The 57,491-nt window shown below is 71.9% G+C and carries 47 protein-coding genes (1 of these 47 cut by a window edge); 29 read left to right on the top strand and 18 right to left on the bottom strand.

The features are described from left to right. Positions 1-61, bottom strand: the 5' end (the start) of a protein-coding gene (locus ACZ6TB_RS12870; protein WP_465553759.1) for an NAD(P)H-dependent flavin oxidoreductase. 929 nt of this gene lie to the left of the window's left edge; 61 of the gene's 990 nt are visible here — the first part of the coding sequence; the start codon lies at positions 59-61; the stop codon falls past the left edge of the window. 232 nt (positions 62-293) lie between these two features. On the opposite strand from ACZ6TB_RS12870, the gene ACZ6TB_RS12875 reads away from it, so the two are divergent. The 6 genes from ACZ6TB_RS12875 (at position 294) to ACZ6TB_RS12900 (ending at position 9,889) form a co-directional block, all read left to right on the top strand. Beyond that, the gene (locus ACZ6TB_RS12875; RefSeq protein WP_465553761.1) at positions 294-4,490 is read left to right on the top strand and encodes a hypothetical protein; all 4,197 of its coding nucleotides are present in this window, start codon (positions 294-296) and stop codon (positions 4,488-4,490) included. Between the two features lie 83 nt (positions 4,491-4,573). Further along, complete coding sequence (locus tag ACZ6TB_RS12880) at positions 4,574-7,177, top strand: glycoside hydrolase family 3 C-terminal domain-containing protein (protein ID WP_465554607.1); 2,604 nt, start codon at positions 4,574-4,576, stop codon at positions 7,175-7,177. A 21-nt stretch (positions 7,178-7,198) separates the two neighbouring features. Continuing rightward, entirely contained in the window at positions 7,199-7,768 is a 570-nt protein-coding gene (locus ACZ6TB_RS12885) for a hypothetical protein (RefSeq protein WP_465553763.1), read from the top strand. 57 nt (positions 7,769-7,825) lie between these two features. Then, positions 7,826-8,449: a TetR/AcrR family transcriptional regulator gene (locus ACZ6TB_RS12890; protein WP_465553765.1), complete on the top strand. Its 624-nt coding sequence runs from the start codon at positions 7,826-7,828 to the stop codon at positions 8,447-8,449. Beyond that, positions 8,450-8,887: an acyl-CoA thioesterase gene (locus ACZ6TB_RS12895; protein ID WP_465553767.1), complete on the top strand. Its 438-nt coding sequence runs from the start codon at positions 8,450-8,452 to the stop codon at positions 8,885-8,887. Between the two features lie 177 nt (positions 8,888-9,064). After that, positions 9,065-9,889, top strand: a complete 825-nt coding sequence (locus ACZ6TB_RS12900; protein ID WP_465553769.1) for an oxidoreductase — start codon at positions 9,065-9,067, stop codon at positions 9,887-9,889. Here ACZ6TB_RS12900 and ACZ6TB_RS12905 read toward each other — a convergent pair. Both ACZ6TB_RS12905 and ACZ6TB_RS12910 read right to left on the bottom strand, forming a co-directional pair. Next, positions 9,886-11,505 carry a CocE/NonD family hydrolase gene (locus ACZ6TB_RS12905; RefSeq protein WP_465553771.1) on the bottom strand — a complete coding sequence of 540 codons (1,620 nt, stop codon included), beginning with the start codon at positions 11,503-11,505 and terminating at the stop codon, positions 9,886-9,888. The two genes, ACZ6TB_RS12900 and ACZ6TB_RS12905, sit on opposite strands and share 4 nt — an antisense overlap. Before the next feature lie 28 nt (positions 11,506-11,533). Continuing rightward, entirely contained in the window at positions 11,534-11,905 is a 372-nt protein-coding gene (locus tag ACZ6TB_RS12910; RefSeq protein WP_465553773.1) for a nuclear transport factor 2 family protein, read from the bottom strand. On the opposite strand from ACZ6TB_RS12910, the gene ACZ6TB_RS12915 reads away from it, so the two are divergent. The 4 genes from ACZ6TB_RS12915 to thrS all read left to right on the top strand — a co-directional run bounded on the left by ACZ6TB_RS12915 (position 11,904) and on the right by thrS (position 16,139). After that, positions 11,904-12,842, top strand: coding sequence for an RNA polymerase subunit sigma-70 (locus tag ACZ6TB_RS12915; protein ID WP_465553775.1), 939 nt, complete (start codon positions 11,904-11,906; stop codon positions 12,840-12,842). The two genes, ACZ6TB_RS12910 and ACZ6TB_RS12915, sit on opposite strands and share 2 nt — an antisense overlap. A gap of 35 nt (positions 12,843-12,877) precedes the next feature. Continuing rightward, positions 12,878-13,207: a hypothetical protein gene (locus ACZ6TB_RS12920; protein ID WP_465553777.1), complete on the top strand. Its 330-nt coding sequence runs from the start codon at positions 12,878-12,880 to the stop codon at positions 13,205-13,207. After that, positions 13,204-14,100: a WXG100 family type VII secretion target gene (locus tag ACZ6TB_RS12925; protein WP_465553779.1), complete on the top strand. Its 897-nt coding sequence runs from the start codon at positions 13,204-13,206 to the stop codon at positions 14,098-14,100. Before ACZ6TB_RS12920 ends, ACZ6TB_RS12925 begins: the two co-directional genes overlap by 4 nt. A gap of 62 nt (positions 14,101-14,162) precedes the next feature. Continuing rightward, entirely contained in the window at positions 14,163-16,139 is a 1,977-nt protein-coding gene (thrS, locus tag ACZ6TB_RS12930; RefSeq protein ID WP_465553781.1) for a threonine--tRNA ligase, read from the top strand. Here thrS and ACZ6TB_RS12935 read toward each other — a convergent pair. Continuing rightward, positions 16,114-17,106: an aldo/keto reductase gene (locus tag ACZ6TB_RS12935; RefSeq protein WP_465553783.1), complete on the bottom strand. Its 993-nt coding sequence runs from the start codon at positions 17,104-17,106 to the stop codon at positions 16,114-16,116. The genes thrS and ACZ6TB_RS12935 overlap by 26 nt on opposite strands. Positions 17,107-17,178: 72 nt before the next feature. Between ACZ6TB_RS12935 and ACZ6TB_RS12940 the strand changes: the two genes are divergently transcribed. Next, positions 17,179-17,556 (top strand): MerR family transcriptional regulator, encoded by a 378-nt coding sequence (locus tag ACZ6TB_RS12940; protein ID WP_465553785.1) that lies wholly within the window; start codon positions 17,179-17,181, stop codon positions 17,554-17,556. Here the strand turns inward: ACZ6TB_RS12940 and ACZ6TB_RS12945 are convergent. Both ACZ6TB_RS12945 and ACZ6TB_RS12950 read right to left on the bottom strand, forming a co-directional pair. Further along, positions 17,520-18,407, bottom strand: coding sequence for a phosphotransferase family protein (locus ACZ6TB_RS12945; RefSeq protein ID WP_465553787.1), 888 nt, complete (start codon positions 18,405-18,407; stop codon positions 17,520-17,522). The genes ACZ6TB_RS12940 and ACZ6TB_RS12945 overlap by 37 nt on opposite strands. Positions 18,408-18,409: 2 nt before the next feature. Then, positions 18,410-19,123, bottom strand: coding sequence for a nicotinamide mononucleotide transporter family protein (locus ACZ6TB_RS12950; RefSeq protein ID WP_465553789.1), 714 nt, complete (start codon positions 19,121-19,123; stop codon positions 18,410-18,412). A gap of 43 nt (positions 19,124-19,166) precedes the next feature. Here ACZ6TB_RS12950 and ACZ6TB_RS12955 point away from each other — a divergent pair, with 43 nt between their 5' ends. From ACZ6TB_RS12955 to ACZ6TB_RS12970, 4 genes are all read left to right on the top strand, one after another. Continuing rightward, positions 19,167-20,165 (top strand): magnesium transporter CorA family protein, encoded by a 999-nt coding sequence (locus tag ACZ6TB_RS12955; RefSeq protein ID WP_465553791.1) that lies wholly within the window; start codon positions 19,167-19,169, stop codon positions 20,163-20,165. A 67-nt stretch (positions 20,166-20,232) separates the two neighbouring features. After that, positions 20,233-23,223, top strand: a complete 2,991-nt coding sequence (locus ACZ6TB_RS12960; protein ID WP_465553793.1) for an FtsX-like permease family protein — start codon at positions 20,233-20,235, stop codon at positions 23,221-23,223. Next, a complete protein-coding gene (locus ACZ6TB_RS12965; RefSeq protein WP_465553795.1) occupies positions 23,220-26,165 on the top strand; it encodes an ABC transporter permease family protein in 2,946 nt (981 codons plus the stop codon). Before ACZ6TB_RS12960 ends, ACZ6TB_RS12965 begins: the two co-directional genes overlap by 4 nt. 25 nt (positions 26,166-26,190) lie before the next feature. Further along, complete coding sequence (locus tag ACZ6TB_RS12970) at positions 26,191-26,844, top strand: ABC transporter ATP-binding protein (protein WP_465553797.1); 654 nt, start codon at positions 26,191-26,193, stop codon at positions 26,842-26,844. On the opposite strand, the gene ACZ6TB_RS12975 is transcribed toward ACZ6TB_RS12970, so the two are convergent. Continuing rightward, positions 26,841-27,683, bottom strand: coding sequence for an ABC transporter ATP-binding protein (locus ACZ6TB_RS12975; protein ID WP_465553800.1), 843 nt, complete (start codon positions 27,681-27,683; stop codon positions 26,841-26,843). The genes ACZ6TB_RS12970 and ACZ6TB_RS12975 overlap by 4 nt on opposite strands. Before the next feature lie 180 nt (positions 27,684-27,863). On the opposite strand from ACZ6TB_RS12975, the gene ACZ6TB_RS12980 reads away from it, so the two are divergent. Further along, positions 27,864-28,802, top strand: coding sequence for a ribose-phosphate diphosphokinase (locus ACZ6TB_RS12980; protein WP_465553802.1), 939 nt, complete (start codon positions 27,864-27,866; stop codon positions 28,800-28,802). Positions 28,803-29,001: 199 nt separating this feature from the next. Here ACZ6TB_RS12980 and ACZ6TB_RS12985 read toward each other — a convergent pair whose 3' ends face one another. Beyond that, positions 29,002-30,099 carry a lytic polysaccharide monooxygenase auxiliary activity family 9 protein gene (locus tag ACZ6TB_RS12985; RefSeq protein WP_465553804.1) on the bottom strand — a complete coding sequence of 366 codons (1,098 nt, stop codon included), beginning with the start codon at positions 30,097-30,099 and terminating at the stop codon, positions 29,002-29,004. A 242-nt stretch (positions 30,100-30,341) separates the two neighbouring features. Here ACZ6TB_RS12985 and ACZ6TB_RS12990 point away from each other — a divergent pair, with 242 nt between their 5' ends. From ACZ6TB_RS12990 to tuf, 8 genes are all read left to right on the top strand, one after another. After that, positions 30,342-31,088: an SIR2 family NAD-dependent protein deacylase gene (locus ACZ6TB_RS12990; protein WP_465553805.1), complete on the top strand. Its 747-nt coding sequence runs from the start codon at positions 30,342-30,344 to the stop codon at positions 31,086-31,088. Continuing rightward, the gene (locus tag ACZ6TB_RS12995; RefSeq protein WP_465553807.1) at positions 31,085-31,624 is read left to right on the top strand and encodes a GNAT family N-acetyltransferase; all 540 of its coding nucleotides are present in this window, start codon (positions 31,085-31,087) and stop codon (positions 31,622-31,624) included. Before ACZ6TB_RS12990 ends, ACZ6TB_RS12995 begins: the two co-directional genes overlap by 4 nt. Before the next feature lie 70 nt (positions 31,625-31,694). Next, the gene (locus ACZ6TB_RS13000; RefSeq protein WP_465553809.1) at positions 31,695-32,432 is read left to right on the top strand and encodes a phosphodiesterase; all 738 of its coding nucleotides are present in this window, start codon (positions 31,695-31,697) and stop codon (positions 32,430-32,432) included. A 72-nt stretch (positions 32,433-32,504) separates the two neighbouring features. Beyond that, positions 32,505-34,520, top strand: a complete 2,016-nt coding sequence (locus ACZ6TB_RS13005; protein WP_465553811.1) for a hybrid sensor histidine kinase/response regulator — start codon at positions 32,505-32,507, stop codon at positions 34,518-34,520. Positions 34,521-34,602: 82 nt separating this feature from the next. Further along, positions 34,603-35,220: a DUF998 domain-containing protein gene (locus tag ACZ6TB_RS13010; RefSeq protein ID WP_465553813.1), complete on the top strand. Its 618-nt coding sequence runs from the start codon at positions 34,603-34,605 to the stop codon at positions 35,218-35,220. A gap of 712 nt (positions 35,221-35,932) precedes the next feature. Then, positions 35,933-38,092, top strand: coding sequence for a serine/threonine protein kinase (locus ACZ6TB_RS13015; protein ID WP_465553815.1), 2,160 nt, complete (start codon positions 35,933-35,935; stop codon positions 38,090-38,092). 18 nt (positions 38,093-38,110) lie between these two features. Further along, positions 38,111-38,824, top strand: a complete 714-nt coding sequence (locus ACZ6TB_RS13020; RefSeq protein WP_465553817.1) for a L,D-transpeptidase family protein — start codon at positions 38,111-38,113, stop codon at positions 38,822-38,824. Positions 38,825-39,067: 243 nt separating this feature from the next. Continuing rightward, a complete protein-coding gene (gene tuf, locus ACZ6TB_RS13025) occupies positions 39,068-40,258 on the top strand; it encodes an elongation factor Tu (RefSeq protein ID WP_465553819.1) in 1,191 nt (396 codons plus the stop codon). Between the two features lie 295 nt (positions 40,259-40,553). Here tuf and ACZ6TB_RS13030 read toward each other — a convergent pair whose 3' ends face one another. Beyond that, positions 40,554-42,764: a carbohydrate-binding protein gene (locus ACZ6TB_RS13030; RefSeq protein ID WP_465553821.1), complete on the bottom strand. Its 2,211-nt coding sequence runs from the start codon at positions 42,762-42,764 to the stop codon at positions 40,554-40,556. Positions 42,765-43,427: 663 nt separating this feature from the next. Here ACZ6TB_RS13030 and ACZ6TB_RS13035 point away from each other — a divergent pair. Next, positions 43,428-43,880 carry a GNAT family N-acetyltransferase gene (locus ACZ6TB_RS13035; RefSeq protein WP_465553823.1) on the top strand — a complete coding sequence of 151 codons (453 nt, stop codon included), beginning with the start codon at positions 43,428-43,430 and terminating at the stop codon, positions 43,878-43,880. Here the strand turns inward: ACZ6TB_RS13035 and ACZ6TB_RS13040 are convergent. The 3 genes from ACZ6TB_RS13040 to ACZ6TB_RS13050 form a co-directional block, all read right to left on the bottom strand. Then, positions 43,856-44,923 (bottom strand): SAM-dependent methyltransferase, encoded by a 1,068-nt coding sequence (locus ACZ6TB_RS13040; protein ID WP_465553825.1) that lies wholly within the window; start codon positions 44,921-44,923, stop codon positions 43,856-43,858. The genes ACZ6TB_RS13035 and ACZ6TB_RS13040 overlap by 25 nt on opposite strands. Before the next feature lie 28 nt (positions 44,924-44,951). Next, positions 44,952-45,368, bottom strand: coding sequence for a PLD nuclease N-terminal domain-containing protein (locus tag ACZ6TB_RS13045; RefSeq protein WP_465553827.1), 417 nt, complete (start codon positions 45,366-45,368; stop codon positions 44,952-44,954). Positions 45,369-45,470: 102 nt separating this feature from the next. Further along, positions 45,471-46,265, bottom strand: coding sequence for an SGNH/GDSL hydrolase family protein (locus tag ACZ6TB_RS13050; RefSeq protein ID WP_465553829.1), 795 nt, complete (start codon positions 46,263-46,265; stop codon positions 45,471-45,473). 236 nt (positions 46,266-46,501) lie between these two features. On the opposite strand from ACZ6TB_RS13050, the gene ACZ6TB_RS13055 reads away from it, so the two are divergent. After that, complete coding sequence (locus ACZ6TB_RS13055; protein ID WP_465553831.1) at positions 46,502-46,876, top strand: hypothetical protein; 375 nt, start codon at positions 46,502-46,504, stop codon at positions 46,874-46,876. Here the strand turns inward: ACZ6TB_RS13055 and ACZ6TB_RS13060 are convergent. Genes ACZ6TB_RS13060 through ACZ6TB_RS13080 form a run of 5 tightly spaced genes read right to left on the bottom strand, consistent with a single transcriptional unit; the run spans position 46,873 to position 52,393 of the window. After that, the gene (locus ACZ6TB_RS13060) at positions 46,873-49,095 is read right to left on the bottom strand and encodes a HelD family protein (RefSeq protein ID WP_465553833.1); all 2,223 of its coding nucleotides are present in this window, start codon (positions 49,093-49,095) and stop codon (positions 46,873-46,875) included. The two genes, ACZ6TB_RS13055 and ACZ6TB_RS13060, sit on opposite strands and share 4 nt — an antisense overlap. A gap of 14 nt (positions 49,096-49,109) precedes the next feature. Further along, a complete protein-coding gene (locus tag ACZ6TB_RS13065; RefSeq protein WP_465553835.1) occupies positions 49,110-49,373 on the bottom strand; it encodes a DUF6510 family protein in 264 nt (87 codons plus the stop codon). Continuing rightward, on the bottom strand, positions 49,370-50,125 hold the full coding sequence (locus ACZ6TB_RS13070; protein WP_465553837.1) for a ferredoxin reductase: 756 nt from the start codon (positions 50,123-50,125) through the stop codon (positions 49,370-49,372). The genes ACZ6TB_RS13065 and ACZ6TB_RS13070 overlap by 4 nt, the downstream gene beginning before the upstream one ends. Beyond that, positions 50,095-50,694 carry a sulfite oxidase-like oxidoreductase gene (locus ACZ6TB_RS13075; RefSeq protein ID WP_465553838.1) on the bottom strand — a complete coding sequence of 200 codons (600 nt, stop codon included), beginning with the start codon at positions 50,692-50,694 and terminating at the stop codon, positions 50,095-50,097. The genes ACZ6TB_RS13070 and ACZ6TB_RS13075 overlap by 31 nt, the downstream gene beginning before the upstream one ends. Positions 50,695-50,737: 43 nt before the next feature. After that, entirely contained in the window at positions 50,738-52,393 is a 1,656-nt protein-coding gene (locus ACZ6TB_RS13080; protein WP_465553840.1) for a S8 family peptidase, read from the bottom strand. Positions 52,394-52,484: 91 nt separating this feature from the next. On the opposite strand from ACZ6TB_RS13080, the gene ACZ6TB_RS13085 reads away from it, so the two are divergent. The 3 genes from ACZ6TB_RS13085 (at position 52,485) to ACZ6TB_RS13095 (ending at position 56,460) form a co-directional block, all read left to right on the top strand. Beyond that, entirely contained in the window at positions 52,485-53,186 is a 702-nt protein-coding gene (locus ACZ6TB_RS13085) for a hypothetical protein (protein ID WP_465553842.1), read from the top strand. Between the two features lie 77 nt (positions 53,187-53,263). Continuing rightward, the gene (locus ACZ6TB_RS13090) at positions 53,264-53,989 is read left to right on the top strand and encodes a hypothetical protein (RefSeq protein WP_465553844.1); all 726 of its coding nucleotides are present in this window, start codon (positions 53,264-53,266) and stop codon (positions 53,987-53,989) included. A 251-nt stretch (positions 53,990-54,240) separates the two neighbouring features. After that, positions 54,241-56,460 carry a beta strand repeat-containing protein gene (locus ACZ6TB_RS13095; protein WP_465553846.1) on the top strand — a complete coding sequence of 740 codons (2,220 nt, stop codon included), beginning with the start codon at positions 54,241-54,243 and terminating at the stop codon, positions 56,458-56,460. A gap of 125 nt (positions 56,461-56,585) precedes the next feature. Here the strand turns inward: ACZ6TB_RS13095 and ACZ6TB_RS13100 are convergent, their stop codons facing one another. After that, positions 56,586-57,269 (bottom strand): hypothetical protein, encoded by a 684-nt coding sequence (locus ACZ6TB_RS13100; RefSeq protein ID WP_465553848.1) that lies wholly within the window; start codon positions 57,267-57,269, stop codon positions 56,586-56,588. Between the last annotated feature and the right edge of the window lie 222 nt (positions 57,270-57,491).

A 57,491-nucleotide genomic window follows, 5' to 3' on the forward strand; every position in this document is an offset into this window, starting at 1 on the left:
CGGCCTGCGCGATCGGCGTCCTCAACCCGTACGCCTGGGTGAATCTCGTGGTTAACTCCATGCCCTCGACCTTGGCCCGTCCGCCGCGCTCCTCCTGTCGTCCGCCGGACAGCACGAGAGTCCGTTACCCTCGCCCGCGTGGCCGCCGATCGACCCGCCCGCCATCGGCGACGGCCGCCACGAGACCCGGTTCTGGCCCGCGGCGCTGGGCCGCCGGCTCTACTGAGCGGCGCGAGTACCGGCCGACCACAATAGGTTTCGTTCTTCGACGAGCCGCAGGGTGGGAGGTGGGGATGGGGCGTCGTTCGATGCGATGGCTGCCGTCGCCGGTCACCGCGCTGCTGCTCAGCATCGCGGTCGGGCTGACGGTCAACGTCGCCACGAACACGATCGAGCCGCCCGCGTCCTGGCACTGGTGGCCCGCCCTGGTGTGGACGGTCGTCGGCCTCCTGGTGGTCGCCTCGGTGGGGGCGCAGTACGCACAGTCCCGCAGGCCGGCCGCCGGCTACCCGGAGAACGCGCTGATCCGGGACCTGGCCGCTCGCCTGGAGTCGGACTGGTCGGCGGAGGCGGTACGGCGGGAGGTGACCCGGCCGGCCCCGATGTCGGTGACCTGGTCCTCGACCGGCCGGCGGGCGGCCGGCCGGCGCGCGGTGCTCGACGATCCGCTGGGCGGCGAATGGGAGCAGCTCCCGCTGCACGGATCCACCGACCTGCCGCACCACGGCGCCGGCGACGGTGGGCTCAACCGGGTGCTGGTCGACCGGTTCCGTGAGCTGCCGCGGCGGCAGATGATGGTGCTCGGCCAGCCCGGATCGGGGAAGAGCGTCTTCGCGTTGCTGCTGCTCCTCGGGCTCCTCCGGACCCGGACCGACGCCGGCGAGCCGATGCCCCTGCTGCTGGCGATCAACGCGTGGGATCCGGCCGAGCCGGTCGAGCGCTTCGTCGCCCGCCGGTTGGCCGACGACTACGCCGACGTGCTGGCCCGGTATGGGGATCCGGGCGCGCTCGCCGACCGCCTCCTCGAGCGCCGGCGGGTGCTGCCCCTGCTCGACGGGCTCGACGAGCTGCCTCCCGAGGCGCTCGGCGCCGCCCTGCACGCGCTCGACACCTACGCGTCGGCCGGCCGCCCGCTGGTGGTCACGTGCCGAATCGGCGAGTACGAGCGAACCGTGGCCCGCCAGGAGACGATCCTGTCCACCGCGGCGGTGGTCGAGCTGCAGCCGGTCGACGCGGCGGCGGCGGTGGACTTCCTGTCCTATCCGGAGCCGGCCCGGAGCCGGTGGGCGCCCGTCTTCGACGTCCTGCGGCAGGACCAGGACGGAGGCACGGATCCGGTACGCGACGCGCTCGGCACCCCGCTCATGGTGGCTCTGGCGCGAACGGCGTACCAGGATCCCCGCACCGACCCGGCGGAGCTGCTCGATCTGCGGACCGAGCGCGAGGTGACCGGCCGGCTCATGGACGCGTTCGTGGCCGCCGTCTACGCGACCCCGGCCGCGGGTGGCCCGGCCCGGTGGAAGCGGCGGTATTCGGTGGCGCGGGCCGGCCGCTGGCTGACCTGTCTCGCCCACCACCTGCAACAGGCTGGCACGAACGACCTTCATTGGTGGCAGATCAAGGTGGGCCTGCTCGCCGGCCGGTCGACGCGTGGCTGGCGGCTCACCGTGACCGCCGTCGTGGCCGTGGCCGGCCTGCTCGCCGGCCTGGCCGCGGCCGCCGCCGGGCTGAGCGTCGTCTGGTCGGTCGTCGCCGGCGTGCTGATGGTCGGTGTCGGCGCCGGCGGCTCGCTCCGGTCGCTGTGGGCGGACGGCTATCCGCCGTACGTGCGCTCGAGTCTGTGGTCCCGGTGGGAACGCGTTCCGCTGCTGCTGTTCACGACGGCCGGCGGAACGCTGGTCGCGCTGATCACCTCGACGAGGCTCGTCCCCGCGCTGGCGGCCGCCTGGGTGTACGCCTTGCTCGCCACCTGGCTGGCGTCGCGGCCGCTGCCCCAGCGCCAGCATCGGACCGTGCACGCCGAGCTGGCGAACAACCGCCGGATCGTGGTCGCGGCGTTCTGCCGCCACGCGCTCACGAGCGGTGCGGTCTTCGGGCTCGCCGCCGTTCTCGGCGACGCGCCGACGGCGACGCCGCTCGTCGTGGCCGGCATCTTCTACGGCGGCACCGCCGCCCTGACGTCCGGCGGATGGGCGTGGACGCGGTTCCGGCTCACGCACCTCCGCCTCGCCGTCGCCGGCTGGCTGCCCTGGCGTCTGCGGGTCTTCCTCGCCCACGCGCACCGGCACGGCGTGCTTCGCCAGGCGGGCGCCGTCTATCAGTTCCGCCACATCGTCCTGCAGGACCATCTCGCCCGGCGGCTGCACTCGGACCAGCTCCGGGCCCGGCTGGAGACCGGTGACCGGGCGGCCGGTCAGGAGCTGGCCACCCTCCTGGTCGATCAGGGACGCGTCGAGGACGCCATCGAGATCCTGCGGTCCCGCATCGACGCCGGCGACGAGTGGGCGGCCGATCGCCTGGTCGACCTGCTGGCGAGTCAGGGGCGGGGAGCGGACGTGATCGGCTTTCTCCGTGCCCGCGCCGCCGCCGGCGACGCCGACGCGGCCGGCCGGCTCGCCGATCTCCTGACCGACCAGGGCCGCATCGACGAAGCCATCGACCTGCTCCGGCCACGCGCCGACGCGGGGGACAGCGACGCCACCGCCGGGTTGGTCAGCCTCCTGGCCAATCTGGACCGGGTCGACGAATTGCGTGTCCGCGCGGACGCGGGCGACTGGCAGGCCGAGAACCGACTGGTCGAACTGCTGGCCAACCGCGGCCGAATCGAGGAGCTGCGGGTCCGCGCCGATGCCGGCCACGGCGACGCCGCCGTCCGGTTGGCGCGGCTGCTGGCCGGTCGGGGACGCGTCGACGAGGCGATCGAGGTCTTGCGAGCCAACGTCGACGGCGGTGAGGTTGCCGAGGTCGTTCTGATTCACTTCCTGGCGAAGCATGAGCGTATCGACGAACTCAGGCTTCTTGCCGACGCGGGCAGTCGCATCGCCAAGCGCAACCTGATCGATGCCTTGGTCCAGGCGGGCGATGGGGAGCAGTTGCGTCTGCTGACCGACGCGGGAAACCCGACGGCGGCTTCCGGCCTCGCGGACCTGCTGGCGAAACAGGGTCGCGTGGACGAACTGCGGGCGCGCGCGGCCGCCGGTGATCCGTACGCCGGCTACCACGTCGTCGAACTGCTGGTGGATCAGGGCCGCGTCGATCAAGCGATCGATTTCCTCCGACTCCGGACGGACGTCCGGTGGGACCCTCGTTGGGCAGCGCTCGCCACGCAACTGGCCAAGAAGGGCCAGGCCGAAACGGCCGCCGACCTGCTCCAGGCGCGCACCGGCATGGGTACCTCCGAACTGGCGACGTTTCTCGCCGATCACGAGCTGGTCGACCGGTTACGCGCCCTCGCCGACGCCGGGAGCCGCCTGGCGACGTTCCGGTTGGCCAGGTTGGCCGCCGATCGAGGCGACATCGACGAGGCGATCGCCCTGTTCCGGGCGTGCGCCGACGCCCAGTACCGGATGGCGAGCGGGCCGCTGGCCACGATGCTGGCCGCCCGGGGCAGCGTCGACGAGCTGCGGACGCGAGCCGGCAACGGCGACCGGGATGCCACCTACAGTCTGGCCGGGCTGTTGAGCCGCGAGGGCCGGATCGACGAGGCGCTCGGACTCCTGCGGTCCCGCGCCGATGCCGGCGACTCGAACGCCGGGGGACAGCTGGTCCGGCTGCTGGGCGAGCACGGCCGCGTCGACGAGTTGCGCGCCCGGGCCGACGGCGGCAACGGACGGGCGGCGAGCCTGCTGGCCGACCGGCTGGCCGAGGAGAACCGCGTCGGCGAGCTGCGGTACCGGGCCGCCGCCGGGGACCGGTACGCCGCGAACCGCTTGGTCGACCTGCTGGCGGACCAGGGCGGCGTCGACGAGCTGCGGGCCCGGGCCGCCGCGGGCGACCGGAATGCCACGTACCGGCTGGCCACGCTGCTGGTCGACCGGGGCCGGGCGGACGAGGCGATCGCCATTCTGCGGCCGCGGGCCGATGCCGGCGACGGCCAGGCGGTCGACCGGCTGGCGGAGGTGCTGGCCGGTGAGGACCGGCTGGACGAGGCGATCGGACTGCTGCGACCGCGAGCCGACGCCGGCGACCGCGAGGCGGCCGATCTGCTGGTCGAGTTGCTGGTCGGCCGGGGGATGACGGCCGAGGCACTGGCCTTCATCGCGTCGCGATTCGCGAGCGGCGACACGAGGACGACGCAGTGGCTCGTCGACGGGCTGGCCGTGCAGGGCGCCCTCGACGAGGCGATCGGACTCCTGCAAGCGCGAGGCGAGGCGAGTGACGCCGCCGGCCCGTTCCTCGAACTGCTGACCGACCGGAAGAACTCGCCCCGTGTGCTTGCGCCTCCTCCGCGGGCGGTCCGGAGGCGGATTCGGCGGCGACGGTTCCGTTGAGCCCGGGTTCGAAAACCTAGGGCTGCCGATCGATCGACGGTAGCGTGGGAACGCTCCCAGGGGAGGGGTTTCCATTGAAGCGTGTGCTGGCTCTGCTCGGCGTTCTCGTGTTGCTCGCGCTCGTCGGCGCCGACGCGGTCGGGGTCGCGCCCGATCGGCGGATCTACCTCGACCGGGAGTACTCGCCCGCGGAGCGGGCCGCCGATCTCGTCTCGCGGCTGACGCTGGGCGAGAAGGCCTCGCAGATGATCAGCAGCATGGCGCCGGCCATACCGCGGCTCGGGGTGGCGTCGTACGGGTGGTGGAACGAGGCCGCTCATGGGGTGGCGCGCGAGCAGATCAACGACGGGGCCGAGCCGCCCGACCTGATGAACACCACCTCGTACCCCGTCTCCTTGTCCTTGGGGTCGACCTGGAACCCGGACCTGGTCTACCGCGAGGCCACGCTGATCTCCGACGAGGCGCGGGACGTGGTGCGGGGCAACCGGCTCGACCTCGACTTCTACACGCCGACCGTCAACCTCGCCCGCGATCCGCGGTGGGGGCGCAACGACGAGACGTTCGGCGAGGACCCGCTGCTCACCGCGAAGCTGGCCAGCCAGTTCGTGGACGGGATGCAGGGGCAGACCCCGGACGGCGCGCCGCTGCCGGGGTCGAACGGCTACCTGAAGACGGTGGCGACGCTCAAGCACTACGCGGCCAACAACAGCGAGTCCAACCGGCTGCGCGGATCGTCCGACATGGACGAGCGGACGCTGCGGGAGTACTACACGGCCCAGTTCCGGGACATCGTCCGGTGGAGTCACCCGGGCTCGATCATGAGCTCGTACAACGCGGTGAACGGGGTGCCGGCCGCCGCCAACACGCACCTGATCGAGACGCTGGCCCGGCAGACGTACGGCTTCGGCGGCTATTTCACCTCCGACTGCGACGCGATCTACGAGATCATGGCCGGCCAGAACTGGCTGCCGCCGGGCGGGGACGGGCCGCTCGACCAGTACGGGCGCACGGCGTGGGCGCAGGCGGCGGGCGAGGACCTCGACTGCAACATGGGCTACCACGACGAGTGGCACTACGGGAACACGATCCCGGGCGCGGTCGCGCGCGGCGTCCGTACCCAGACCGGCGTCTACAACGAGAACGACGTCGACGTCTCGCTCGTCCGGCTCTACACGGCCCGGATCGAGCTGGGCGAGTTCGACGCCGAGGACCAGGTGCCGTGGGTGGCGGCGGCCCGCGCCCGGCTCGCCCCGGGCACGTGGGCGAGCGCGGCCGGCAACCACGCGGCCACCCAGACGCCGGAGCGGCTCGCGATGGCCCGCACGGTCGCCGGCGAGAGCATCGTGCTTCTCAAGAACGACAACGGCGCGCTGCCGTTGAAGGCCGCCAAGCGGATCGCGGTCATCGGCACCTTCGCCGACCCGGCCGACATGTACCTCGGCGGCTACTCGAGCACCCAGACCGGGGCCGGCGTCGCCAACGCGGTCAGCGGCTACCAGGGCCTGAAGAAGGCGTTCCCGGGGGCGACCGTCGACTTCCTGCCCGGCACGATGCCCGGCGACCTCGACACCATCGACCCGGCCGCGATCAAGGCGGCGGCCGGCTACGACGCGGTCATCGTCTACGGCGGCACCGACCGCAGCACGTCCAGCGAGGACAACGACCGCCCGACCCTGGCCCTGCCCGGCGCCCAGGCCGAGCTGATCCGCCGGGTCGCGCAGGCCAATCCCCGTACGATCGTCTATCTCGAAACCGTCGGGCAGGTGGACGTCGCGCCGTTCGCCGCGCAGGCCAAGGCGATCCTGTGGAGCTCGTTCAACGGCCAGCAGAAGGGCGCCGCGCTCGCCGACGTCGTGACCGGCGCGGTGGCGCCGAGCGGCCGGTTGCCGTTCACCTGGTACGCCGACGAGAACCAGCTGCCGTCGTCCGAGGACTACGCGATCCGCGAGGCGCCCGGCCGCACGTACCAGTACTTCACCGGCACGATCGCGTACCCGTTCGGCTTCGGTCTCGGCTACAGCACGTTCCGCTACGACGGCCTGCGTGTCGAGCAGACGCCGAGCGCGTTGACGGTCACCGCCACGGTCACGAACACCGGTTCCACCCCCGGCGCCGAGGTCGCGCAGCTCTACGCCACCACGCCGGATGCGCCCGCCTCCGCGCAGCGCCCGCGCAAACGGCTCGTCGCGTTCCGCAAGGTCGCGCTGAAGCCGCACGAGAGCGCCACGATCACGCTGCCCGTCCCGATCGCGGATCTGGCCTTCTTCGACGAGAAGGCCGGCGCCTTCCGCGTCGACACCGGGCGATACGGCCTGCAACTGTCGTCCTCCAGTGCGGACAAGGACATCAAGCAGCGGACGTACGCCTCCGTGAGCGCCCCGCCCCCGGCGACGCCGGCCGTGGTGACGGCCAAGCCCGTAGCCGAGGGCGATGCCGCCCGGGGCATCGCCCAGCGGGTGCGGTTCCCGAGCGGCAGCCGGATCGACCCGAAGCTGACCGTGGCCCTGACCGACCAGACGTTGCTCACCGGGGACGCCGCGGGCCTGACCGTCCACTTCTCGAGCAACCGCCCCGAGGTGGTCTCCGCCGGCCTGAAGACCGGCAGGCCGGGCATCGCCACGATCACCGCCGAGGTCGCGTACCACGGCGGCACCGCGACCGGTACGTTCGTGGTCGTCGTCTCCTGACCTTGCTCGTTGGACTGCGGCGTGGCCGATCCGGGGATCGAGGCGGCCGACCTGGTCGCGGCCGTCCGGGACGAGCCCGCGGCCCGGCTCGCGCCGGCCGCCCGCTTCTACGACGCGCCCGGCATCGGGGCCTACCGCCGGGCCGAGGTCGCCTTGCGGTGGCAGATCCGGCGCGGCGTGCTCGCGGCCGGCGGCAGCCCGGGGTGGCGGTCGGTCAACGAGGGGCTGATCCGGGACGCGTGGGAGGGCCGTCTTCGCGTACGGGCGCATGCGAAAACCGATCTCCCGCAAGTCGAACGGTTCTTCATGGACGTCGCGCTGCTGCGGGTGCTCTATGCGGACAGCCTGCTCTCGAACGCGCCGCTCGCGCTCGGCCGCCTCGCGCCGGCCGGCCGGCTGATCGACTACGGCGTCATCCTGCCGCGGGCGCGGGGCCTCTACGAACACGCGGCGCGCGATCTCCAGCAGCCCGGGCTTCGCGCGCTCATCGAGGGCGAGTTTCCCGCGTACGCCTGGCCGGCCGCCGAGGCGTACGCGTGGGTGAGCCGCCGCCCGCGCACCACCGCCATGGTCCGCCGCCTGACGCGTTGAGTTACCGGCGTCTCAACTATATTTACGACCGGTCGGTCTTTTTGTATGGTCACCGGTATGACCATCGACGGCCGGCTCGCTCGCGGCGAGCGCACGCGCGTCGCGGTGCTCGATCGCGCGCTGCTTCTCGCCACCTCGGAAGGGCTCGACGGGCTCTCGCTCGGGCGGCTCGCCGAGACCCTGGGCATGAGCAAGTCCGGCCTCTTCGCGCACTGGCGATCCAAGGAGGAGCTGCAGATCGCCGTCATCGGCCACGCCCGCCGCCAGTGGACGGCCGAGGTCATCGACCCGGCGATGGCGGCGCCGCGCGGCGTGAACCGGCTGTGGCGGGTGCACGACCGGCGGCTCGCCTTCTACGAGTCGGGCGCGCTGCCCGGCCGTTGCTTCTTCGCCAACGCCCACTTCGAGTTCAACGCCCGGCCCGGGCCGATCCGCGACCGTCTGGCCAAGGAGCTCGGCGACTGGATGACGTTCCTGACCGGCCTGGCCGCCGATGCCGTCGAGATCGGTGACCTGCACCCGCACACCGCACCCGAGCCGCTCGCCTACCTGGTCGAGTCCCTGGGCGTCTGCGCCGTCATGCAGTCCACGCTCGGCGCGCCGACCTTCGTCCACGCCCGCCACGCCCTGAGAGCCCACCTGCTGGCGCTCTCCGTCAACCCGGATCGTCTGGAGCACTAGATGACTGCCACCACCGTCGAGTACGGGCACATCACGCACATCCCGGTCCACTTCGACGACCTCGACGCGCTCGGCGTGCTGCACAACGCCCGCTACGCCGTCCTGATCGAGCGAGCAATGATCAATTGGTGGGCCGAGCGCGGCGTCTCCTTCGCCGGCGGCAAGCCCACCACGCCCGACGCGTTCAACGTCGTGCGCGAGTACGCGATCACCTTCCACGTCCCCGTGCGCGGCACCGGCGAGATAGCCGTGCATTTCTGGCTCGAAACCCTCGGCACCACCAGCGCCGACTACCGCTTCCGCTTCACCTCGCTGGACGGCCGGACCGTGTACGCCGAGGGCCGCCGCGTGAACATCCACCTGGACCAGGCCACGATGCGCCCCACCCCGTGGACCGCCGAGGGCCGGGAGCTGGGTTCGCAGCTGTTGCGCCGCTGACCCCGGGCCGCGCCCACCCGGTGTGCCCGGGTGGGCGGGCCGTAGGGTGCGTGCCCCGGGGTTCATCGGCATCCTGGGCCGCATTGTCGATCGGTCGCGGTCGCGGTGCGGGGCGAGCCGGAGCAGGAATCCCCGACCGGCCTGGCCTTGAGCCTCGCCGGCGGAAGAATGGACGGCATGACAACGTGGCTGATCACCGGATGTTCGACGGGGCTGGGCCGGGCCCTCGCCGAGGCCGTTCTCGCTCGGGGGCACAACGCGGTCGTCACCGCGCGGGATGCCGCCTCGATCGCGGACGTCGCGAAGGCGTACCCGGAAACCGCTCTTGCCCTGTCTCTTGATGTCACCGACGAGGCGCGGATCGCCGCCGCCGTCCGGGAGGCTCGGGGGCGCTTCGGCGGGATCGATGTGCTGGTCAACAACGCCGGGTACGGGTATCGCGCGGCCGTCGAGGAAGGTGACCCGGAGGATGTGCGGCGGCTGTTCGACACCAACTTCTTCGGGGCCGTCGCGCTGATCAAGGCGGTGCTGCCGGAGATGCGGGCCCGGCGGGCCGGCGCGATCGTCAACGTCTCCTCGATCGGCGCCCGGATCTGTCCGCCGGGCTCCGGCTACTACGCGGCGGTGAAGTCGGCGCTCGAGGGCATGACCGGCTCGCTGCGCCAGGAGGTCGGCCCGCTCGGGATCACCGCGATGGCGGTCGAGCCGGGCGGCTTCCGCACCGACTTCGCGGGGCGCTCGCTGGCGCAGTCGGCGTTCGCGATCGAGGACTACGCCGAGACCGCCGGCAAGCGCCGCAAGGAGAACGACCGGGCGCACGGGAACCAGCCCGGCGACCCGGCCAAGGCCGCGCGGGCGATCATCGAGGCGGTGGAGTCGCCCGAGCCGCCCGCCCTGCTGCTGCTCGGGAACGACGCGCTCCAGGCGTACGCGTCGGTGCTCGACGCCCAGCGCGCCGAGATGGACCGGTGGCGGGAGCTGAGCGCGGGGACCGATCTCTAGGTCGAGACGGGCAGCACCAGGCGGGACGGGCCCAGCGCGATGGTGTGCCGGCTGGGCTGGAGTCTCGTGCCCGTGCCGGGGTTCTCGCCGGTGCCCAGGTTGCGGGAGAACTGCGGATAGCAGCCGCCCGCGATGAGCACCCGGACGCGGTTGCCGGCCGTGAACCGGTGCGCGATCGGCAGCAGCGCGAGCCGCACCGGGGCGTGCGGGTCGCGGCCGGGCGCCAGCCGCCGGTAGCCCTCGGTCACGTTGCGCGAGCGGCCGCGCGCGTCCACCTCGCTGACCCGCACGAACAGGTCGGCGTGCGGGTTGTCGGTGCGGTGCGCGAGCTCGATCATCGGCACGCCCTCGACGGTGGTGTCGGCGGCCAGCGCCTCGCCGGTGAAGGCCAGGACGTCCGGTCGGGCGGACAGCGCGGTGTCGTCGACGTACCCGCCGCCGTCGAGCAGCGGGCCACCCATCGCCGGCGTCGGGTTCGCCGGATCGAAACCGAACACCGCCTCCCCGCCGGACGGCGTCTCCCCGAGGCCACCGCCGGGCCGCAAATGCAGGGTGAGGTCGGCGGTGGGTGGCGGCCAGGCGTCCGTCTCCCGCCAGGCGCCGGTTCCGGTTTCCAGCAGCCGTACGCGTGAAGCCCGCCGAAGTGGTGCATGACCAAGCTTCGCGCCGAGCCAGTCGAGCGCCTCCGGGATCAGGATGGGCGCGCCCGCCCCGATCACCTCGGTGTGCGTCCACGGCCCGATGGTGAGCGCCACGTCGACGCCGCGGTCGCGCAGCCGCTCGTACTGCTCGAAGGTCTGCCCGAGGAAGAGGTCCTGCCAGCCCGAGTGCAGCAGGATCGGGATGCCGGCCCGCTCGAGCGCCGCCGGGTGCCGCATCGGCGCCCAGTACGGGTCGTTGTCGATGTCGGGCCGGGTGACCCGGTCGCGGAACCAGAGCGCCCGGCCCGCGTAGTGCCGCTCGCCGGCGTCGGCCAGCGGCAGGTCGGTGAAGACCGGTTGCAGCGCCCGCTTCTGGGCCGGCCCGGTCATCACCTGCCGGACGGCCGCGGTCAGCGATGGCTTGTCCGACCGCGGCAGCCGGGACACCATGTCGCTCCAGCCGACCAGGTCGAGGTTCATCGCGCCGGTGCCCCACGAGTGCCGGGCGAAGTCGTGCGGGCCGACCGTGATCACGGCCGCGGCCATCTCCGGCGGCGGGTCCTCGAGCAGCGTCCACTGCGTGTACCCGAGGTACGACGGCCCGATCGTGGCGAACGTGCCGGTGAACCACGGCTGGGCGATCAGCCACGCCACCACGTCCCGGCCGTCGTCCCGCTCGTTCCGCATCGGGTCGAAGTCCCCGCCCGAGGCCGCGGTGCCGCGGCACGAGACGAAGAGCACCTGGAAACCGCGGGCCGCGTACGGCCGCGCGTACAGCTGGTTGAAGGGAAACCGGCGGCCGTAGGGGCCCCGCACCAGCAGGGTCCCCACCGGCTCGCCGGCCGGGACGTAGTGATCGGCCGCCAGCGTCACGCCGTCGCGCATCGGGATGCGCAGGCCGCGCTCGATCCGGAAGGCGCCGGCCGGGCCGGGCAGCTTGAGCGCCCGGGTGACGATGCTGTCCAGCAGTGCCATCGGCGGCCTCCGGGCGGGTTCGTGGTGATCACACTTTGCCACGCTCCGCCGCCGCGCGTCTCGCCTGTTCGAACGGCAGCCGGTCGAACAGGAACCGGCTGTGCGTGATCCGGCCGTCCACGACCGTCACGCACTCGGCGCCGGGCGCGCTCGCCACCAGGGGCGACGCGGTGTCGTACATGATCAGTGCCTGTTTCTCGTCCCCGTAGGCGGCGATCAGACCGGAGCCGGTGAGCGACCGGGCGAACGGTTCGAGGAAGTCCCGATAGGCGGCGGCGCCCTCGATCCGGCCGGCCGGGGCGTCACAGACGATGTCGTCGGCGATGTAGGTCATGGCGCGGTCCAGGTCCTTGCTGGTCCACGCTTGGTAGTAGTCCCGTGCGATGCGCAATGCGTCCATGCCGGTACTGACACCGCCCGGCCCGCGAACGGAACGGTCGTGTCAGGATCGCGGCGTGGACGATGAGGCGTTCGCGGAGCTGGTCGGGCCGCACCGGGCCGAGCTGCTGCTGCACTGCTACCGGATGCTGGGCTCGCGCGCCGACGCCGAGGACGCCCTGCAGGAGACGCTGCTGGCGGCCTGGCGCGGGATCGGCGGCTTCGAGGGCCGCTCGTCGCTGCGCACCTGGCTCTACCGGATCGCCACCAACCGCTGCCTGAACGCCCGCCGCCGGGTGCCGCCCGCGCCCGTCGCGCCGTTCACGCCGCCGGCGCCGACCCGGATGGGCGAGGTGACCTGGCTTCAGCCGTTCCCCGACGAGCTGCTGGCCGGCGTGCCCGACGACGCGCCCGGCCCCGAGGCCCGCTACCAGATGCGCGAGGCGGTCGAACTCGCCTTCGTGACCGGCCTCCAGCGCATGCCCCCGCGCCAGGCCGCCACGCTGATCCTGCGCGACGTGCTCGGCTACCCCACCGACGAGACGGCCACGCTGCTCGACCTGACCCCCACTGTCGTGAAGGGCCTGCTCCAGCGCGCCCGGGCCGCCCTCGCCACCCCGCCCTCGCGCCGCGCCGACCCCGGGCTGCCCGCGCGCTTCGCCGCCGCCTTCGCCGCCCGCGACCTCGACGCGCTGCTGTCGCTGCTGACCGACGACGCCTGGCTCTCGATGCCGCCCGCGCCGCACGAGTACCAGGGCCGGGCGGCGATCGGCGCCTTCCTGACCGCGAGCGAGACCTGGCGCGGCGACCTCGCGCTGCGGCTGTCCCCCACGAGCGTGAACACCCAGCCCGCGTACGCCTGCTTCCTCGGCGACGCCCCCGCCGGCCTGATGGTGCTGACCGTGACCGGGGACCGTCTCGGCGCCCTCACCCGCTTCCTGCCGATGCTTGTTCCGTAGCGGTACCGTCACGATGAGTGTCGATGGGAGGGGCGATGGGGGAGATCACCAGCATTGACGTTCCCGCGGTGACCGCGATGGCCGCTGCCGTGCGGGAGGTCGCCGGGCGGCTCGAGCGGCTCGCGGCGACGGTCGAGCCCTTCTCCGCCCCGGCGTCGCCGGCCGTCGACGGCTCGATGACGTGCGCCGACGGTGTGCCCGCGGTGGCCTACAACTGGCGGGGCACGCTCGGGCGGCTGGCCGGCGACCTGACCGCGTTCGGGGACGGCCTGGGCCGGGCCGCGGCCGACTACCACGAGGCCGACGCCGAGGCCGGCGAGCGCGTGCGGGCCTCGGGCCACCCGGCGTTCCGGGCCTTCCGATGAGCGGCATCACGCTGGACGGGCTGATGCACGCCGACACGGCGGCGCTGCGGGCGGTGGCGGCGAGCTGGGACCGGCTGGTCGAACAGATCGACGACACGGTCGAGGATCTCGTACGCGGAACGCGTGACCTGCCGCATCACTGGCTCGGCGACGGCAGCCAGGCCGCGCAGGACCGCAATCGCGAGCTCCAGCTGGAGATCGGCAACGCGCACCTCTCCTGCGGGACGATCGCGGCCACGCTGCGGCGCTTCGCCGAGGACCTCGACCAGCACCAGCGGATGCTGCGCGGGGTGGTGGCCGCGGCCGAGGGGGACGGCCTGCGGGTGGACCTCGCCGGCGGCCTGATCACGGCCGGCTTGGCGAGCGGGGGCGACGTCGAGGCGTACGTCTCGCAGATCGACCAGATCCTCGCCCGCGCCAACGACGCCGACCTCCGGGCCCGCCGGGTCCTCGAGCGGAACATGCTCCGGGAGGAGGACCGTCCCGAGGGCGACCTGCCCGAGATCTCCACCGCCTTCCTCGTGCTCGAAACCGCGCCCTCGTTCCGCGCCGCCACCTGGCACGACATGCATCCGCTCAACCGCGAGAAGCTGATCGAGGAGCACCCCGAGCTGGTCGGCCCGGCCGTGGGGCTGCCCAGCGACGCCCGCGACCGGGCGAACCGGCTGCTGCTCGCGCGGGCCAAGGCCGCCCTGCTGGCCCGCCGCGACCGGCTCGACGCCGTGCAGGACGGCGCCGGCAGCCGGGCGACGATGAACGCCGACGCGGAACTGGCCGAGATCGCCGCGGTCGAGCGCGAGCCGGGCCGCCTCCTGGCGTACCCGCCCGCGGTCCTGGCCGACGGCGACCCGAAGTGGGACGACTACGTCCCGCCGGTCGCGCGGAGGAAGTGATTTCGGGCCGGATAGCATCGGGAACGGCCCGAATCCGCCGAACCCGCTTGAAGGAGATCACCGTGTCCGACCCGCTCGTCGTCCCGGCTGGGACAACGGCCGCCGACGCGGTGGCCAAGGCAGGCCTGCCGACCTCGGGGCCCAAGGCGGTCGTGGTGGTCCGCGACGCGTCCGGCCGCCTGCGCGACCTCGACTGGCAGCCCGAGCTCGACACCGACGTGACCGCGGTCGCGATCGACGAGCCGGACGGCCTCAACGTGCTGCGCCACTCGACCGCGCACGTGCTGGCCCAGGCCGTACAGGACGTCTTCCCCGAGGCCAAGCTCGGCATCGGCCCGCCGATCGAGAACGGCTTCTACTACGACTTCGACGTGCCCAAGCCGTTCCAGCCGGACGATCTGTCCAAGCTCGAGAAGCGGATGCAGGAGATCGTCAAGGCCGGGCAGACGTTCCGCCGCCGCGAGTACAAGTCGCTCGACGAGGCGAAGTTCGAGCTGGCGAGCGAGCCGTACAAGCTGGAGCTGGTCGATCTCAAGGGCGACGTCGACGCCAACGAGGTGATGGAGGTCGGCCACGGCGAGCTGACCCACTACGACAACGTCGACAAGGACGGCAAGCGCGTCTGGGGCGACCTGTGCCGCGGCCCGCACCTGCCGACCACCCGGCTCATCCCGGCGTTCAAGCTGATGCGGTCGGCCGCCGCCTACTGGCGCGGCAGCGAGAAGAACCCGCAGCTCCAGCGCATCTATGGCACCGCCTGGCCGTCGCGGGACGAGCTCAAGGCGTACCTCAATCGTCTGGCCGAGGCCGAGCGCCGCGATCACCGCAAGCTGGGCACCGAGCTCGACCTCTTCTCCTTCCCGGACGAGATCGGCTCGGGTCTCGTGGTGTTCCACCCGAAGGGTGGGGTGATCAAGCGCGAGATGGAGGACTACGTCCGGGCCCGCCACATCGAGGAGGGCTTCCAGTACGTCGGTTCGCCGCACATCACCAAGGAGGGGCTGTTCCACACCTCCGGGCACCTGCCGTACTACAAGGACACGATGTTCCCCCCGATGGAGCTGGAGGGGGCCAACTACTACCTCAAGGCCATGAACTGCCCGATGCACAACCTGATCTTCAAGGCGCGCGGGCGGTCCTATCGTGAGCTGCCGCTGCGGTTCTTCGAGTTCGGCTCCGTCTACCGCTACGAGAAGTCGGGCGTGGTGCACGGGCTCACCCGGGTGCGGGGCCTGACCCAGGACGACTCGCACTCGTACGTGACCGCTTCGCAAGCGCCGGACGAGATCAAGCACCTGCTCAACTTCGTCCGCTCCCTGCTCGACGACTTCGGCCTGGACGACTACTACCTGGAGTTGTCGACGCGGGACCCGCGCAGCGACAAGTTCATCGGCACGGACGACCAGTGGGCGGTCGCCACCAAGGTGCTCGAGGACGCGGCCACCGAGTCCGGCCTCGAGCTGGTGCTCGACCCGGGCGGCGCGGCCTTCTACGGCCCGAAGATCTCGGTGCAGGCCCGCGACGCGATCGGCCGCACCTGGCAGATGTCGACGATCCAGTACGACTTCAACCAGCCGGCCCGCTTCGGGCTGGAGTACCAGGCCGCCGACGGCACCCGGCAGGAGCCGGTGATGATCCACTCGGCGAAGTTCGGCTCGATCGAGCGGTTCTTCGGCGTGCTGGTCGAGCACTACGCGGGCGCGTTCCCGGCGTGGCTGGCCCCGATCCAGGTGGTCGGCATCCCGATCCGCGACGACCACGCCGAGTACCTGTCGTCCTTCGTCGACCGCCTGCGCCGCGAGGGCATCCGGGCCGAGGTCGACTACGGCGACGACCGCATGCAGAAGAAGATCCGCACCGCGCAGCAGCAGAAGATCCCGTTCATGGCGATCGCCGGCGACGACGACGTCAACGGGGGCACGGTCTCCTTCCGCTACCGGGACGGCTCCCAGCGCAACGGGGTCTCGCTCGACGAGGCGGTCGCCCACGTGGTCGAGATCGTGCGGTCGCGGGTCAACACCGGGCCGTCGGCGGCTTAGGGATACGGGCATACAGCGAGTGCGGCGTCATCGACGGCGCCGCCTCGCTCGCCGTGCTCAGGGTGTCCCGCTGCTCGCGCGTCAGGTCGACGTCGAGCGCGTCGAGGTTGGCGTCCAGCTGCGCCACCGAGGTCGCCCCGATCAGGGTGCCGAGCACGCCCGGGCGGCCGGCCACCCAGGCCAGGGCGACCTGGGCCGGCGTCGCTCCCCGCTCGGCGGCGACGGCGCGCACGGCCTCCAGGGTCCGCCGGTGCCGCTCGGCGAAGGCGACCTCGACCGGCCACCGCGCGCCCGGCGCCAGCCGCCCCTCGCGGCCGACGTCCTTGCCGGTCAGGAAGCCGTTCGCGAGCGGTGACCAGGGCACGACGGCCATGCCCAGGTTGCGGGCCGCGGGCAGGTGCTCCCACTCGGCGCTGCGTTCCACCAGCGAGTACTCCAGCTGGAGCGCCGCGATCGGCTCCCACCCGCGGAACCGGGCCGTGGTCTGCGCCTTGGCCGCCCACCAGGCCGGCACGTTGCTCAGCCCGGCCGCCCGGATCTTCCCGCTCCGCACCAGCGCGTCGAAGGTGGCCAGCACCTCGTCCACGTCGCTGACGCGGTCCCACAGGTGCAGCCAGTAGAGGTCGATGTGGTCGGTGCCGAGCCGGCGCAGCGACGCGTCGAGCGCGGCGAGCATGTGTTTGCGGCCGTTGCCTCCGTTGGCGCCGAACTTGGTGGCGAGCACCAACCGGTCGCGCTCGCCGGACTCCCGGATCAGCTCGCCCAGCAGCTCCTCGCTCGCGCCGCCGCCGTACACGTCCGCGGTGTCCACGAAGTTGCCGCCCCGCTCGAGGTAGCGCCGGAAGATCGCCCGCGACTCGTCCCGCCCGGCGTGCCAGCCGCCGCTGCCGAAGGTCATGGTGCCCAGCCCGAACGGCGAGACGCGCAGCCCGCTCCCGCCGAGCGGGAGGTATTCGATGTCGGTCATGCGCCCCACCGTGCAACCGGGAGTGCACTCCCGGTCAAGCACTCCCGGTCAAGCCGGTGTCATGCTCGGCGGGTGACGGCTCACACCGCGCGGCAGGCGGCCGCGCTCAGCGGATTCAGCCTCGACACCCTGCGCTACTACGAGCGGGCCGGCCTGCTGCCGCCCGTGCACCGCACGACCGGCGGGCGGCGGGTGTTCACCGAGATCGACCTCAAGTGGCTGAGCCTGCTGCGCTGCCTGCGCGACACCGGCATGCCGATCGCCGACATGCTGCGCTTCGTCACGCTGATGAACGGCGGCGCGGGCACCACCGGCGAGCGGGCCGAAGTGCTGATCGAGCATCACCGCCGGGTCGAGGACCAGATCGCGCGGCTGCAGGACCACCTGGCCCAGATCCGCGCGAAGATCGAGGTCTACGAGGGCGGCGAGGCCTGGTCGCCCTCGTCCTGACTTGCCCGCGACCACGCGGTGTGCCGCTCGCGTAGGGCGGCGCCGGTGAGGTCGAGGCGGCCCAGGTCCTGGTAGTTGGGCTCCCATGTCTCGACGCGGTCGCGGGAGCTGTCGAGGGCGTGCCGGTCCCAGTCCGATATATCGCGAACTTTCTGGCCGGCGGCCTCCTCGTAGGCGGCCAGGAACACGTCGGCGACGTCCGGGCCGTGCAGGAGGACCAGGTCCAGGCGGCACCAGCTCACGTCGAAGCCGCGCGGGGCCCGCCGGGCGCCGGGCCAGTCGACCACGCCGGTCAGGCGGTCGCCCTGCCACAGCACGTTGCCGGACCAGTAGTCGTAGTGGGTCAGCACGAGCGGGCCGGGGATGGTGGCGATCGCGCGGAGGCCGTCGAGGCGGTCGAGCGGGGTGGCGTGGACGCGCGCCAGGACCCGCCCGAGTTGGCGGGCGGCCTCGGCGGGGTCGGCCGGGATGATGTCGGCGCGGCCGGGAAGGCGGGCGAGCAGGGTCGCGGGTTCGCCGAACCGGGCGCCGGCGGGGTCGGCGGCGAGCAGGCGGGGGGCGAGGCCGGCCAGGCCGTCCAGGGCGGTGAGGACCATGGCTTCCCGGGCGGCGGCGTCGTCGCCGGGTGGGAAGCGGCGGAGCACCATCTCGCCGGGCGGGTTCGAGGTGCGGATCAGGTGGGTGGCGGCGTGGGTGCCGCCGGCCAGCCGGCGCACGACGCGGGCGGTGGCGCGCGGGCCGGCCCGCTCGGCCGCCCAGGCCAGGGCCGCGGCGGGTGGCGCGTATGGGTGAGCAGAGCTGGGGGTAGGCGGCTCGGCCGGGGAAGCGGGCGCCGGGGAGGACGACGGCACGGTCAGGCGGCGGCCGGGGCGGGCGCAGGCACGCGCGGGACCGACTCGACTCGGGAGATGCGCAGCCAGACGACGAAACCCCAGATCACGAAGCCGGCGTAGACGGCGTAGAGGATCGCCGACGGGTAGTACCCGAAGTGCAGCAGCTCGGGGACGCCGACCAGGTCGACGGCGATCCAGCAGAGCCAGAACTCGACCCAGCCGCGGGCCATCGCGTACGTGGCCAGCATCGAACCCACGAAGATCCAGGAGTCGGCGAGGTAGTACCACCACGGGACCGGGAAGCCGGCGCCGATCGCGCGGAAGACGAAGAAGCACAGGACCACCGCTACCAGGGCGGCGGGCAGGAAGATCGCACGCTGGCGGTGGCTCGCCCAGTGCGGGACGACGGCCGGGCCGTGGGTGCGCGCCTTGTTCCGCTGCCAGCGCCACCAGCCGTACACGCTGGTGATGATGAAGAACACCTGGCGCGAGGCCTGTCCGTAGAGCGGGGTGCCCTGGTCGTTGCCGACCGCCTGGCCCATGAAGACCGTGAAGAGCAGCACGTTCCCGACGATGCCGACCGGCCACGCCCACGCGTTGCGGCGCAGGCCGAACAGCGCCGAACCGAGGCCGAAGGCGTTGCCCACGATCTCCCGGTAGTAGATCGCCTGGCCGGCGGTCACCTGCCACTTCGCGGTGTAGAACGTCGTCAGCAGATGATCGAACCAGGCCACGGCTCATCGTATGACCGCACGCAGCGTGGGGCATAGTGTGACGGTGACCGCCCCCACCTGTCCCGCCGAGACCCGCCTCTACGAGCACGGCCAGGTCATCGCCGAGGACTTCCCGGCCGAGCAGGTGCACGAGAAGCTCGCCCAGCACCCCGAGGCGGTTCTCTGGCTCGACCTCTACCGTCCGAGCGCCACCGATCTGGCCGCGGTGGCCGAGGAGTTCCACCTGCACCCGCTGGCCGTCGAGGACGCCACCCAGCCGCACGAGCGGCCCAAGCTCGACCGCTATCCCGAACACCTTTTCCTCAACGTGTACGCGGTGGACGTGTCCACCGACTCCGACCGGCCCCCGTTCGGCAAGACCGAGATCAGCGCCTTCGTCACCGACCGGGCCCTGATCACGGTGCGCAAGGCGCCCAGCGACACGGCCAAGTTCATCGAGCGGTGGGACGCGGACGCGAAGCTGGTCGAGCAGGGCCGGGTGGCGTTCCTGCTGCACGGGCTGCTCGACGTCGTGGTCGACGGGCAGGTCGCGGCCGGGGAGCAGCTCGACGTGGCGATGGACGGCGTCGAGGATGTGCTGCTCGAGGAGGGCGGGGCGCCCCGCGACGTACGGATGAAGGGAATGCGCCTGCGCAAGACGGTGGCCGCGCTGCGCCGGGCGGTCGCGCCGATGCCCGAGCTGGTGGCCCAGGCCATGCGCAAGGAGCTCGGGCTCGTCGACGATCAGCTGGCGCCCTACTACCGGGACGTCGAGGACCACGCGCGGCACGCCTTCGACCAGGTCGAGCACCTGCGGGAGCGGATCGAGGGGCTGCTCCAGGCCGACCTGGCCGAGCAGGGCAACGTGCTCAACGACATCACCCGCAAGCTCGCCGCCTGGGCCGCCGTGATCGCCGTGCCGACGGCGCTGACCGGCTATTTCGGACAAAACTTGCCCTATCCCGGCTTCGCGCAGCACTGGGGCTACGTGCAGAGCATGGTGCTGATCATCTTCTCGGCCGGCGGCCTCTGGGTGTACCTGCGCCGGCAGCACTGGCTCTGAGCGCGTACGGGCGCCCGCCGCCGGAAAACGTGGCGTAACCTCCCGGGTGATCTAGCCGGGAGGGTGGATGCTGGCACTCGTCTGGGGCGCGGTGCGTACCCGCCGTGCCCAGGTGCTGACGGTGCTGATCCTCACCGCGCTGGCCGCCGCCGTGGCCGCGGCCGGCCCGTGGTTCGCCATCGCGGCCGGCACCCGGGCCGCCGCCGGCGACGTCGCCTCCGCCCCGCCCGGCCAGCGCACGCTGTCGATCCGGAAGATCCTCGACACCGAGGGCGATGCCCGGTCGGCGCTCGACCAGTTCGGCCGCACCGCCGGCGGCCTGCTCAAACTGCCGGCCGGCACCCCGGTGAACGGCATGGTGGTGCCGATGTCGGCCAGCCGTGGCGGCGAGACCCCGCTCATGGCGGCCGCCTACCGCGATGACGTCTGCGCGCACCTGCTCCTGAGCGGACCGTGCCCGCGCGGTGACTTCGAGGCCACCGTCAGCGCGAGCGCGGCCCAGCAGCTCAACCTCGCGCCGGGCGGCGATCTCGTCCTGCGCAACACACCCACCTCCGAGCCGATCAAACTGCACATCGTTTCCACGTACGCGTTGAAGGACCCGGCCGGCACCTACTGGAGCAACCCGCTGTTCACCGCCAACGGTGGCCTCGACCCGGCGTTCACCCCGATCGGCACGTTCCGGATCCGCCAGTTGTGGAACCCGACGGTCACCTTCGACGTGCAGGTGCCCGACCGTTTGCTGCGCGGCGACGACGGCTACGACCTGGCGCAGGTGCTGAGGGTCGCCGACAACGACCTCAATCTCGCCTCGCTGCGGCTGGTCAACTCCTCCGGACCGCTGCTCGGCACGATCGAGCGCGACCGGGACGGCATCACCCGCGGCGTGCTCGTGGCCATGGTCCAGGTGCTGGTGCTGGCCTGGTTCGCGATCGGGCTGGCCGGCCGCTACACGGGACGCGACCGGCACGGCGACGTGGCCCTGCTCAAGCTGCGCGGCAGCACCCGCGGCGCGATGCTGCGCCTGGCCTGGGGCCAGCATCTGGTGCCGCTGGTGATCGGGTCGCTGATCGGGCTGCCGCTGGGCTACCTGCTCGCCCGTGCGCTGGCCGGTCCGATTACCCGCGCCGCCGACCAGCGGACCGCGCTGGTGCTCTCCCTGGGCGCGGTCGCCCTCGTGCTGGCCGGCGGTCTGGCCGTGCTGGCCCTGATCGAGGCCGCCACCCTGCGCCGCCCGGTCGGCGATCTGCTCCGCCAGGTCGGCGCCGGCCGCGGCGACTGGCGGTCGGGCCTGGCCGACATGCTGTTGCTCGCGGTCGCGGTGGCCGCCGTCTATCAGGCCCGCGCCTCGGCGGTCGGGACCGGGCTCGCGCTCGCCGCGCCCGCCCTGGTCGCGCTGGCGGTGGCGCTGCTGCTGGCCCGGCTGCTCGGCCGGATCGCCGACCGCGGCGGCAGCGCGGCCGTGCGCACCGGCCACCTGCGGGTGGGGCTGACCGCCGTGCAGGTGTCCCGCCAGCCCGGCGGCGACCGGGTCTTCGCCCTGATCGTGGTGGCGGTCGCCGTCTTCGCCACTGCCGCCGGCGGCTACGCCGGGGAGCGGGCCGCCCGGTTCGAGCGCAGCGCCGCCGAGCTCGGCGCGGTCCGGGTGCTGAGCGTCCAGGCGCCCAACCGCACCGCGCTGCTGGCCGCCGTGCGTCGCGCCGACCCGAAGGGCGACCAGGCCATGGCGGTCGCCGTCGACACCGCGAGTGATCCGCCCATCCTTGCCGTCGACAGCGGCCGGCTCGCCGCCGTGGCTCGCTGGCGACCCGAGTTCGGGCCGGCCGGGATCCTCGCCGCCGCCACCGCCCGGGGCGACCTGCCCCCGGCCCTGCCCATGATCACCGGGACCGGGCTGACCGTCCGGGTCCGCTATGGCGGCGCCGCGCCGGCCACGCTCTCGCTGATGCTTCAGCACGACACCACCGGCGCGCCGGTGCCGGTGCGGTTCGGTGCGCTCGCCCGGGGGGAGCGGACCGTCACGGCGCCGGTCGCCGGCTGCGCCGAGCCGCCCGGCTGCCGCATCCTGCGCTGGGAGCTGGCCGGGCCGATCGGCCACGACGGCAAGCCCGAGGCGCTGCCGTCCGGCACCGAGGTCGTCGTGCGCGGCCTCGACCAGACCGGCCCGGCCGCCACCGTGCTCGACGCCGGCCTGCTCGGCGACATCGCCCGCTGGCGGCCCGGCACCGACCCCGCCGCCCTCGACGTGACCGCCGGCGGCGGCGCCCTGCACCTGGCCGTCGACGCCAACCGGGCCGGCATCGCCGCCTACCCGGTCGACACCGAGCTGCCGCTGCCGATCGTGCTGGCCGGGCCGGCCCCCGCGACCTGGCAGTTCGGCGCGCCCGTGCTGCACTCGTTCGGCGCCACGCCGACCCCGGTGCGAGTCGTCCGGACCGTGACCGCGCTGCCCGTGCTCGGCCGGGGTGGCATCCTCGCCGACCTCGAGTCGACCCGGCGGATCATCGGCGACGCCACGCCGACCGGCGACCTCCAGGTGTGGCTGGCGCCCGGCGCCCGGCCCGGGATCGTCGCGGCGCTCCTCGGCGCCGGCCTCACGATCAGCGCGGACGAGACAACCGGCGGCCGAGCGGCCCGGCTCGCCGACCAGGCGCCGGCGGTGACGACCGGGTTCGCCCTGATCGCCGGGTCGGTGGGGCTGCTGCTCGCGGCCGCCGCCATCGGGGTCGCCGGTGCGGTCGACCGGCGCACGCGGCTCGAGCATCTCGGGGCGCTGCGGCGGCAGGGGCTCAGCGGCCGGGTCGCGGTCTTCACCGCGTACGCGGGAATCGCCTCTCTGCTCCTGACCGGTCTGATCGGTGGCCTGGCCGCCGCCGCGCTCGCCCGGCCGCTGGCCCGCGTCGCCGTGCCGGCCTTCACCGACGGCTGGGACGTGCTGCCCCGGCCCGGCGCCCTCGGCCCCCTCGCGCTGACCGTCGCCGGCCTGGTCGCGCTCATCGTGCTCGGCGTGACCGGCTGGCTCGCCGTCCGCCCGCTGGTCCGGGAGATCGCCCGATGATCTCCCTCGTCCTCGCCATGGTCTGGACCCGCCGCGGCCAGTCGCTGACGCTCGCCCTGCTCGCACTCTTCGCGGTGGCCGCCGCCGTCGCCTCGCCCGCCTATCTGGCCGCCACCGACCGGGCCGTCGCCGCCGGGCAGATCGCCACCGCCACCACCGCCGAGCGGAGCCTGTCGCTCAGCGCCGTCGAGGACGCCCGCGTCTCCGACGGCGGTCCCCAGTTCACCAACCTCGGCGCCGCCCTGGTCCACCTGCCCGGCTTCGACTACGTCTTCTCCGCGCAGTACCCGGTGATCGGGCTCGAGGCCGACGACGTCATCGCCTCCCCGGTCGTCTTCCGCCAGGACGTCTGCGCCCACCTGCGGATCGTGGCCGGCCGCTGCCTGATCGGCGAGGGTGACGTGGTGATCGGCGCCGAGACCGCCCGCCGGCTGAAGCTTGCCGCCGGCGACCCGCTCACGCTGACCTTCGCGAAGTTCAACAACAACGACGCGAACCCGCTCTATCTGCCCGACGGCGGGCCGAAGCGGCTGACCATCGCGGGCACGTACGCGGTGCCGGCCCCGGACGACGGCTACTGGGGGGAGCACGGCTACTTCACCGCCGTGCCGGGCCGTGGTCCGGGCGAGCCGCTGTTCATCGACCGGCCCACGATGGACGCGACCGACCACGGCTTCACCCAGATGGCGATCGACGGCACCGCCGGGCCCGCCGCGCTCGACATCGACCACCTCGGCGCACTGCGTGACGGGCTGGCCGCGCTCGGCGACTCGGCCTCAAACCTCGGCCCGTCGGTGCAGGTCAACACCGATCTGCCGGAACTGCTCGACCGGATCGACGCCGGCCGGCGGGCGGCCCGGGTACTGGTGCCGGTGCTGGCCGTGCCGCTGGTGCTCCTGTCCTGCTTCAGCATCTTCCTGGCGGTCAGCTACGGCGCGCAGGGCCGGCAGCCGGAGCTGGCCCTGGTCGCGCTGCGGGGGAGCCGCTGGTGGACCAGGTGGTGGCTGGCGACGGGCGAGAGCCTGGCGGCCATCCTGGCCGGGGCGGTGGCCGGGTGCATAGCCGGGCAGTTGCTCGTCGACGCGGTGGCGGCGGCCCGCTTTCCGGCGGCCGGCGCGGCGGCCGGGTGGGGGTCACTCCGCTTTGCCCCGTACGCCACCGTGGCCGCGCTCGCCGCCGCCGCGCTGGCCCAGCGCCGGCAGTTGGTGAGCCCGGTCGCGACCCTGCTGCGGCGCAACCCGGCCCCGGTCAACGGACCGCGCGCGTTCGCGGTCGAGGCGGTCGTCGTGCTGCTGGCCGTCGTCAGCGGCGTTCAGCTGGCGCTCTCCGGCGGCAAGCTCACCGGGCTGGGCCTGCTCGCGCCCGCGTTCCTGGTGCTGGCCCTGGCTCTGCTCGTCGCCCGCGCGCTGGTGCCGGCCGTCACCTCGTACGCCGCCCGGTCGCTCGGCGCCGGCCGCCTCGGCCCGGCCCTCGCCGCCTTCCAGCTCTCCCGGCGGCCCGGCGCCCAGCGCCTCTTCGCGCTTCTGGTCGCGACCGTGGCGGTGGCCGGCTACGCGGCCTGCGCGATCGACGTGGCCGCCCGCGGCCGGGACGTGCAGGCGGGGCTCGGCATCGGCGCCGACCGGGTACTGACCGTTCAGCCGGTCTACCGCAGTCAGCTGCTCAACGCCGTGCGCCGGATCGACCCGGACGGTCGCTTCGCGATGGCCGCGGTCCGGCTGCCCAGCTCGGCCGCCGACGAGTCGCTCGGCCTGGCCGTGGACTCCCCGCGCCTGGCCGCGGTGGCCACCTGGCCCGGCGGCGGCCCACCGGCCTCGTCGGTGGCCGCCGCGCTGCACCCGGCCGCCGGCGAACCGGTCGTGCTCGCCGGGCAGGACGTGACGGTCGACGCCACCACCACCGGCGTGACCAAGGGGCGGGAGCTGCGCCTGACGCTGGCGGTGTCGTCGCTGACCGGGCTCGGCGACGCCCGGGTCGGCCTCGGCGAGCTGCACCCGGGGCGCTTCACCTACCAGCAGCGGGTTCCGGCCTGCCGGGACGGCTGCCGGCTGAACGGGATCCAGGTGACCGTGGCCGCCTCCGTGTCCGGCGTGACCGGGCGGGTGGCCATCAACTCGCTCGCCGACCTCGAGAGCGCCGGTCGGTGGCGGGGCGATGGGCTGGTCGTCGACGCGACCGCCCCCGGCGGCCTTCCCGACGGCATCTGGCTCCGGCCGGACGACGCGCCCACGCCGCTGCCCGCCGTCTATTCGGGCGCGCCGCCGCCGATCGACTCGGTGACCGGCCTCGACGGCAAGCCGATGCGGGTGCGCCTCGCCGGCCATGTCCCGGCCGTCCCGCGGCTGGGGGAGGACGCGATCCTGGTCGACCTCGACTACGCCGACCGGCTCTCCGCCGACACGACGCCGGCGCTCGGCCCGCAGGTGTGGCTGAACCCGCTCGCGCCCTCCGACATTCTCGAGAGGGTGGCCGCGCAGGGCCTCACGGTCGTCGACGACACCCGCTCGTCCCAGGTTCGCCGCCAGCTGGGCGAGCAGGGCCCGGCGCTGTCGGTCTGGTTCTACGTGCTGGCCGGCGGCCTGTCGGTGCTGCTCGGGACGGCCGCGCTGGTGCTGGCCGCGGCGGTCGACCGGGCCCGGCGGGTCGAGGACCTCTCGGCGCTGCGGACCCAGGGCGTTCCCCGTACGGTGGCCGGCCGCGCGACCCTGTGGACCTATCCGGCCCTGGTCGCGATCGCCGCGGTCGCCGGCTTCCTGGTCGCGATGGTCGCCTGGGCGCTGACCGGGTGGGCGCTCCCGCTCGCCGGCCTCGACCCGCCGGCCCTCCCGTTGCCCGGGTGGCCCGGCCCGCTTACCGTCCTGGGCACCGCGGCCGCGGTGTTCGTGGTGCTGGTCGCCGTCGCCGTCGCCACCGGTCGTGACCTGCACCGCCGCATCCCATGAGTCGCCGCTTTTCGAGGAGAGATACGTGAAGACGCTGACCGTCGACGCCGCCGACCTGGCCTGGAACGGGGATCGGCCGGTGCTCACCGCCGTCTCGTTGACGGCCCGCCCCGGCGAGATCCTGGCCGTCACCGGAACGTCGGGCGCGGGGAAGACCACGCTGCTCAGCGCCATGGCCGGGCTGCTGCGGCCGGTCGCCGGGCGGGTGCTGGTCGACGCGGAGCAGCTGGCCGACCGCGATCAGGCGGTGTCGCTGGGCGTGGTGCTGATCCCGCAGGACAACGGGCTGGCCGCGATCCTGACCGCGGCCGAGAACATCTCGGTGGCGGTGATCGCGACCGGGGGCACGCCGGCCGAGGCGCGCCGCCGGACCGCGGAGTCGCTCGAACCGCTCGGGCTCTCCGGGCAGGCCAACCAGCTGATCGAGGAGCTGTCCGGCGGCCAGCAGCAGCGGACGGCCATCGCCCGGGGCCTGGCGCTGCAGGGTGACGTCCTGCTGGCCGACGAGATCACCAGCGAGCTCGACGCGGCCAACCGCCAGCGGGTCATCGAGCTGCTCAAGGCCGAGGCGGCCCGGGGCGCGGCGGTCGTCTTCGCCACCCACGACCCGGAGGCGGCGGCGGCCTGCGACCGCGAGCTGCACCTCGCCGACGGCGAGGCGATCTGGGCGCGGCCCTAGGCGGCGTGGTCGGTGCCGCCCGGGACGAGGGTCACCTCGCCGTCGATGTGCTGGACCGTGAAGAGCGTGCCGGGCGGGTAGCTGCCCAGCACCTCGGGCGGCAGCTGCACCGTGCCGTCGCCGGCGACCACGGCGAAGTCCTGGCCGTCGCGGCCCTCGGCGCCGACCCGGCCGTCGCGGATCGTCACGGCGCGGCCCAGCCGGGCGCCGACCTCGTTGTCGTGGGTGACGACGACGATCGTGGTCTGGCGCTCGGCGTTCACCGTCTCCATCGCGGCCAGCACCTCGTCGCGGCCGGCGGTGTCGAGGCGGCTCGTCGGCTCGTCGACCAGCAGCAGGCCCGGGCCGGTGGCGATGCCCACGGCGAGGGCGGCGCGCTGGCGGCCGCCGGGGGTGAGGTCGTTGAGGCGCTGACGGCCCTGACCCGGCAGCCCGACCAGGTCGAGGATGCGATCGGGGTCGTCGAGCTTGATGCCGCGGGTGTGCGCCGCGCGGCGCTGTGCCAGCCAGATGTTGCGGTGCAGGGAGGCGTACGGCAGAAGGTTGCGCGAGGCGCCCTGCAGGACTACGCCGATCTCGGTGCCGCGCAGCCGCGAGACCTCGCCGTCGGAAAGCTTGCCCATGTCGTACGTGCCGATGTTGATCCGGCCCGCGGACGGCCGCATGAGGCCCGCCAGCAGGGCGATCAGCGTGGATTTGCCGGAGCCGGAGGGGCCGACCAGCGCGATGGTCTCGCCCGGCGCGATGGAGAGGTCGACGCCCGCGAGCGCGACCACGTCGCCGGCCTCGGCCCGATAGATGTGCACGACCCGGCGGCACGCCACGGCAAGTCCGTTCATGCGCTCACGCTAGCGAAGATCCGGCCAGTGTGACGACCCATGGCCGGGCCCGAACTTCCAGCACACCGCCGGTCACCGACCGGTCGCGCGGCTGGGGGTCGTAAACGATCCCGGCCGCCGCCGCGGCGTACCCAAAGGTCGCTCGTAAGTGTCCGGCCGCGGCCTCTTAGGGTGGGTGCCGTGCGCGACATCGCCGTATTCTCCGGATCTGCCCATCCCGAGCTCGCCGCCGAGATCTGCCTGCATCTGGGCGTGCCGCTGTTGCCCACCCGGACATCCCGTTTCGCCAACGACTGCATCGAGGTGCAGCTGCAGGGGAACTGCCGGGAGCGGGACGTGTTCCTCATCCAGCCGCTGGTCCCACCCGTACAGGAAAATCTGGTCGAGCTTCTCTTCATGCTGGACGCCGCCCGGGGCGCGAGCGCCGGACGGATCACGGTCGTGCTGCCGCATTACGCGTACGCCCGCTCGGACAAGAAGGATGCCCCGCGCATCTCCATCGGAGGCCGCTTGGTGGCCGACCTGCTGACCACGGCCGGCGCCGATCGCGTCCTGGCCATGACCCTGCACTCGCCCCAGGTGCACGGCTTCTTCAGCATCCCGGTCGACCATCTGCACGCCCTGCGCGAGCTGGCCCACCACTTCCGCGGGTACGACCTGTCGAACACCGTCGTGGTGTCGCCCGACCTCGGCAACGCCAAGGAGGCGGCCGCCTTCGCCCGCTTGCTCGGCGTGGAGGTCGCGGCCGGCGCCAAGCAGCGCTTCGCCGACGACAAGGTCGTGATCAGCACGGTGATCGGCGACGTGACCGACCGGGACGTGATCGTGCTGGACGACGAGATCGCCAAGGGCAGCACGGTGTTCGAGCTCCTGGCCCGCCTGCGCGAGCGCAACGTCCGGAGCGTGCGGGTGGCCTGCACGCACGGGCTGTTCGCGGCGGACGCGGTGCGGCGGCTCTCCGACGAGAAGGAGATAGAGGAGATCGTCTGCACCAACACGGTGCCGATCCCGCGGAAGAACCACACCGAGAAGCTGACGATCCTCTCGGTGGCGCCGGCGCTGGCCGAGGCGATGCGCCGGATCCACAACGGGGAGTCGGTCAGCGCGCTGTTCGCCTGACCCATGCGTGCACGGGTGAGCGGGGGACGGGGAGGGCGTCCCGACCCCCGCTCTCAGTCCGTTGCGGACGGATGTGTCTCTAGGAACCGGTGTCACGCGAAGATGCTGCGGGGCCTCCCTTCATCTATGGGGGTTAATGTTGGGAGCGCTCCCAAAGGACTCTAGCCGGATGGCCCGGCGTTGAGAAGAGAGAGCGTCCTCAGGTCGTGGCGGTGCAGGTCGCGGTCGGTGTCGTGGCCGTGCCCGAACCGAGGAAGCCGAACGTGGCGCTGCCTCCCGCGGCGAGCGCGCCGTTGTAGCTGACATTGGTCGCGGTCTGCACGTTCCCGCTGACGCTCGAGGTGGCGTTCCACGTCTGCTGGATGGCCGGCGCACTGGGATACGTCAGGCGTACCGTCCAACTCTTGATCGCCGAAGCGCCGGCCGTGACCGTCACGCCCGCCTGGTAGCCGCCATTCCAGGTGCTGCTCAGCGCGTAGGTCGCCGTGCAGGAGCCGTTACCGGCCGGCGGCGTGGTGGGCGGCGTGGTGGGCGGCGTGGTGGGCGTCGTCGTCGGTGGTGTGGTCGTAGGGGGTGGTGTCGTGGGCTGCGTCGTCGGGGGCGTGCTTCCGCCGCCGCCGCCGCCGAAGTCGATGTCGCTGCACCAGTAGTACGACTGATCCAGGTGGCTGGCCTGCCAGATCGTGTAGACCATGGCCCGCCCGGTACGCCCGGAGAGCGCCACCGGGATGTTGAGCTGCACGCCGCCGGTGACCGGCGTCCACTGCGCCGCCGGCGTGTTCCCGACGACCGCGACCCGGGTCAGGTCCGACCACTTCAGGGCGGTCGTCACCGGGTTGAAGCCGGGATTGGTGACGTAGACCCAGAGATAGTCCGCGCCGTGCAGCGCCTGGTCGAAGACCTGGACCGTGAAGTTGTTGCCGACCGTGGTCGCCCTCCAGTCACCGACCACGTCCAGCGCGTTGTAGCGACCACTCTGCGTGTGGCCGGCGCTGCACAGCTGACCGTCCGGGATCACGCCCTGGTGGTTGCCGGCGACCTGCTCGCGGAACAGGCCGTTCCAGTTCCACATCGCGTTCGGGTCGGCCTGCCACGCCTGCCAGCACATCGGGTCGAGGGTGGCCATGGTCGGGTCCTGGAACTTGTCGCCCCAGCGCTGCCAGCACCCGTAGTTGCGGGAGGCCGGGCTGATCACGTTGCCGTGTGCCTGCGCGGGGCCGGACGAGAGGCCTACCACCGAAAGGGTGGCGACGAGGGCGCCGACGACGGCGCTTATGAACAGACGTTTCATCTTCATGAGGGCTCAGTGCTCCGCGGGTGATCTCGTTTCGAACGGGGAAAGGTGGCGAAGGCTGCCCTCGGCCTTCGCCGGCGCGTGACCCGGCGGTGCGCCAACCATCCCCGTTGAATAGACATCTGTCAATGATGAACAAGGTGTGAAGCGGGTACGGGGAGGCGGGAGCGACCGGTGATGCGGAAGAATGCCGGAGCGTCGTGGCACTGGGGCCGCGGCCGAGAAGCTGCTCGGGAGGTCGGGGGATGCCGGAGCGTGACGCCGCGGAGCTGCTCCGTGGCGCGAAACGGGTGGTCGTCTTCACCGGGGCGGGCATGTCGGCCGAGTCCGGCGTTCCCACCTTCCGGGACGCGTTGACCGGCCTGTGGTCGCGGTTCGACGCCAAGGCGCTGGCCACCCCCGAGGCGTACCGGGCCGACCCGGCGCTGGTCTGGGGCTGGTACGAGTGGCGCCGCGCCGAGATCGAGCGGGTGCGCCCCAACGCCGGTCACGACGCGGTCGCCGCGATCGAGGCGCACGTCGCGGAGACGGTTCTGATCACGCAGAACGTCGACGATCTGCACGAGCGGGCGGGGTCCTCGTCGCCGATCCACCTGCACGGCAGCCTGTTCGCGCCGCGATGTTCTTCTTGCGGGATAAACGCCGACCTTCCGCCCAAGCCCGACAAATCGGGCAAGGTGGAGCCGCCGCGGTGCCGTGCCTGCGGCGAACGCATCCGCCCGGGCGTCGTCTGGTTCGGCGAAAACCTTCCGTCGGCCGCCCTCTCCGCCGCCACCGAGGCCGTCTTCGGTTGCGACCTGCTCTTCACCATCGGCACGTCCGGCCTGGTCTACCCGGCCGCCGAGATTCCGTACGTGGCCGCCCGCTCGGGCGCGACGGTGGTGCAGATCAACCCGGAGCCGACCGCCCTCGACGCGGTCGCCGACGTCAACCTGCGCGGGACGGCCGCCGAGATCCTTCCCGACCTCGTGAAACGGGCGTGGCCACGATGAGCCTGACCACCGACCGGCTGATCCTGCGCCAGTGGCAGGCCGAGGACCGCGAACCGTTCGCCGAGCTCAACGCCGACCCGATCGTCATGCGGCACTTCCCGTCGACGCTCGCCCGCGACGTCAGCGACTCCTTCGCCGACCGCATCGAGGCCGGCATCATCGAGCGCGGCTGGGGCCTCTGGGCGGTCGAGATCAAGAGCTCCGGCGCCTTCGCCGGCTTCGTCGGCCTCCAGCCGCTGAACCCCGGGCTTCCGTTCGCGCCGGGCGTCGAGATCGGGTGGCGGCTGGGCGCGTCCTTCCACCGGCAGGGGTACGCGACGGAGGGCGCCCGCCGAGCGGTGCTCTACGCCTTCGAGACGCTGGGCCTCCCCGAGATCGTCTCCTTCACCACGACGCGGAACACCGAGTCCCGCCACGTCATGGAGAAGCTCGGCATGACCCACGACCCGGCCGAGGATTTCGATCATCCTGGGGTCCCGGCCGACTGGCCGGAGCGGCGGCACGTTCTGTACCGCCTGTCTCCGCCTCCCACCTAGACCAAAGTCGCTGCCACTCGTCGACCTTTGGCCGTCGAGGTGGATCTCCCCGCGGGCATAGCGTCGGCGCATGGTTCTGATAGCGCACGTCAGCGACGTTCATGTCGACGCGGGTGACCGCAGCGCCGACCGCACCGGCCGGGTCTTCCGCTACCTGGCGGGCCTGCCGTCCCCGCCCGACGCGGTGATCGTGACCGGCGATCTGGCCGACCACGGCGCCGAGGCGGAGTACGAGCGGCTCCGCGGCCTGGTCGAGCTCTCCTGCCCGGTGCTGTGGTGCCCGGGCAACCACGATTCCCGCGCGCCCTACCGCAAGGCGCTGCTCGACGAGGAGCCCGGCGACCAACCCATCAACCGGGCGTACGAGATAGCCGGCACCCTGATCCTGATGTGCGACTCGAGCATCCCGGGGCGCAACGAGGGCCTGCTCGCCGACGAGACGCTGGAGTGGATCGGCGCGACCCTGGCCGGCCGCCCCGAGCTGCCCGCCCTGGTCTGCTTCCACCATCCGCCGGTAACGCTGGGCATCCCGTTCGTCGACGGCATCCGGCAGTTCGGCGCCGAGCGGCTGGCCGCCGTGGTCCGGCAGCACCCCCAGGTGGTGGCCCTGCTCTGCGGGCACGCACACACCCCGGCCGTCACGACGTTCGCCGGCCGGCCGCTCCTGGCCGCCCCCGGCGTGGTCTCGACGTCGACGCTGCCGTTCGAGGGGGACGGGCTGATCGACCCCGGGTTGCCGCCGATGATCGCGTTTCATCTGCTCGGCGACGACCGCCGCATCACCACCCACTACCGCGTCATCCTCTGAACAACGGTTGCAAACCTGGCGAACCGGCCGCACGCACCCCACTGGACACGGATCATGAACGACATGGGTGTCATGGCTTACCCCCTCCGGTACGCGCTCGCCGACCTCGCCCTGGCGCTCAGCCGGGTCGCCGACGATCCCACCGAGGTGCGCTCGACGGCGGCGCGCGCGGCGGCGGACATGATCGGCGACGGCGCCGGCGTGCAGTTGCTGCGCGACGACGGCCGATACGACGCGATCACCTATCGGCACATCGACGACGAACGCTCGGCGGCGCTCGGCCGGGTGCTCGACCATGTCGGTCAGCTGCCCGACGACGACTTCTCGACGGCGCTGGCCGCGAGCCGGCGCCCGATCGTGCTGGCCGGCGACGGGGTCGAGCCGCTGGCGGGCGAGGAGCACCAGGTCCACGCGGCCGTGCTGTGCCCGGTGATCGTCGACAACACGTACGCGGGCTATCTGGTTCTGACCCGGGAGACGCCGGGCGCCCTCTATTCGACCGCCGAGGTCGAGCTGGCCCGTGACATCGCCGGCGAGCTGGCCCTGGCCGTGTCGAGCGCCCAAGCGCTGGAACGGCTGCGGGCGAGCGAGGAGCGCTACCGGCGGGTGCTCGAGACGATCCCCGAGGGCGTGCTCCAGCTCGATGCGGAGGGCGTCGCGACGTATGCGAACGAGCCGATCGGCGTCGTGCTCGGCATGCCGCGGCATCAGCTGGTCGGCGTCTCGCTGCGGGGCTTCCTCGACGACCAGGGCCAGAAGGAGCTCACCCGGCGGCTCAGCGAATGCAAGGCGGGGCGTTCGACGGTCGGCGCCACGCGGCTGATGCGGGCCGACGGGTCGCGTCGCAGCGTACGGATGAGCATGATGCCGTTGATGGACGACCAGGGCCGCTTCAACGGGGTCGTCTGCATGGTCACCGACACCACCGACCACATCGACGCGCGCGGGCTCAAGCGGCAGCTCGACCATCTGCGCCGGCTCGACAGCCTCGGCCAGCTGATCGGCGGCATCTCGCACGACTTCAACAACCTGCTCACGGTCGTCGGCGGCTCGGCCGACATGATCCTGTCCTCGGCCGAGGAGGGCTCGTCGCAGCACAGCCTCGCCAACGACATCCTCGAGGCGGTCAACACCGGCCGCACCCTGACCCACCAGCTGCTCGCGTTCGGCCGCAGCGAGGGCAACCGGCCCGAGATCATCCCGATCCCCGACCTGCTCACCGACGTGCAGTCGCTGTTCAGCCGCACGCTCGGCGAGCACATCGGGCTCGACCTGGCCTTCGGCCCCGACGTGTGGCCGGTGCGCGCCGAGCGCGGCCCGCTCGAGCAGGCCCTGGTCAACCTGGCGGCGAACGCCCGCGACGCGATGCTGCACGGCGGCATGCTGCGGGTCGCCGCCGTGAACGAGGTGCACCAGGAGGGCGAGCCGCCCGAGGGCGCGCCCCGCGGCCGGCTCGTCCACCTGGTGATCACCGACACCGGCACCGGCATGACCGACGAGGTGCGCGAGCGGGCCCTCGAGCCGTTCTTCACGACCCGGCCGACCGCGGCCGGGCTCGGCCTGGCCACCACGGCCGGCATCGTGCAGGGCATCGGCGGCCACATCGAGCTCGAGTCGCAGCCGCGCCTCGGCACGACCGTCCACCTCTACCTGCCGGCCGCCGAGGAACGCCAGCCCGCCGAGGCACGGCAGGGCGCCTCCCAGGTGATCGGCAACGTGCTGATCGTCGAGGACCAGCCCGAGGTGGCCCAGCTCGTGCAGCGGCTCATCGCGCCGGCCGGCTACGCGATCACGGTCGCCACCGACGCGCTCATGGCGGTCACCCAGGTCGCCGCCGGCGCGCACCCCGACCTGCTGATCACCGACGTGGTCATGCCCACGATGACCGGCCCCGAGCTGGCCTCGGCGCTGCGCACCCACCACCCCGACCTGCCGGTGCTCTACATGTCCGGTTACACGGCGGCCTCGCTCGGCCCGCAGCTGCACCTCGACGAGAACAGCATGCTGATCGAGAAGCCGTTCACCCGCTCCACCCTGCTCGGCGCGATCCGCACCCTCTGCGGCCCGCAACCGTCACCGGGGGAGTAGGGGCCTTCTTGGCCCGCGCTCAGGCCCGCGTTCAGGCCCGCGCTCAGGCCCGCCACAGGGATCGACGCCTATCGTCCGGGGTATGACCCGTCTCCTGCTCTGGTGCGGGGTGATCGGCGGCCCGCTGTTCATCGCGGTCTTCCTCGTGAACGACCGGATCCGGGACAACTACGACCCGGTCCGCGACTTCGTGAGCGAGGCCTCGATCGGTGCGGGCGGCTGGCTGCAGATCGCCAACTTCCTCGTCACGGGGGCGCTGGCAGTGGCGTTCGCAGTCGCCGCCCGCCGGACCGTCACCCCCTGGACCGGCGTGCTGATCGCCGTCTTCGGCGTGGGCCTGATCGTGGCCGGCATCTTCGTGAGCGACCCCGCCCCCTACACGGCGGCCCGCACCACCCACGGGATCGTCCACGACATCGCCTCGGCTTTCGTCTTCATCCCGTTGACGGCCGCCGCCTTCGTGGCCGCCCGCTGGCGCCCGACAACGCCTTGGCGCTGGTACTGCCGCGCGGTGGGTGTGGCGATCCCGGCGTTCTTCGTCCTGGCCGGCGGCGTGGAGTCGTTGACCGGCGTCTTCCAGCGGTTGTCGATCGGGGTCGGCTTTACGTGGCTCGCGGTCCTGGGCCTGCGTGCGCTGCGGCTGTCGGCGGTCGACCAGCCGGCCGGGACCCGCGAGGCGGGGGTGCCGGCGGGGCCGTGAGGATTGGGGCGCCCGGTGGGTGTCGCGCGCCTGGCTGGAGCCTGCGCTTGGCCGGGGCCCGCGCGCTTGGCTGGAGCCCGCGCTTGGCTGGAGCCCGCGCGCTTGGCCGGAGCCCGCGCGCCCGGCCGAAGCCTCGAGGCTGGCCGGAGCCTGCGCGTCCGGTCGGAGCCCGCGAGGCTGAAGTGCCCGCGCGGTCGTGCGGATCGCCTGCCCTGTGGACAACGCGCGAGAAATGTCAGAGGTGGTTGCTTTACTCGGCCCCACCCACAAGCGGGTGGGGTGGCGTGAGCCTGCGACGGCCGCGCCCCTGTGGAAAACGCGGGGAAAGTGTCACAGGTGGGTGTTTCGCTCGGCCCCACCCACAGACGGGTGGGGTGGCGCCCTACCCGCATACGGGTGGGGTGGCGTGAGCCTGCGACGGCCGCGCCCCTGTGGACAACGCGGGGAAAGTGTCACAGGTGGGTGTTTCACTCGTCCCCACCCGCAACGGGTGGGGGTTGGGCGCGGCGCGATCTTGCTGCCTTCGCGAAAACGGCAGGTGAGAGGCCAGACCGGTCGCCTACCCGACTGCTCGAACGAGCGCCGACCCCGTCGGTGACGCGAAACCGGCGACTCCTACCAAAGGTGCGAACTTGGGCGCGCAGGCTTGCCAGTCGATCCGGACAAACAGCAGGATTCCGGGGCATCGCTGACTGCCCGAGAGGAAGCTTGAGTGACCAAGGATCGCACGAGCAGCGTCGCACGCGCGGATTCCGACGGCGCGTCGACCATGGATCTCAGCGGGCGATGCGTGGGGAACTCGTACGTCCTCCAGCATCCGATCGGGCAGGGCGCGACCGGCACCGTCTGGCGGGGCGTGGACCGGGCCTCGGGAACGCCGGTCGCGGTGAAGTTGCTGCACGAGAGCCTGTTGCGGCAGCCAAAGCTGGTGACCCGTTTCGTCCAGGAGCGGACGATCCTGCTGATGCTGCGACATCGCAACGTGGTGCGGGTGCGGGACCTGTTCAGCGTCGGGGAGACGCTCGGGCTGGTGATGGACCTGGTGGACGGCGGCAGCCTGCGCGACCACCTGCGGGAGCACCACACCGTACCGGCGGGGGAAGCGGCCCGGCTCGCGGCGCAAGTCGCGGCCGCGCTGGCCGAGGCGCACGAGCTCGGCGTGATCCATCGGGACCTGAAACCGGACAACATCCTGCTGCTCGTGGAGGACGGCAGGCTGGACACCCGGCTCACGGACTTCGGGGTCGCCCGGATCCTGAACACGCCCAGCATGACGACGCCCAATGCGGTCGTGGGCACCCCGCACTACATGGCGCCGGAGGCCTTTCACGGCGTAACGGCAAGCCCGGCAACCGATGTGTACGCGCTGGGCGTGCTCCTGTACGAGCTGGTGAGCGGCCGCCCGCCGTACGACAGCGACTCCATCCCCGACCTGATGCGCCGGCACATGGAGGGCAACCCGGAGCGCCGCCCCGGCATCCCCGAGGACATCTGGCAGCTGGTCGCGGCCTGCATGTCGACCAAGCCGCGGCTGCGCCCGACGGCGGCCGAGATGGTCGCCGACCTGTCGGACGCGGTGCGGCAGCTCGCCGACGTGCCGGCGCTGCCGAAGCCGGACCGGCCGGTCTCGCTGGAGATCGACCCGGACAAGTCCGTCGTGGGGCTGGACCGGGTGTGGAAGCCGAGCGAGCACACCGGGGGCGCGCCGGCGCCGGCTCAGCGCGGTCTCGACCAGGGCCGAGCCGTGCGGCGCAACGTGCGCTGGCCCGGGAACGAGGGCGAGCACGCCGGGATGGGGGCGGCCCGCGACGGCGGGCTTCCGGGGAACGACGCGAAGGACGCGCGGAGCCGGGGTGACGGTGATGCCGGCCGGGCCGAGGCGGGACCGGCGAGGTCCGGAGGACGGTCGATCGAGGTCGGGCGCTCGCACGAGGGCGGGCCGGCGCAGCAAAGCGGGCGCTCGCACGAGGGCGGGCCGGCGCAGGAGAGCGGGAGCGACAAACGCCCCGAGGGCGTGACCCGGCCGGAAAACAAGAGACAGACCGGGGAGAACCGGACCGGCGAAGGGCTCGGCGGCGGCAACCGGACCGGCGGCGATCCCGAGGCGGTCAGCCTGCTGCCGCTTCCGCGACAAGGCGACAAAGGCAACGCGGCCCCCAAATGGCGCTGGGCCCGGCCGGGGGCGACCATGACAATCATCGCCACCGCCATGATCGCGGCGGCGGTCGCGACGACCGTCTGGGGTTTCCACGGCGCCGAGGGGGAACCGCGGGCGCAGGCCTCGACCCCGGTGCTGGCCGCGCCGACCGCGAGCGAGCGGCGGTTCCACGGCACGGCCGCGACCACGACCCCGCGCCGGGCCGCCGTCACCCATACCGCCGCGGCGCCTCCGGCGGCGACGGCCGATCAACGCGGCCAGGGCGGACAATCGGTGACAACTCCCCGCGTACGGTCGGGGAAGTCACCAAGCGTGACCAAGCCGCGGTCACCGCAACCCGAGGCCAAGCCGTACGGGCCGTGGGTCTGCCGGCAGAGCATCGCGTTCGACTTCAGCAGCCGCACGCCGCTCGGGCCGAAGCCGTGCCAGATGATCGGCCGCGACATCCAGTACCAGGCGTCGCTGACCGCGCCCGGCGGCGGCACCGGCAGCATCACCGTGGCGCTCCAGGACGCCGGCAGCGGTCGCACCGTGGCCGGGCCCAAGACCTGCGAGAACCTGACGTTCGGCGGTGACGCGTCGACGCAGGGATGCGGGCCGGCCGGAGCGACGCCGGCGCGCGGACGCTCGTACGCCGTGGTGATGTCCTTCCGCTACGTCCGGGAGGGCCGCACGATCGCGAGCACGTCGAAGGGCAGCACCTTCAGCTGGTGATCGGCCTACCGTGAGGGTGTGAGCTGGGGATTCGTGCTGGCGGCGACGATGGCCGCGACCGTGCCCGCGCCCACGCCCGCGCCGAGTGACGCACAGCAGGCCATCGTCGTCACCGGGCGTGCGATGGGGTCGAGCTACGCCACGCTGCGTGCCTACCAGCGTGGTAGCGATGGGCGATGGCGGGCGGCGTTCCCGGCGATGGCGGCGCGCAACGGGTGGGCCGGATGGGCGCCGGCGGCCAAGCGCGTGCAGAACACCGGGACCACGCCGATCGGCACGTTCCGGATCACCGAGACGTTCGGACTCGCCGCCAACCCGGGCGTCCGGCTGCCGTACCGGCGGGCCGACGGCAACGACTACTGGGTCGGCGACCAGCGCGATCCCCGCACGTACAACCTGTTTCAGCCGGCTTTGAACCCCGGCCGGACCTGGCGGACATCGCAGGCCGAGCGCCTGGCGTCCTTTCCGACGCAGTACGCGTACGCCGCCGTGATCGATTTCAATCGCCCGGCTCCGTCCTCGGTCAGCTGGGACGCCCGCCGCGGGGAACATGTCACGAGAAATCCGGTGAACGTGAAGCTCGGCTCGGCGATCTTCCTGCACGTCAGCGGCAAGGGCTCGACGGCCGGCTGCGTCTCCGTGAGCCGCCCCGACCTGGTCAAGATCCTGCGCTGGCTCAACCCCGCCGCCCACCCCCGCATCGTCATGGGCCCGGGCGCGGAAATTAGTTAGAACCAGAAAGCGTTCCCGGCTACCGTGATCCGCATGTTCGCGCTCGGTCTGCAGCTGCCTCTCGTGGTGGCTCCCGCATGCGCGCACACCGTCGATACCCGACTCTGACCCTTCCCCATCGGCAGCAGAACCCGGGGGAGGGGTCGCCGCCGCATGGGTTCTGACGCGCTCCCGATCGAAGGCAACGGGGACATCGCGTACCGAAAACACCAGCCTTACCTCCAGTAAGGATTGCGAAAGATCATGGCCAAGAGCCAGTTCGTCCGGAACAAGCCGCACGTCAACATCGGCACGATGGGTCACGTCGACCACGGCAAGACGACCCTGACCGCCGCGATCACCAAGGTCCTCGCCGACCGCGACCCGGCCGCCAACCGGTACGTCGCGTTCGAGGGGATCGACAAGGCGCCGGAGGAGGCCGCCCGCGGGATCACCATCACCATCGCGCACGTCGAGTACGAGACCCCGAACCGCCACTACGCCCACGTCGACATGCCCGGCCACGCCGACTACGTGAAGAACATGATCACGGGCGCGGCGCAGGTAGACGGCGCGATCCTCGTGGTGTCGGCGCAGGACGGGTCGATGCCGCAGACCCGCGAGCACGTGCTGCTGGCCCGGCGGGTCGGCGTGCCGTACCTGGTGGTGGCGATCAACAAGAGCGACGCCGTCGACGACCCCGAGCTGCTCGACCTGGTCGAGCTCGAGGTCCGCGAGCTGCTGTCCGAGTACGGCTTCCCCGGCGACGAGGTGCCGGTGGTCCGGGTCAGCGCGCTCAAGGCCCTCGAGGGCGACCCGGATTGGGTCCGGTCGGTCGTCAACCTCCTCGACGCGGTCGACGACTACGTCCCGGTGCCGCCGCGCTCGCTGGTCGAGCCGTTCCTGATGCCGATCGAGAACGTCCTGTCGATCAGCGGCCGGGGCACGGTGGTGACCGGCAAGGTCGAGCGGGGCACGCTGCGCGTGGGCGAGCCGGTCGAGGTGGTCGGCCTCGGCTCGACGGTCGCCAGTGTCGCAACAGGCCTCGAGATGTTCGGCAAGTCGCTGGAGTCGGCGCAGGCCGGCGACAACGCCGCCGTCCTGCTGCGGGGGGTGAAGCGCGAGCAGGTGCAGCGCGGCCAGGTGGTCGCGGTGCCCGGCAGCGTGACGCCACACATCAAATTCAAGGCGACCATGTACGCGTTGACGGCAGCCGAGGGAGGACGGCACACGCCCTTCGCGGCCTACTACCGCCCTCAGTTCTATTTCCACACGACGGACGTGTCCGGTGGCATGGACCTGGGGGACCGCGACCTGGTCCGGCCCGGCGACACGCTCGACGCCGTGGTCGTGACACTGGGCAAGCCGATCGCGCTCGAGGCCGGCATGGGCTTCGCGGTACGTGAGGGCAATCGCACGGTCGCGGCCGGCACGGTGACCGAGTTGCTCGACTGATCGAGCCGCTCGACCGACCGGGCGGCCCGCCCGGCAGCGCGGTGGCCCGGCTGAGTGATCAGCCGGGCCACCGTCACAGCTCTGCTCACCTATGCGCGCGCGGTGGCCTTGCTCTGCTTACCTGTGCGTGCGCGGTGGCCTTGCTCTGCTTACCTGTGCGTGCGCGGTGGCCCAGCTCTGCTCACCTCTGCGTGCGCGGTGGCCTTGCTCTGCTTACCTGTGCGCGCGCGGTGGCCTTGCTCTGCTTACCTATGCGTGCGCGGTGGCCTTGCTCTGCTCACCTGTGCGCGCGCCGTCAGCTCAACCGCAAATAGTCGAGGTTGAAGCCGCCGGTCTCGCAGTAGACCGTGACCACCTGGTCGCCGCCGGCCAGCGTCACCGGCACGTGGACCGACTGATAGGCGCCCCAGCCACCGGTGTCCGGCACATCCGCCGTGGCGAGCTTGACGTCCCCGGCGTCCCGCAGCGACACCGCCCCGGCCGCCACCGCGCCGGTTCCGTTCGCGACCCGGAGCTCCAGGTCGTAGGTGCCGGCCGTGGCCACGTCGAGGCGGTACTGCAACCAGTTCCCGGGGGCGGTCCAGCCGACGTTCTTGCCGCCGCTCGCCGCCGCGTTCGACTCGATGAAGTTCACGCCCTCGGTCCAGCCGTGCTGGGCCACATAGGACTCGGCCTCGACCCGTTCGCCGATCGGCGCGCCGTGCGGGGCGACGGTCAACGGGACGGTCGTTTTCGCGCTCGCCGCGCCGTCGGTGACGAAGAAGGTCAGGCTCTGCGTGCCGGCGCTCGTCGGGTGCACGGTGACGACGCCGGTGCGGGCGTCGAGGGTGACACCGTCGGGCAGGTCGGTGGCGTAGAAGGCGAGCCGGTCGCGGTCACGGTCGGTGGCCCGCAGCCGGAACGTGGTGGTCACGTACTGGTCGGCGGCCACCGCGCCGGGAGGCGCGAAAACCGGGGCGTGGTTGCCGTGCGTGCTGGGGACATGCGCTTTCCAGGTGTACGTCGCATAGGCCCCGGCCGGCACGGTGACGGCGAAGCTCTCATCGCCGAGAACAATGCGCACCGACTTCGCGGCACTGTTCGCATTGCCGAGAATGGCAGTGAAGTCGTTGCCATCGCGGTAGACGACGTTGCTCACGCCGCCGGACGTCCCGCTCGACTCGACCCGGGTGTCGCGGGGGGACAGATAGCGGGCGAACTGTCCGAGCGGGTAGAGCTCATCGCGTACGGAAAACGTCCTGGTGTTGGTGTTGACCTTGACAAGCCGGTCGGGCCACTTGGTCGTCGCCGCGATCTGGTCCCAATCGACGTTGTTGTCCCGTTTGTCGGTCCAGTGCAGGGTGCCGCCGTCCTGGTCGGTGGTCTGCGCCCAGAGCACGTAGGAGCTGGCGTCGAGGCGGAAGTAGCTGAGCACGGTGGCCGGGTTGAGATCGCTGGTCTCGGTCATGTGCACCGGCTTGCCGTATTGCTCGTAGGCGTCGCGCATGACGGTCGGATCGCCCCAGTACGGGTGGAAGGCGATCGCGTCCGCCGCCTGCCGCGCCGCCGGGTCGTTCATGATCCGGTAGTAGTTCTTGGTGGCGGTGCTGTTCGGGTCGTGCCAGTCCCAGAAGTTGAAGTCGTGCACGTAGAGGTCGGTGCGCAGGCCGGCCCTCCTGGTCTCACGCTTGATAGCGACGGAGAGCTTCTGCTGCTGTTCGACGCTGATGTCCATGGCCGGGTAGACGACGTCCATGCCCGGCTCGTTGAGCAGAGTCAACGCGTCGACGTGGACACCCTGGCGGGCGTACGCCTGGAGATACTTGACGTAGTACTTGGCGAAGACGTCGATGCAGTCATCGCGCAGTTTGCCCACTTGGTAGTAGTCCGTGCTGCTGCCCGGCTTGAGGGCGACCTCGCCGAGAAACTTGTTGTTGGTCTTCATCCAGGCCGGCGCGCTCCAGGCCGAGGCAAAGAACGTCGCTTTCGGATTATATTTCAGAATAAGTCGCGCGGTATCGACGATGTGCAGGTCGACGTCGCGCTGGATCGAGAAGTGCTGGAGCCCGAAGTCGTCGCTCACGCCCGCCGGCAGGTCGTCATAGGACCAGAACGGCAGGTGCTCGATGAGGTCCGGGCTGCCGATCGTGAGCCGGAACCGGTCGAGCCCCGCCCCCGTCCTCGGATCGACGAGCAGCTTGATCGCCTTTTCCCGCTCGGCCGGCGTCAGCTTCCACAGGTTGGACACGCTGGTCTCGTCGAGCGAGAACCCGATGCCGCTGTACGCCTGCTTGGACTGACTCGGATCGATGACGACCGTCGCGTCGGTCGCCTGGTCCCGGCCGTCCCCGACGCGCGTGCCGGGCAGCCGCTCCCAGGCGTGCGCCGCCCCGCTCGAGTAGGTCCCGGTGACGATCTCACCCCGCGGATGGTGGTGTGATCCGCCGGCCAGGGCCGGTTGCGCCGCCGCGAGCAGTAAGCCGGCCGTCGATGCGACAGCAAGCGCCGCGGTTGTCGATCGCCTCACGAGGCCTCCCGATGAGATAGATCAAGTGCTATCCCCGTGGAGTTTATTAACCACTTTAACTAAGAGGCAACACCTGAGGTACGAATTGGAAACCGGCGCGGGTGAGGCGGGGCTTTAGGGCACGAGGTTGTTGAGCGCGGGGGCACCGCCGGGCGCGGGGGTGGCGGGCGGGGCGGCTGTTGTGTCGCGCGGGTGGCTGTTGTGTCGCGCGGGTGGCTGTTGTGTCGCGCGGGTGGCTGTTGCGTCGCGCCGGCGTTCCCATCCCTGTCCGGGCGCTCCTCCTGTGCGGGCGCTCCCCACCCCTGTTCTGGGTGGGGCGAGCGTATGGCTTGGCTACGACATTTTCGGCTGGCCGTCCACAGCGGTTGTGTCGCGCGGGCGTCTCCCACCATGTGCGGGCTTTCCCCACCCCGGTACTGGGTGGGGCGACCGTATGGCTTGGCTACGACATTTTCGGCCGGCCGTCCACAGCGGTTGCGTCGCGCGGGCGTTCCCCACGCCTGTGCGAGCATCCCCCACCCCTGCACTGGGTGGGGCGAGCGTACGGCTCGGCTACGACACTTTTGCCGTCCGTCCACAGCTGGCGCTCGCGCTCGGGGATGTTGGGGATCGGGGCTGTGGATGGGGGTGTCGGGCTGGTGGGGCGGTCGTAGGGTCTTCGGCATGAGTGTCGAGATCGAGGCTTTGCGGGAAGTTACCGACGAGGTGGTCAAGGCCTTCGGGCGCCTGCTGCCTCAACTCTCGCGGTCGGCGCCGGCCCTTGATGTTCAGGGGATTCGGGAGCTGGTGGCGTTTCCGGGGAACCGGGTTCTCATCGCTCGGCTTGACGGGGAGATCGTGGGGACGCTGACGCTGGTCACGTTTCCGATTCCTACGGGGCTTCGGGCGTGGGTGGAAGACGTCGTGGTCGACTCGTCGGCCCGCGGGCACGGGGTGGGGGCCGCTTTGACGCGGCAGGCGGTTCGGCTTGCGCAAGGGGACGGGGCGCGGACCGTCGATCTCACGTCGCGACCTTCTCGGGCGGCGGCCAACCGGCTCTATGAGCGGCTGGGGTTCGAGGCGCGGGATTCGAAGGTTTATCGGTTCGCGGTTCAGGACGAGAACAGCGACGCATAGAAGGGGGTGCTGCGGAACGGGCCGTTGTGGTGGGGACTGTGCCACGCGGGGACGCCGTCGACGGTCAGGACGTAGTCGGGGTGGATGCCGTCGTCGCTGGGGGTGGCGGTCAAGGCTACGAGCAGGCGGGTGCCGGCGGTGACGGGCATCGGCGCCGGCAGCGGGGCGTAGACGGGGGCCCAGGCGCGACTGTCGCCGGATAGGGCGTCTATCTCGCGGCCGCCGCGGGATGAGGCGGCCACCCGCGCCCACAGCAGGACGCCGGTCATCTCGGCGTCGCAGGCGATCCGCAGGGAAGCGGGGCGAACGGCATCCGAGGCGTTCTGCGGGGAGGCGGGATCAGCGGCGTCGGAGGCGTTCTGCGGGGAGGCGGGATCAGCGGCGTCCGGGGCGAGCCGCGCGGCGACCGGCGGTGAGAGCTCGGCGTGGGGTGCGGGCTCGAACAGGACGGACTCGACCGGGGCGCAGGAGGAGATGACGATGTCGTCTACCGGGCCCGACAGGCATAGGCGTGGGTCGAACGGGCCGCCCGCGGAGGCGAAGATGGCCGGCAGATAGTCGGGGGCGAGGGCTACCTCGGCGGCGGGCAGGGCTACCGCGGCGGCGAGGGTTTGGGCTCGGAACGGGATCCACACGCAGGCGGGGGCGCAGAGGCGGGATCGGGCGTCGTCGAGGACGGGGATCATGCCCTCGGCCGTGGCCACGTTGCCTACTATTTCGGAGACACAGACTTCCGCGCGTACGGGCAACGTCTGCGCCGAAGAGTGACCGGGCAGGACCGTGACGCGGTCGCCCAGGCCGGACCGCTCGATGTGCTCGGACGCCTGCCGGGCGAAAGCCGGCGAAGCCTCGATCGCGTAGACGTGGCGGGCGCCGGCGTGGGCGGCCTCGATCGCCCACAGTGCGTCGCGGCCGGTGCCGATGTCGAGCACGACCTTGCCCGGCGCCTCGGCCCGGATCGCCGCGCGGTAGGCGCGATTGCGGTCGTCGGGTGCGTCGAAGGCGTCGTAGATCCGGTCGTCGTAGACCTCGTACTCGCCCATGGACGGGAAGAGCACGAAGCGCGGCGCGCTACTCGTTGTCGTTGTCGGCCTCGCGGCGGCGCAGCTCCTCCTCGCGGCGGCGGAGATCGGCCTCCCATTTCTGCATCATCGACTCATCGTCGCGCAAGGAGGTGGCGAGGTTGCGGAGGAACTCGGGATCGTCGTCCGGCGCGAGCCGCTCGCCGCGCTGGCGGGGGCGCTCGTTTTCCGGGAAGCCGCTGCCGGGTCGCCACACCGTGCCGTTGCTCAGGCGGACCGGCGACACGGGGCGGCCGGCCACGAACCAGGCGATCGCGCCGACCGGCGAGAACAGCAGGATGATGAACACCCACGCCACCCGCGGCAGCGCCCGGATCGCGAACTCCTCGGCGGAGAGGCAGTCGATGAGGGCGACCACGAGCAGCGCCAGGTCGAGGAGCACGAACAGCGAGTAGAGGCGAACCATGGCGGTAGATATTGCCCTACCGGGGAAGATCCTGTGGTCCCGAAAATGGTGCAAATCGGTAGTGTGGCCCGGCGCGTCCGGGAACGCGCCGGGCCGTAGCCGCTAACTGGTCGCGGAGGAGAAGGCGGGCAGATAGCCGTACGTGTAACCGCTCTTGTTCGGGTGGAAGGAATTTTGCGGCGGGATCACGGTCAGGCCGTTGAGATAGGGCGAGGAGGCGCAGATGCCGTGGCCCGCGAACTCGTCCCGCACGTCGGAGAAGGTGAGGCCGGCGGCCTGCGATCGGGCCTTGACGAGGTCGTCGAGCACCTGGGCGCCGTGGTTGAGGACCTTGCGCTTGGCCAGGCTCATGCCGGTGAGGCCGCAGTAGGACGACGACGTGTCGAACAGCAGCGGGTAGTCGAGAACGACGATTCGGGCGTTCGGCGCCTTGGCCTTGATCGCGGCGTAGGTGGCGTCGAGCTTGGCCGGCAGGGTCGTGCTGATGTCCGTCTCGGCGGCGGCGACCTTCTGGGCGCAGGCGGCGTCGCTGGAGACCTGGCAGCTCAGCACCGTCGGCGCGAAGCCGGCGTCGTTGCCGCCGATGGTGATGCTGATCAGATCGGTTCCGCCGGGAATGAGCGGCGCCTGGAGGTTGCGGACGTCGCCGGTGACCGCGCCGCCGCAGGCGAGGTTGGTGAACGACTTGGGCGCGTTGCGGCTGACCCATTGGCCGGGGTAGCCGTTCGGGCTCTGCAGGCAGAGCCCGGTCTGGCCGGGCGCGCCGACGCCCGAGGAGTAGGAGTCGCCCAGCGCGACGTAGTCGACGCTGGAGGCGGCCGCGGCGGGGGCCGCGATGCCGAGGGTGGCGAGTGAGACGGTGACGAGACAGCCGAGGACGACGTGGGGTCTGCTCATCGGGTGGCCTCCGGTCCGTGGGGGAGGGAAGCCGAAGCGCTCCGGTTACCGCACGGTATGTCAAGGGCCCGGTAAAAGAAACATCGTGTTTTTCTTGTTACAGCGTAGTAATATTCGTCGATGTGACCTGCATCTATGTCATGCAGTGATGTTTCGCGCACCGCGCGTGGCGATCTTTCATGGGTGCCACAGGCGGTCCTCAGCGTGCGCACAGTTGATCGCTCTACCGTCTTCACATGGAAGAAGAACGGGCACGTCGGGTCGTCGAAACGCTTCGGGCACGCAACGTCTTCGCCCATGTCAAGCTTCCGCAGGCGGGCATCACGCAATACGGGATTCGCGTGGTGCTGCCGGACGGGCGCGAGGCCATCTGGGACAACGACGGCACGGCCGGTCTCGAGGCGCAGATCATGCGGAACGGGATCCTGGTCGGCTACGTCGCGTCGATCCCCGACTCGGAGAACTACGGCGACGGGCAGATCGTCGAGGCGATCGCTACGGCGGACTATGACCGGCCGGTGGGGCGCTCGCGGCCGGCGACGCCGCGGACCACGGTGCCGCGGTCACCGTCGTCGTTCGCGCAGCGGTTGCGGGGGAGCTTCCGCGGCTAGCCGTCGTAGGACGGGTTGATCAGCTGCTCGAGCCGGTGCATGGCGACCGGCCAGAGCTCGGGGGTCAGGTTGGCCAGCAGGGTTTCGGCCAGGGCCTGGACCACCATGTTGATCGTCTCGTGGGTGGCGGGGTCGAGGTCGGGCTCTACGAAAACTGCGGATATTTCGGGAATATCGGGTTGGTGGGGGGCGGGCTCGGGGTTTTGCTCGGGCTCGGAGATGAGTGCGGGCTCAGGGCCGAGTGGGGGCTTGGGGTCGAGTGCGGGCTCAGGGCCGAGTGGGGGCTCAAGGCCGAATGCGGGCTCAGGGCCGAGCGTGGGCTTGGGCTGGAAGCCGGGTGGGGGCTCGGGCTGGGAGATGGGCGGTCGCTCGCGCGGGGGGACGGGCGTGGGCTCGCCGTCCGACGTGGGCTGGGTGCCGGGCGTCGGCGGCCCACCGTGCGCGGGGGCCGGCTGGGCACCGGGTGCGGGCGTCGGCTCGGCGCCGGGTGCGGGCGTCGGCTCGGCGCCGGGCGCGGGCGTCCGCTGGATGCCGTGCGCGGGCGTCGGCTGGATGCCGGGCGTCGGCTGGGTGCCGAGCGTGGGCTCGGAGCCGGGCTGAGCGTCGGCCGCGGGCTCCGGTGTGACCGGCTCGGGTGCGATCGGGGCCGGGGCTTGGGGGGTCTGGGCGTTCGCGAGCAGCTCGGCCGTGACCGGCAAATCCTCGGCGGCGCCGATCAGGTGCAGGTGGGCGGTCGCGCGGGTCAGGGCGATGTACAGCAGGCGGTGGCCGCGCGGGTCGTCGTCCAGGACGTGGCCGGGCTCGACCACCACCACGGCGTCGAACTCGAGGCCCTTCGCCTCGTGGGGAGCCAGCAAGGCGACCCCGGAGCCGCCGGGCTCGTCCTCGCCCGCGGGGTGCCAGGGCAGGCCCTCGGCGTCCAGCGCCGCCTCTACCTCCTCGCGGCAGCGGGCGGGGCTGATCACGGCGACCGAGCGGCCCTGCTCGGCGTACCCGGCCGCGGCGGCGGCGACCAGGGACGAGCGGGTGCCGGGGTCGGACGGGACGATCACCGGGTCGGACGTGCCGTCGCGTACGGTCGTCGGTGCTTGGATGCTCGGCGCCGCCATCGGCAGGAGCTCGGCCGCCAGGTCGAAGATCTGGCGCGGGATGCGGTAGCCGAAGCGCAGCTCGCGATGTTCCGGAGACTGAGGCGGCAGCTGCGCCACCAGATCGTGCCAGTCGTCGCGCGCCCACAGGCCGGTCGACTGGGCGATGTCGCCGACCACGGTCATCGAGCCGGTGGCCGAGCGGCGGGCGATCGCGCGCAACTGCATGGGGGAGAGGTCCTGCGCCTCGTCGACCACCACGTGCCCGTACGCCTTCGGATCGCCGTCGATCAGGGAGCCGGCCTCGTCGAGCAGGGGCAGGTCGGCCTCGCTCCAGCCGTCCTCCTCGGCGGGGCGGTAGAGCGACGCGATCTCGCGCTCGGTGAACTCGCCGCCGGCCGCCGCGGCCAGGGCCTCCCGCGACCCGAACAGGTCGTGCAGGAAGCCGGGCGCGTCCAGCGACGGCCACAGCAGGTCGGCGAGCCGGTCGGCCGCCTCCAGCACCACCCGCGGGTCCTTGGTGGCGGCGACCATCGTGGCCCGCAGCAGGATCCGCCGGGAAGCCGGGGGCGCCTCGCTGGCCTTGGCCGTGTCGATCACCCGGCGCAGGGCGACCGGGTCGAGCGGGACCGGCCGGCCGTCGACGTCGATCGACTCCGGCAGCTCGCCCGCGTCGAGGCCGCGGCGCTCCTCGAAGGCGCGCGCCAGCAGGCCGGCCATCCGCGCCTCGCCCTTGAGCCGGGCCACGTGCGGGGCCTCGTCGAGGGTCTTCTCGATCTCCGGCAGCAGGGCCCGCACCGACCGGTGCCGCACCCGGTCGTAGCCCCAGCCGGTCAGCACGTCGTCGGTGTACCGCGCGAACGCCGCCGACGGCCCGACCACCAGCGTCTCGGCGTCGTCGAGCAGGCCCTCGTCGAGCAGCCAGGCCACCCGCCGCAGCGCGGTCACCGTCTTCCCGGTGCCGGGACCGCCCTGGATGATCAGGAGCCGGTCGAGCGGGGTGTGCACCACCTCGTCCTGGGCGGCCCGGATCGTGCCGACCATGTCGGGCCCGGCCGCGGTGTGATCGCGGCCGAGCTCGGCGAGCAAGTCATCGTCGACCGGGGCGCTCTGGTCGGCGGCGCGGAACATCGGCGGCGGCCGGTTCAGGCGCCCGCGAGGGGCACTTCGAGGCGGACCGCGCCGCGCAGGTCGAGAAAGACGCGGTCGGCGGCGCGGACCATCCGCAGCACCACGTCGTCGCAGTTCGGGCAGCGGGCCACACGACCCATCTCCTGCCCCCACAGCATCAGCGCGCCGATGGCCGCGGCGTGACCGCAGCCGGCGCACGTGAACCGGGCCTCGGTCATCTCCAGCGCGAAGATCTCCCGCAGGTCGCCGGCCATCGCATTGCCGTCGAGCTCTTTCATGAGGTGCCTCCGAAGCGTTCCGTCCGGATGCGTTTGGGGTCGTGCCCGAGCGCGACCAGAATGTCGGCCGCCGCCTCGACGAACGTGGTCGGCCCGCACACATAGCAGTCGGGCGTGAAATCGGCGGGCCACCCGTGCGTGTTGATGGTGGCCACGTCGATGCGCTTGGGCGGGTTCGGCGAACCCTCCGGCGCCTGGCGGGTGTAGACCAACTGAAGATCAAAACCGGGCTCATCCCGTACGCGCCGGGGAAGCTCCTCGCGATAGATCACATCAGCGGGCGTACGCACCGAGTAGATCATCCGGAAGGGTTGCTTGGCCCGGACCAGGCCGCGGGCCCGCACCATGGCCATCAACGGCACCACGCCGGAGCCGCCGGCGAGCAGCAGAACCGGGGCCGGCTGCTTCTCCCGCCACACGAACCAGCCACCGACCGGGCCGCGCAGCTCGAGCTGGTCGCCCACCTGGAGGTCGTCGGTCAGGTAGGGCGAGACCTCGCCGTCGTCGAGGCGCTGGATGGTCAGCTCGACCTTGCCGTTCTCCTCCGACCAGGCCGACGCGATCGAGTAGCTGCGCTGGGCCCGGTAGCCGTCGGGCGCGGTGAGGCGGACGTCGACGTGCTGGCCGGGCAGGTGGCCCGGCCAGTCGGGGACGTCGAGCACCAGCGTGCGCGCGGTCGGCGTTTCCTGCCGCGCGCCGGTCAGCGTGGCGGCACGCCAGATCAGTCGCCCTGGTAACGCTGCTCGAGCCATGGGTCTCCGTACATGTGGTAGCCGGCCGCTTCCCAGAAGCCGGGCTCGTCCTCGTGCATCAACGTCAGGCCGTTGACCCATTTGGCCGATTTCCAGAAGTACAGGTGCGGGATGAGCATCCGTGCCGGGCCTCCGTGCTCCGGCTCAAGATCCTCGCCGTCGAACTTATAGGCGATCCACGCCTTCCCGTCCAGCAGATCCTCGAGCGGGACGTTGGTCGTGTAGCCGCCGACGCTGTGCACCATCGTGTAGTCCGCAGCAGTCTCGACGTCCTCGAGCAGCGTGTCCAGAGATACGCCACGCCAGGTCGTGCCGAGCTTCGACCACTTGGTGACACAGTGGATGTCAACCGTCACGTCCTGATGCGGCAATGCGGTGAATTCCTGCCAATTCCAGCTTTTCTGATCGCCGGCCTCCGAGGTGACGGTAAAGCGCCATCGGTCGAGCGGGATCCGCGGTGTCGGTCCGGCCGAGAGCACCGGAAAGTCGTGCGTGAGGTACTGCCCGGGCGGCAGGCCGGGAACCGATTCCCGCCGCCTGCCCCCGAACCCCCGGGAAATGATGCCCATAGCTGTCGAGTAAACCGCACGATCATTTCCCGTACTAGCGCTCTCACATCTGGATCGGCCCGCGGACCGCGCCGGCGAATCGGTCGGTCTCGGGCACGACGATGCGATATGTGGCGTTCGGGGTGAGGTCGTCGAGCGGGAACGTGCGGGTGGCGGGGTAGGTGCGGATCGTGGTCCAGTCGTCGCCGGTCTGCTGCTGGATCGCCACGGTCTGGTCGTCTAGGCCGTCGATCGCGATCAGGAGCTGGGTCGGGCCGGTGCGGACGGCGTAGATCTTTACGGGCGGTTTGGTGGCGGTCGGCGCGGGGGTCGTGGGCGCGGGGGTCGTGGGCTCGGGGGTGGTGGGCTCGGGGGTGGTGGGCTCGGGGGTGGTGGGCTCGGGCGTCGTGAGCGTCGTGGGCGTCGTGGGCGTCGGCGCCGGCTCGGTCGTGATCGACTCCGACGGCGACGGGCTGGGGGTTTCTGAAGGGCTGTCCGACGGGCTGGGGCTTTCTGAAGGGCTTTCGGAGGGGCTTTCCGAGGGCGGGGCCAGGGTGGTGAACTCGTCGAGGGCGGCCGCGGCGTCGACCCGGCCGAATCCGTAGTCGTCGTCGCGGCCCGGGGCGCCCAGGTCCACGGCCGTCGACTCGATCGCCGTCTCGACCGCGTCCGGGCCGAGGCCGTGGTCGGCGGCGCGGATCAGGGCGGCCAGCGCCGAGACGTGCGGCGCGGCCATCGAGGTGCCGTTCATGGTGCGGTAGCCGTCCGGGAACGTGCTGACGATCCCGTTGCCGGGCGCCGCCACGTCCACGTAGCCGCCGGCGTTCGAGTAGGAGGCGATGCCGTCGCCCGGGGTGGTGGCGGCGACCGCGATGACGCCCGGCTCGGCGGCCGGATAGGAGATCGGGCTGCCCTGCGCGCGCATGTTCCCGGCCGCGGCGACAACGACGACACCGAGGCTGCGGGCGTACGCGACGGCGTTCGTCACCGCGTCCATGCGGGCGGTCGCGCTGATCGACAGATTGATGACGTCCGCACCGCGCTCGGCGGCGTAGACGATCCCGTTGGCGACGTCGGAGAGGTAGCCGCTGCCGTTGGCGCCGAGCACGCGCACGGGCAGGATCCGCGCGTCCGGCGCGACGCCGGCGATGCCCTGGCCGTTGCCGGCGGCGGCCGCGATGATCCCGGCGACGTGCGTGCCGTGACCGTTCGGGTCGATCGACGGGCCCTCGGTGCCGGTGATGAAGTCGCCGCCGGGCAGGACCCGGCCGGCCAGATCGGGGTGGGACGAGTCGACGCCGGTGTCGACCACGGCCACGGTCACGTCCTTGCCGGTGGAGCAGGACCAGGCCTTGTCCGTACGCATGGTGTCGAGACCCCACTGCTGCGGGCGGTACGGGTCGGCGTCGGCGGTGTGCACCGGGACGTCCACCTCGACGCTGACCGCGCGCTCGGCGTGCTGGCCCGTGGTCACCAGGCGGGTCGCGGCCTCGTGGTCGGTGGCGGTGCCGACGGTGCTGACCGGTCGTCCGCTCCCGTCCACGGTGGTGCTCACTACTCGTACGGGATGGGAATTTGAAATGATCGCGGGCAGAAGGCGCGCCGGTGAGGTCTCCAGACCGTGGGTGATCGGCCGGAAGGCCGCCTGATGGTGCGCCAGGGCCGGCGCGGTCGCGGTGGCGCCGATCAGCACGGCGCTCAGCAGCAGCTTCGTCTTCATGGTCAGACGCTTCGGCCGCGGTGGGTGCCGAGCGGGTTGCGGAATCGGTGATTCGTCGTTTTAGCGAAAAATGCCGGATATCATTCGGTGCGTGGACGACGGGCTCTACGTCTCGGCCCGCCAGCGGCGCCGTAAACGTCGCAAGATCGGGACCGCGCTGGCCGCCGCGGCGCTGGTGCTCGGCGCCGGGGCGTACGTGGTGACCGCGTGGGCGATGAACCGGCATTCTTCGCAGGTCACGAGCATCGCCCCGCTCGCGCCGACCGTTTTCGCGAGCCCGCCGTTGCCGACTGCCACCGCGGCGAGCATGCCGGCCGTGCCCACCATGGGCCCGCCGCCCGGCACGATGTCCGCGGCCCGCCGCTCCTGGCGTCCGTCGCCGGTCCCGTCGCCGAGCGGCCTGACCGACGACGAGCTGGCGGCCCAGCAGGTCGGTCGCCTGCTGACGCCGCGTTCGCTGGCGCCCGGCGAGGCGATGGCGGACGACGCCGCCACGGTCCGCAATGAGCTGACGCCCGACGGCACCCAGTTGCGCATCGTCTCGGCCCGCACCGATCTGGCCGACCAGCTCGCCGGCGCCGCCGACAACGGCCAGCCGGTGGGCGCCGCGCGTTGCACCCAGAACTTCCGGGTCGACGACGTGCCGTCGCCGCAGATCCGTCCCGGGTTGTTGCTGTGCTGGCGCACGTCCCCCGCGAAGAGCGTGGTGGTGGTCGCGACCAGCACGTCCGGCCGTCCCGCGGTAGCCGTCGGCGAGTCGGCAATTCGCCGGGAGTGGCTGAGTATGGGCTGAAAGGGCGCTCGTTTTCGCCCGGTTTATCCGCTCTTTTGCAACCATGGGGGCTCGGGGTCCGCCGCGTAGGCGGGCCGATGCCGAGACTCGTGGGGATCCGAAAAATGAGCAATCAAGAAGACGATCGCCGTGCCTTTGGCAGCCGCCGCACCAAGATCGCCGCCGGCGCGGTCGGCCTGGCCGCGGTACTGGGCGGCGGGGCTTACCTCGTCACGGCGCAGGTGATCGACCACAATGCGAGCACGGAGGCGCGCGACACCGGTGCGCTGGGACCGATCGTGGCGCCGGCCCCGGCCGCATCGTCTGCGCCGGCCGCTATGCAGGCGTCGGCCGATTCGGTCAGCGCGCCCGCCTCGTCCTCGGCCACCGCCTCGCCCAAGCCGACGACCAAACCGTCCCCCTCCGAGACGCTGTCCGTGCAGGAACAGATCCGGCGTGCGCGAGCGGATGCCGAGAAGTTCGGCAGCCCGCTCACCGCGGCACCGGCAAAAGGCAAGATCGACGAGCGGAACGAGACTGTCAAGAACGGCTCGATGCGGGTGATCACCGCCAAGTTCGACCTGACCGGGCAGCGGGCTCTGCTGTGGGCCGCGGACAAGGGCAAGCCGGTCGGCGATGCGAGGTGCACCCAGAAGGTCCACTTCACCAACAAGATGACGCCGACCGTCCAGCCCAACCTCCTGCTCTGCTGGCGCACATCGGAGTCCAGGAGTGTCGCTACCGTGCTGGTGAACTACGACGGGCACCCCTCGACGGCGAAGAGTCTCGAGGTGATCAACCGGGAGTGGGCCAAGCTCGGCTGATGTCTTGCGCGAACGCCTTGACCCGACCGTAGGCGATACCGCCGCATGAACAACGATATTCCTGACTCTTCGCAATTACACCGCTACGAGTAGTTACGCTTCCCGCGAGACGGCCCGCGACGGTTCACCGAGCGCAGGGCCCAAGCATCCAGCGACGCGGTCCACGCGGACCCGTAGGAGGACCTCGCATGCGCAAGTCCAAGTCCAGTTACACATCCCGGCTACTCGGTGCCGGGATCGCGGCGGGCACGGTGACTGCCGTCGCACTCGTCGCGCCGACGGCGGCATGGGCGGTGGTCGTCGGGACCACCACCCCCAACGTCGTCGTGCCGAACACCGCGGTCACCCTCGAAAACAGCGGCTACACCTACGGTGCGGGTCACTACGCCCAGGTGCAGACCGGTACCTCGTGCGCGACCAAGTACACCGCCGCGAACAGCACGTCGGTGTGGGACGCCACCCAGGCGTCCGGCGCCGCACACCAGATCGTGGTGACCGTTCCGTCGACTGTCCCGGCCGGTGACCGGGGTGCCGCCAAGCTGTACAACGTGTGTGTCTACGACACGAACACGGCGAGCAGCGTCCAGATGATGACGTCGACGGTGTACGTGACCTCGTCGCCGACGCTGAGCACCACGGCCGGCCCGACCGGCGGTGGCAACCAGCTGACGCTGAACTCGAGTGACGCGCTCTTCACCGGCCTGACCGGGCTCGGGGCGATCTTCGTCACCTCAACCACGAACTGCCCGACCACCTACGGGACCACGCCGCCGGCGAACATGTTCGCCACCGACGGCGCCCGCGTGTCGAACACGCAGGCGACCCTGACGGTGCCGACCGGCGTCACGGCCGCCAACAACAGCGTGGCGCCCGCGAACTACAACCTGTGCCTCTACGGCGGCACGACCAGCACGAGCACGCTGCTGTCGGACGCGAACTACGCCGTCAACCGGATCGTTCTCAACCAGAACGCCGGTCCCAGCGGCGGCGGCAACGGTCTGACGGTCACGGCCGCGGATCCGAACTCGACGATCTTCGCCACGACCCCTGGTGTCGTGCTCCGGACCGCCACCTGTACATCCACGAACTACACGACTGCCGGGCCGGCGGCCGGCGTCGTGTCGATTCCACCGGCAAATCTGCGAAAGCTGGCGGACAACCAGATCGCCTTCAGCATTCCCTCGAACGTCAACGTGGCCACGGGCACCTGGAACATCTGCATCTACGACAGCAACACCAACAGCGCCGGCAACGTCATCGCCAGCGCGAAGTACGAGGTCTCGCCGGCCGTCACGCTGACGAAGATCTCGCCGGCCGCGGGCAACACGATCGGCGGCACCCGCATCACCGTGTACGGGAGCAACTTCCCGCTCACGGCGGGCTCGATCACGGCCTCGCTCGGTGGCGTGCCGCTGGTCAACATCCAGCCCAACAGCGCCGGGGCTTTCTACGCCTACACGCCGGCACACAGCCCGGACAACGCGGCCACGCTGGTCGTGACCACCGCGACCGGCACGACCTCGCTGCAGAGCGCGTTCGCCTTCCAGAACGCGATCAACGTCACGCCGAAGACGGCGCCGAACACGACGCCGACCGTCGACATTCAGGTGAGTGGTTCGGGCTTCCTGAACTACAACTTCGGCGCGAGCAGCACCTACGCCCGGATCTTCCTGGTCCGGGGCGCCTACAACCCGGCGAGCGACAGCGCCAGCAACTACCGGTCCAACGGGCCGGTGCAGGAGTGCGGGAACGTCCTGCGGGTCAGCGACGTTCTGGTGATCTGCACGCTGACGCTGAACCGGCGGTTCGACGAGACTGGCGCGGTGTTCGACTCGGTCGCCTACACGACGACATGGGCCGGCGGTGCAACCCCCGACCCCACGACCAAGGTCCTCGACCTGACGAGCAACACGGCAACCTGGAAGGACGTCGGTCAGAAGATCGCCGGTACCAGCATCCCTAACGGGACCACCATTACGGCGGTACTGAGCCCCACGCGGATCCTCCTTTCGGCCTATCCGACCGCGGTGACCGCGACAGGTTCGATCACGGTTGGCGGCGCGGCCGTCCACTCCATCGCGGGCAACGGCTCTACCACCGGTGTGAGTGCCTCCGTGGCGGGCGGCAACGTCCTCACCGTCCTCGGCGGCGCCGGATCTCCGCTGACTCAGGCCGACGTCGGCCGGGTCATCTCCGGAGCTGCTACGAACGGCAACGGCAGCAACGGCATCGACAACGGGACGACGATCACGTCGGTGGCTCCAGATGGCATGTCCGCCACCCTCTCGCAGGCGGCCGAGGGCACCCTCACGGGCGTGGCTCTTGCCCTCTACCCGGCGGCCCCCGTGCCGAACGGCGCGTACACCATGACCGTTGTCAACGACGGCTCGGTTGGTGCCGACACCACCAACGCGAGCTACCAGCAGTCCGCCATCACCAGCGGCGCCACCTTCACGGTCGCGCCCGCCTGATAGTCGGCACGTCACCCAGCCACACCAACCGGTGGCCCGGAGCGAAAGCTCCGGGCCACCGGCCTGTCCGGGACTTAGGACGACGGCCCGCCACATCGTGGCGGGCCGTGGCGTACGCGACAGGATCAGCGCAGTTTGCGCCAGGCCGCGTCGATCGCGGCAACGCTTTCCCGGGCGGACGGACGTCCCTTGGCGTCCACCATCACCGTGTAGACGCTCCGGCTCGCGCTGGTTCGCCAGCACAGCAATAGGTTTGGCTGGCGAGTCGGCGCGACGTCGGGCGACAGCCGGATGGTGTCGGCGCATCGCGCCCGGCCGACCGGCCAGCCACGGTCGGCGACCCAGGCCAGCTCGCGCTGGCCGGTCAGATCGCCCCGGGCCGAGACGATGCGCAACGTGCGCCCTCCGCCCTGGGAAGATCCGCGTTCCACGACGGTGAGATCCGTTAGCGGCCCGGCCGGCGGCCTGAGCAGCGGGTGGGTGATGGGCGCGGTGTTGCGGGACGCCGCCCGCACCGCGTCGAGCCGCCGCTGTTGATCCGGCGTCAGGGACACCGAGGTGGCCGGCGTGGGCGAGGCGCCCTCCTTCAGCGCGGCGAATACCGGTTCGCCCCCGCTCGATCCGGGTGCCGAGCCGACCGCGGAGCTGTCGACGGCAGGGGCGCCCGTTTTGTGGTCGGCAGTCGTCGCGAGGGCTATGGCACCCACCGTCGCCGCCACGCCGGACGCGCCGGCCAAGGCGAGCGCGCCGCGCGTGGTCCGGCGTCCGAAGCGGGGACGAGGGCCGTCATCCTGGTCGGGGTTGTCCATGATGTTTCCTCTCGGGTCAGATCTTGAAGAAGCGGCGCTGGGCGGATGGACGTCGCCGGCGCTCGAAACTTCATGCTCACACCCCGCCTTTCCGCCCACCGCCGGTTGCCTCGATCCTGGGAAATGCCCGCATTTCCGGCGCTAGACTCGCGCCCCCGGAGCGATGCCGGCCGCGATGCTGTCCCGTCCGGCACCGAGCGTGACGGGTCGGCGCCCAGAGGT

Source organism: Actinoplanes sp. NPDC051537 (assembly GCF_055586105.1).

Excerpts from the sequence above, each read along its gene's own strand:
- ACZ6TB_RS13040 (WP_465553825.1), bottom strand. The coding sequence starts at position 44,923 with ATGGGCGAGTACGAGGTCTACGACGACCGGATCTACGACGCCTTCGAC.
- ACZ6TB_RS12985 (WP_465553804.1), bottom strand. The coding sequence starts at position 30,099 with ATGAAGATGAAACGTCTGTTCATAAGCGCCGTCGTCGGCGCCCTCGTC.
- ACZ6TB_RS13050 (WP_465553829.1), bottom strand. The coding sequence starts at position 46,265 with ATGAGCAGACCCCACGTCGTCCTCGGCTGTCTCGTCACCGTCTCACTC.
- ACZ6TB_RS12910 (WP_465553773.1), bottom strand. The coding sequence starts at position 11,905 with ATGGACGCATTGCGCATCGCACGGGACTACTACCAAGCGTGGACCAGC.
- ACZ6TB_RS12995 (WP_465553807.1), top strand. The coding sequence starts at position 31,085 with ATGAGCCTGACCACCGACCGGCTGATCCTGCGCCAGTGGCAGGCCGAG.
- ACZ6TB_RS13065 (WP_465553835.1), bottom strand. The coding sequence starts at position 49,373 with ATGAAAGAGCTCGACGGCAATGCGATGGCCGGCGACCTGCGGGAGATC.
- ACZ6TB_RS12925 (WP_465553779.1), top strand. The coding sequence starts at position 13,204 with ATGAGCGGCATCACGCTGGACGGGCTGATGCACGCCGACACGGCGGCG.
- ACZ6TB_RS13100 (WP_465553848.1), bottom strand. The coding sequence starts at position 57,269 with ATGGACAACCCCGACCAGGATGACGGCCCTCGTCCCCGCTTCGGACGC.
- ACZ6TB_RS13060 (WP_465553833.1), bottom strand. The coding sequence starts at position 49,095 with ATGTTCCGCGCCGCCGACCAGAGCGCCCCGGTCGACGATGACTTGCTC.
- ACZ6TB_RS13090 (WP_465553844.1), top strand. The coding sequence starts at position 53,264 with ATGCCGAGACTCGTGGGGATCCGAAAAATGAGCAATCAAGAAGACGAT.
- ACZ6TB_RS13070 (WP_465553837.1), bottom strand. The coding sequence starts at position 50,125 with ATGGCTCGAGCAGCGTTACCAGGGCGACTGATCTGGCGTGCCGCCACG.
- ACZ6TB_RS12975 (WP_465553800.1), bottom strand. The coding sequence starts at position 27,683 with ATGAACGGACTTGCCGTGGCGTGCCGCCGGGTCGTGCACATCTATCGG.
- ACZ6TB_RS12920 (WP_465553777.1), top strand. The coding sequence starts at position 12,878 with ATGGGGGAGATCACCAGCATTGACGTTCCCGCGGTGACCGCGATGGCC.
- ACZ6TB_RS12875 (WP_465553761.1), top strand. The coding sequence starts at position 294 with ATGGGGCGTCGTTCGATGCGATGGCTGCCGTCGCCGGTCACCGCGCTG.
- ACZ6TB_RS13080 (WP_465553840.1), bottom strand. The coding sequence starts at position 52,393 with ATGAAGACGAAGCTGCTGCTGAGCGCCGTGCTGATCGGCGCCACCGCG.
- ACZ6TB_RS12905 (WP_465553771.1), bottom strand. The coding sequence starts at position 11,505 with ATGGCACTGCTGGACAGCATCGTCACCCGGGCGCTCAAGCTGCCCGGC.
- ACZ6TB_RS13075 (WP_465553838.1), bottom strand. The coding sequence starts at position 50,694 with ATGGGCATCATTTCCCGGGGGTTCGGGGGCAGGCGGCGGGAATCGGTT.
- ACZ6TB_RS12935 (WP_465553783.1), bottom strand. The coding sequence starts at position 17,106 with ATGACCGACATCGAATACCTCCCGCTCGGCGGGAGCGGGCTGCGCGTC.
- ACZ6TB_RS13000 (WP_465553809.1), top strand. The coding sequence starts at position 31,695 with ATGGTTCTGATAGCGCACGTCAGCGACGTTCATGTCGACGCGGGTGAC.
- ACZ6TB_RS12965 (WP_465553795.1), top strand. The coding sequence starts at position 23,220 with ATGATCTCCCTCGTCCTCGCCATGGTCTGGACCCGCCGCGGCCAGTCG.
- ACZ6TB_RS12915 (WP_465553775.1), top strand. The coding sequence starts at position 11,904 with ATGCCGGTACTGACACCGCCCGGCCCGCGAACGGAACGGTCGTGTCAG.
- ACZ6TB_RS13010 (WP_465553813.1), top strand. The coding sequence starts at position 34,603 with ATGACCCGTCTCCTGCTCTGGTGCGGGGTGATCGGCGGCCCGCTGTTC.
- ACZ6TB_RS13045 (WP_465553827.1), bottom strand. The coding sequence starts at position 45,368 with ATGGTTCGCCTCTACTCGCTGTTCGTGCTCCTCGACCTGGCGCTGCTC.
- ACZ6TB_RS13005 (WP_465553811.1), top strand. The coding sequence starts at position 32,505 with ATGGCTTACCCCCTCCGGTACGCGCTCGCCGACCTCGCCCTGGCGCTC.
- ACZ6TB_RS12895 (WP_465553767.1), top strand. The coding sequence starts at position 8,450 with ATGACTGCCACCACCGTCGAGTACGGGCACATCACGCACATCCCGGTC.
- ACZ6TB_RS13035 (WP_465553823.1), top strand. The coding sequence starts at position 43,428 with ATGAGTGTCGAGATCGAGGCTTTGCGGGAAGTTACCGACGAGGTGGTC.
- ACZ6TB_RS13055 (WP_465553831.1), top strand. The coding sequence starts at position 46,502 with ATGGAAGAAGAACGGGCACGTCGGGTCGTCGAAACGCTTCGGGCACGC.
- tuf (WP_465553819.1), top strand. The coding sequence starts at position 39,068 with ATGGCCAAGAGCCAGTTCGTCCGGAACAAGCCGCACGTCAACATCGGC.
- ACZ6TB_RS12990 (WP_465553805.1), top strand. The coding sequence starts at position 30,342 with ATGCCGGAGCGTGACGCCGCGGAGCTGCTCCGTGGCGCGAAACGGGTG.
- ACZ6TB_RS12960 (WP_465553793.1), top strand. The coding sequence starts at position 20,233 with ATGCTGGCACTCGTCTGGGGCGCGGTGCGTACCCGCCGTGCCCAGGTG.
- ACZ6TB_RS12890 (WP_465553765.1), top strand. The coding sequence starts at position 7,826 with ATGACCATCGACGGCCGGCTCGCTCGCGGCGAGCGCACGCGCGTCGCG.
- ACZ6TB_RS12900 (WP_465553769.1), top strand. The coding sequence starts at position 9,065 with ATGACAACGTGGCTGATCACCGGATGTTCGACGGGGCTGGGCCGGGCC.